Origin of the sequence: Microcoleus sp. PH2017_12_PCY_D_A (assembly GCF_020738565.1) — a bacterium.
Classification (GTDB): domain Bacteria; phylum Cyanobacteriota; class Cyanobacteriia; order Cyanobacteriales; family Microcoleaceae; genus Microcoleus.
Genome location: NZ_JAEQCI010000015.1, coordinates 1 through 57,671 on the forward strand (window position 1 = coordinate 1; position 57,671 = coordinate 57,671).

The 57,671-nt window shown below is 45.7% G+C and carries 40 protein-coding genes and 2 pseudogenes (1 of these 42 running past the window's edge); 17 read left to right on the forward strand and 25 right to left on the reverse strand.

The annotated features are described in order from the left end of the window. The 5 genes and pseudogenes from JGK39_RS02975 to JGK39_RS02995 form a co-directional block, all read right to left on the reverse strand. Positions 1-127 (reverse strand): annotated as a pseudogene (locus JGK39_RS02975) (IS630 family transposase); the annotation flags it as partial. A gap of 33 nt (positions 128-160) precedes the next feature. Further along, positions 161-514: a hypothetical protein gene (locus JGK39_RS02980; RefSeq protein ID WP_293295756.1), complete on the reverse strand. Its 354-nt coding sequence runs from the start codon at positions 512-514 to the stop codon at positions 161-163. A gap of 557 nt (positions 515-1,071) precedes the next feature. Next, a complete protein-coding gene (locus JGK39_RS02985) occupies positions 1,072-1,656 on the reverse strand; it encodes a PepSY domain-containing protein (RefSeq protein WP_293251342.1) in 585 nt (194 codons plus the stop codon). A 195-nt stretch (positions 1,657-1,851) separates the two neighbouring features. Next, positions 1,852-2,718 carry a hypothetical protein gene (locus tag JGK39_RS02990; protein WP_293251340.1) on the reverse strand — a complete coding sequence of 289 codons (867 nt, stop codon included), beginning with the start codon at positions 2,716-2,718 and terminating at the stop codon, positions 1,852-1,854. A gap of 207 nt (positions 2,719-2,925) precedes the next feature. Next, on the reverse strand, positions 2,926-3,585 hold the full coding sequence (locus JGK39_RS02995; protein ID WP_293251338.1) for a Fe2+-dependent dioxygenase: 660 nt from the start codon (positions 3,583-3,585) through the stop codon (positions 2,926-2,928). 168 nt (positions 3,586-3,753) lie between these two features. Here JGK39_RS02995 and JGK39_RS03000 point away from each other — a divergent pair, with 168 nt between their 5' ends. After that, positions 3,754-4,131 (forward strand): hypothetical protein, encoded by a 378-nt coding sequence (locus tag JGK39_RS03000; RefSeq protein WP_293251336.1) that lies wholly within the window; start codon positions 3,754-3,756, stop codon positions 4,129-4,131. A 152-nt stretch (positions 4,132-4,283) separates the two neighbouring features. Here JGK39_RS03000 and JGK39_RS03005 read toward each other — a convergent pair whose 3' ends face one another. The 4 genes from JGK39_RS03005 to gyrB all read right to left on the reverse strand — a co-directional run bounded on the left by JGK39_RS03005 (position 4,284) and on the right by gyrB (position 10,957). After that, positions 4,284-5,678 carry a HAMP domain-containing sensor histidine kinase gene (locus JGK39_RS03005; protein ID WP_293251334.1) on the reverse strand — a complete coding sequence of 465 codons (1,395 nt, stop codon included), beginning with the start codon at positions 5,676-5,678 and terminating at the stop codon, positions 4,284-4,286. Further along, positions 5,644-6,321, reverse strand: coding sequence for a response regulator transcription factor (locus JGK39_RS03010; RefSeq protein WP_293251332.1), 678 nt, complete (start codon positions 6,319-6,321; stop codon positions 5,644-5,646). Before JGK39_RS03010 ends, JGK39_RS03005 begins: the two co-directional genes overlap by 35 nt. A gap of 350 nt (positions 6,322-6,671) precedes the next feature. After that, entirely contained in the window at positions 6,672-7,388 is a 717-nt protein-coding gene (locus JGK39_RS03015) for a heme oxygenase (biliverdin-producing) (RefSeq protein WP_293251330.1), read from the reverse strand. A 323-nt stretch (positions 7,389-7,711) separates the two neighbouring features. Further along, positions 7,712-10,957 (reverse strand): DNA topoisomerase (ATP-hydrolyzing) subunit B, encoded by a 3,246-nt coding sequence (gyrB, locus tag JGK39_RS03020; RefSeq protein ID WP_293295754.1) that lies wholly within the window; start codon positions 10,955-10,957, stop codon positions 7,712-7,714. Positions 10,958-11,221: 264 nt separating this feature from the next. On the opposite strand from gyrB, the gene miaA reads away from it, so the two are divergent. Next, a complete protein-coding gene (gene miaA / locus JGK39_RS03025; protein ID WP_293295752.1) occupies positions 11,222-12,118 on the forward strand; it encodes a tRNA (adenosine(37)-N6)-dimethylallyltransferase MiaA in 897 nt (298 codons plus the stop codon). Between the two features lie 203 nt (positions 12,119-12,321). Here the strand turns inward: miaA and JGK39_RS03030 are convergent, their stop codons facing one another. Continuing rightward, on the reverse strand, positions 12,322-18,486 hold the full coding sequence (locus tag JGK39_RS03030; RefSeq protein WP_293251324.1) for an AAA family ATPase: 6,165 nt from the start codon (positions 18,484-18,486) through the stop codon (positions 12,322-12,324). A gap of 294 nt (positions 18,487-18,780) precedes the next feature. Further along, complete coding sequence (gene msrP / locus JGK39_RS03035) at positions 18,781-19,764, reverse strand: protein-methionine-sulfoxide reductase catalytic subunit MsrP (protein WP_293295750.1); 984 nt, start codon at positions 19,762-19,764, stop codon at positions 18,781-18,783. A 528-nt stretch (positions 19,765-20,292) separates the two neighbouring features. Between msrP and JGK39_RS03040 the strand changes: the two genes are divergently transcribed. From JGK39_RS03040 to JGK39_RS03050, 3 genes are all read left to right on the forward strand, one after another. Then, positions 20,293-21,609, forward strand: coding sequence for a transposase (locus tag JGK39_RS03040; RefSeq protein ID WP_293295748.1), 1,317 nt, complete (start codon positions 20,293-20,295; stop codon positions 21,607-21,609). Between the two features lie 112 nt (positions 21,610-21,721). Next, positions 21,722-23,761, forward strand: coding sequence for a serine/threonine-protein kinase (locus JGK39_RS03045; RefSeq protein WP_293251320.1), 2,040 nt, complete (start codon positions 21,722-21,724; stop codon positions 23,759-23,761). Between the two features lie 442 nt (positions 23,762-24,203). Beyond that, positions 24,204-24,497, forward strand: a complete 294-nt coding sequence (locus JGK39_RS03050) for a DUF3288 family protein (protein WP_293251318.1) — start codon at positions 24,204-24,206, stop codon at positions 24,495-24,497. Positions 24,498-24,630: 133 nt separating this feature from the next. On the opposite strand, the gene secA is transcribed toward JGK39_RS03050, so the two are convergent. After that, positions 24,631-27,447 (reverse strand): preprotein translocase subunit SecA, encoded by a 2,817-nt coding sequence (gene secA, locus JGK39_RS03055; protein ID WP_293251316.1) that lies wholly within the window; start codon positions 27,445-27,447, stop codon positions 24,631-24,633. A gap of 523 nt (positions 27,448-27,970) precedes the next feature. Between secA and JGK39_RS03060 the strand changes: the two genes are divergently transcribed. Then, the gene (locus JGK39_RS03060; protein ID WP_293251314.1) at positions 27,971-28,216 is read left to right on the forward strand and encodes a hypothetical protein; all 246 of its coding nucleotides are present in this window, start codon (positions 27,971-27,973) and stop codon (positions 28,214-28,216) included. 170 nt (positions 28,217-28,386) lie between these two features. Here JGK39_RS03060 and JGK39_RS03065 read toward each other — a convergent pair whose 3' ends face one another. The 3 genes from JGK39_RS03065 to JGK39_RS03075 all read right to left on the reverse strand — a co-directional run bounded on the left by JGK39_RS03065 (position 28,387) and on the right by JGK39_RS03075 (position 30,078). Beyond that, positions 28,387-28,746: a retroviral-like aspartic protease gene (locus JGK39_RS03065; RefSeq protein WP_293251312.1), complete on the reverse strand. Its 360-nt coding sequence runs from the start codon at positions 28,744-28,746 to the stop codon at positions 28,387-28,389. After that, positions 28,739-28,984 carry a hypothetical protein gene (locus tag JGK39_RS03070; RefSeq protein WP_293251310.1) on the reverse strand — a complete coding sequence of 82 codons (246 nt, stop codon included), beginning with the start codon at positions 28,982-28,984 and terminating at the stop codon, positions 28,739-28,741. The genes JGK39_RS03065 and JGK39_RS03070 overlap by 8 nt, the downstream gene beginning before the upstream one ends. 155 nt (positions 28,985-29,139) lie before the next feature. Then, positions 29,140-30,078: a ribonuclease Z gene (locus JGK39_RS03075; RefSeq protein WP_293251307.1), complete on the reverse strand. Its 939-nt coding sequence runs from the start codon at positions 30,076-30,078 to the stop codon at positions 29,140-29,142. Positions 30,079-30,343: 265 nt separating this feature from the next. On the opposite strand from JGK39_RS03075, the gene JGK39_RS03080 reads away from it, so the two are divergent. Both JGK39_RS03080 and JGK39_RS03085 read left to right on the forward strand, forming a co-directional pair. Beyond that, a complete protein-coding gene (locus tag JGK39_RS03080) occupies positions 30,344-31,519 on the forward strand; it encodes a SpoIID/LytB domain-containing protein (RefSeq protein ID WP_293295746.1) in 1,176 nt (391 codons plus the stop codon). Between the two features lie 210 nt (positions 31,520-31,729). After that, positions 31,730-31,996: a hypothetical protein gene (locus JGK39_RS03085; RefSeq protein ID WP_293295744.1), complete on the forward strand. Its 267-nt coding sequence runs from the start codon at positions 31,730-31,732 to the stop codon at positions 31,994-31,996. Positions 31,997-32,108: 112 nt separating this feature from the next. On the opposite strand, the gene JGK39_RS03090 is transcribed toward JGK39_RS03085, so the two are convergent. Continuing rightward, the gene (locus JGK39_RS03090; protein WP_293295742.1) at positions 32,109-33,422 is read right to left on the reverse strand and encodes a hypothetical protein; all 1,314 of its coding nucleotides are present in this window, start codon (positions 33,420-33,422) and stop codon (positions 32,109-32,111) included. Between the two features lie 51 nt (positions 33,423-33,473). Further along, positions 33,474-33,665 carry a hypothetical protein gene (locus JGK39_RS03095; protein ID WP_293251301.1) on the reverse strand — a complete coding sequence of 64 codons (192 nt, stop codon included), beginning with the start codon at positions 33,663-33,665 and terminating at the stop codon, positions 33,474-33,476. A gap of 147 nt (positions 33,666-33,812) precedes the next feature. On the opposite strand from JGK39_RS03095, the gene JGK39_RS03100 reads away from it, so the two are divergent. Both JGK39_RS03100 and gatC read left to right on the forward strand, forming a co-directional pair. After that, on the forward strand, positions 33,813-34,334 hold the full coding sequence (locus tag JGK39_RS03100) for a photosystem I assembly protein Ycf3 (RefSeq protein ID WP_293251299.1): 522 nt from the start codon (positions 33,813-33,815) through the stop codon (positions 34,332-34,334). Positions 34,335-34,542: 208 nt separating this feature from the next. Continuing rightward, positions 34,543-34,824 (forward strand): Asp-tRNA(Asn)/Glu-tRNA(Gln) amidotransferase subunit GatC, encoded by a 282-nt coding sequence (gene gatC, locus JGK39_RS03105; protein ID WP_293295740.1) that lies wholly within the window; start codon positions 34,543-34,545, stop codon positions 34,822-34,824. A gap of 290 nt (positions 34,825-35,114) precedes the next feature. Here gatC and JGK39_RS03110 read toward each other — a convergent pair whose 3' ends face one another. From JGK39_RS03110 to JGK39_RS03140, 7 genes are all read right to left on the reverse strand, one after another. Continuing rightward, a complete protein-coding gene (locus JGK39_RS03110) occupies positions 35,115-36,395 on the reverse strand; it encodes a glycosyltransferase family 4 protein (protein ID WP_293251295.1) in 1,281 nt (426 codons plus the stop codon). A 132-nt stretch (positions 36,396-36,527) separates the two neighbouring features. Next, positions 36,528-37,256 carry a class I SAM-dependent methyltransferase gene (locus JGK39_RS03115; RefSeq protein ID WP_293251293.1) on the reverse strand — a complete coding sequence of 243 codons (729 nt, stop codon included), beginning with the start codon at positions 37,254-37,256 and terminating at the stop codon, positions 36,528-36,530. A gap of 188 nt (positions 37,257-37,444) precedes the next feature. Further along, positions 37,445-42,808, reverse strand: coding sequence for a glycosyltransferase (locus JGK39_RS03120; RefSeq protein ID WP_293295758.1), 5,364 nt, complete (start codon positions 42,806-42,808; stop codon positions 37,445-37,447). A 145-nt stretch (positions 42,809-42,953) separates the two neighbouring features. Beyond that, positions 42,954-44,474 carry a class I SAM-dependent methyltransferase gene (locus tag JGK39_RS03125; protein WP_293295738.1) on the reverse strand — a complete coding sequence of 507 codons (1,521 nt, stop codon included), beginning with the start codon at positions 44,472-44,474 and terminating at the stop codon, positions 42,954-42,956. 15 nt (positions 44,475-44,489) lie between these two features. Further along, entirely contained in the window at positions 44,490-45,902 is a 1,413-nt protein-coding gene (locus JGK39_RS03130) for an ABC transporter ATP-binding protein (protein WP_293295736.1), read from the reverse strand. A 308-nt stretch (positions 45,903-46,210) separates the two neighbouring features. Next, positions 46,211-47,017 carry an ABC transporter permease gene (locus tag JGK39_RS03135; RefSeq protein WP_293183358.1) on the reverse strand — a complete coding sequence of 269 codons (807 nt, stop codon included), beginning with the start codon at positions 47,015-47,017 and terminating at the stop codon, positions 46,211-46,213. Between the two features lie 326 nt (positions 47,018-47,343). Beyond that, the gene (locus JGK39_RS03140; protein ID WP_293295734.1) at positions 47,344-47,883 is read right to left on the reverse strand and encodes a hypothetical protein; all 540 of its coding nucleotides are present in this window, start codon (positions 47,881-47,883) and stop codon (positions 47,344-47,346) included. A gap of 71 nt (positions 47,884-47,954) precedes the next feature. Here JGK39_RS03140 and ruvB point away from each other — a divergent pair, with 71 nt between their 5' ends. The 5 genes and pseudogenes from ruvB to JGK39_RS03165 form a co-directional block, all read left to right on the forward strand. Continuing rightward, positions 47,955-49,055: a Holliday junction branch migration DNA helicase RuvB gene (gene ruvB, locus JGK39_RS03145; protein WP_293251283.1), complete on the forward strand. Its 1,101-nt coding sequence runs from the start codon at positions 47,955-47,957 to the stop codon at positions 49,053-49,055. A 229-nt stretch (positions 49,056-49,284) separates the two neighbouring features. After that, complete coding sequence (locus tag JGK39_RS03150; protein ID WP_293251281.1) at positions 49,285-49,497, forward strand: type II toxin-antitoxin system VapB family antitoxin; 213 nt, start codon at positions 49,285-49,287, stop codon at positions 49,495-49,497. Beyond that, positions 49,484-49,633 carry a hypothetical protein gene (locus JGK39_RS03155; protein ID WP_293251279.1) on the forward strand — a complete coding sequence of 50 codons (150 nt, stop codon included), beginning with the start codon at positions 49,484-49,486 and terminating at the stop codon, positions 49,631-49,633. The genes JGK39_RS03150 and JGK39_RS03155 overlap by 14 nt, the downstream gene beginning before the upstream one ends. Before the next feature lie 52 nt (positions 49,634-49,685). Then, complete coding sequence (locus tag JGK39_RS03160; protein WP_293251277.1) at positions 49,686-50,903, forward strand: transposase; 1,218 nt, start codon at positions 49,686-49,688, stop codon at positions 50,901-50,903. A gap of 72 nt (positions 50,904-50,975) precedes the next feature. Then, positions 50,976-51,170 (forward strand): annotated as a pseudogene (locus JGK39_RS03165) (PIN domain-containing protein); the annotation flags it as partial. A gap of 89 nt (positions 51,171-51,259) precedes the next feature. On the opposite strand, the gene JGK39_RS03170 reads toward JGK39_RS03165, so the two are convergent. After that, positions 51,260-52,729: a TAXI family TRAP transporter solute-binding subunit gene (locus JGK39_RS03170; protein ID WP_293251275.1), complete on the reverse strand. Its 1,470-nt coding sequence runs from the start codon at positions 52,727-52,729 to the stop codon at positions 51,260-51,262. 12 nt (positions 52,730-52,741) lie between these two features. On the opposite strand from JGK39_RS03170, the gene recN reads away from it, so the two are divergent. Together recN and JGK39_RS03180 are read left to right on the forward strand one after the other, a co-directional pair. Further along, complete coding sequence (gene recN, locus JGK39_RS03175; RefSeq protein ID WP_293251273.1) at positions 52,742-54,499, forward strand: DNA repair protein RecN; 1,758 nt, start codon at positions 52,742-52,744, stop codon at positions 54,497-54,499. A 727-nt stretch (positions 54,500-55,226) separates the two neighbouring features. Then, positions 55,227-57,671, forward strand: the 5' portion of a protein-coding gene (locus tag JGK39_RS03180) for an adenylate/guanylate cyclase domain-containing protein (protein WP_293251271.1). Its footprint extends 795 nt past the window's final position; the window shows 2,445 of its 3,240 coding nt (coding positions 1-2,445); the start codon lies at positions 55,227-55,229; the stop codon falls past the right edge of the window.

A 57,671-nucleotide genomic window follows, 5' to 3' on the forward strand; every position in this document is an offset into this window, starting at 1 on the left:
GCGTCTTTCCATCATTGAGCAATAGTAAGATTAAGATTCTCTCTCTAATTTCTCCATTTTGTTCTTGTTTTAATGCTTTTTGAAGCTTTTTGACTTGCTGTGCATTTAGATGATTTTTGGCTGGCATACTTCGGGCTTTTCTGTGACTTGTGATTTATTATTATACCAGTTTTAATGCGAAACAGCTTACATGACTTCCCATCCCCCATTCGGCCATATTTCCCAGTAGTTGAGCAGTTTTTTGTAGCTGCTTTCTCTGTTTGACAATCTGTACCGACTGCAACCCTAAAAGCAAACCGATAAACAGCATACTCCAACTAAGAAACCAATGCGTTGCCGTCCCCGCAAATGTCACAATTAATTCGAGATTAGCAATTAAATATTGAGACTTAATCCCAATCACAACATAAAAAGCTACCACCATCAGAGCCCGTACCACACTTTCCGGTGGAATCAGCCAATCATCAATACCCTTAGCCCAATGGAATCGCAATCCTTGCAAAGTAGCAATCATCAGAGAAAATAACCAAAAGACAACGTGACTAGGATTTTGGAAAAAATCTAGCCCGTCTATCGGCAGATCAATCAGCGTATAGATACCAACGCAGATCGGGTTTCCCCAAAAACGGTGGCATTTCGAGTTCGACAGATACCAAGCCTGAACAAGCATTGCTACTATCAGTAAATATTCAGTTGGATCTGTGATAAATTTGAACAAACCAGCTAATATAAAGTCTGATAAACTCTTCAGAATTAAAAAATGACCGCTGTTACTTAATACTTCACTGAGAAATGCACTGGTGCGGCTTCCTTGTAGCCGACTTTTCCATACATTTTTTGACTTTAGACTTGATTTTGCCGTTTCAATACTTCTATTTCTCATCTTAATTAAAGGTCAGCGACCAGAGAATTATTATATACCAGTCTCCCAAAAAAGATGCAACTGTAGAGAGGAGTCAAACCACGATATTCATCAGTTATCCCCGAAAAACAAATCTATTAGACATCTCCCATAATTATTGTGGAACAGGCATCCTGCCTGTTCGACCGAGGCTTTTTGGGAGATGTCTATTAGCTATCTTCTTCTGTTGTTTGCTGGCGGCGTTTCCGAAAAATACCAGTCATATTGATTCCTGTTACCAGCAGCAAAATCACACCCAAACCTACCAAAAACACATAGATTGGCATCAAAAAGTTTCCCAAATATTCTCCTTGGTGGATATTCATAAAAACTTCTCCTACCTCTTTCGGCATCTTAAACCAACTTCTGCCAACTCGATAGATTACACCTGTCACCGTACTGACTGCTAAAGGCAAGACAATAATCGGTGTAGCAATACGGTGAACCTTACGAAAATCAAGTTTAGCACCTGGTCTTTCAGGGCGTGCGCCACCCAAAAATTTGGTCATCGTCAAACCAGTAACTATCAGCCCAATCACTCCCAAAGCCAGCAAAAGCACATAAAATGGTCTGAGTTCCTTTCCGAGATAGCTTCCTTGGTGAATATCCATAAAAATCTCAGCAGCATCACCTTCTATGCCCAACCAATCTTCTCCCAGCCGATAGGCAACACCCGTCAAGGCACTCAATAGTAAAGGGATGAAAATAATCGGTGCAACTTGGCGGTGAAGTTTGCGAAATTTAGCGTTAACCATCTATTTATTATCCTATTTTTTAGATGTTTTGTTGTTGACAAATTAGATATTCTTGGACGAACGGGTAGGCAGAAACCGGGTTGTTTTGCGAAAATATTTCGTTGTTACCCGCAGATTCGGTAAAAAACCCGGTTTCTTTGGTCGAAGTGGGTAAGTCCTGTTGTGAAAAACCCGGCTTCGGCGCAAATCCTAGCATTATGAAAAAGTGAAATCAGCCGCGTTAATATTTCCAGCATTAACTCCTTTCAAGACTGCCAAATATTGACCCGTACTTGCTATCTGTAACAGAGTATCGCTAGCATAAATTCCAGTTCCTTGAGTGATATTAATGTTAGAAAATCCTAAGCCATCTTTCAGCTTCAGTATGTCTGCGCCTTTTTGAAAGTCCGTGATGATATCAGCGATATCGAGAGTATTTGTAGCCGATCGCCCTTCTAGCTCAAATAAATCCGAACCCATACCGCCGGTCAGAATATCTTTGCCCTTCCCTCCTTCGAGAATATCATTGCCTGCGCCGCCGTCAAGCGTGTCTTGACCCTTGCCTCCTTCTAGTTTATCGTTGCCGCTGTTGCCGCTCAAAATATCATTGCCATTGCGTCCTTTTAAAGCAACATTATTGCCAGGAATTCCTGTCAGGATGTCGTTACCATCTGTACCTTTAATTTCATTCTGATAGAAATTACCGCCACTTTCGTATCCCTGAGAGCTGATAGACAAACTGTTTATAACTGGGGTATAACTGGAAGAAGCAACAGGTTGATTGACCGAAAACCCCATCTCGTAACCGCTTTCACCACGGCTTTCGTAGCCTGAATTGCTGTTATTAATGTTGTAACGGCTGTCATTGCCACTTTCGTAGCCTGAATTGCTGTTATTAATGTTGTAACGGCTGTCATTGCCACTTTCGTAGCCTGAATTGCTGTCGCCACTTTCGCCACTTTCGCCACTTTCGCCCATTGAGAGTTGGTCTCTCTCCGATGATACTCGATCGACCTCTATGGAGTTATCTTTGGTCACATAGGACTGTCCCACGCCTGTCCAAATTTTAGTTTGGTTGCTCATCTGTTAGATCCTGGTTGTTTAACTCATCTACAATTACTGTGACAAAACAAAGTAAAGAACTCGGAAAGACCTAAAATTTATTTCATCCGCTTCCAAAACCTCCTCAATAGTCCTGGACGCACGACATCTATATCTCGTGTGAATGTAGGGGCTCTTGGCCCCGTGGTTGCCCTTATCCCTTGGTTTCTTGCGTAAGTCCTGCTCAACCTAAACATCAGCCCATTTTCGCAGCAAATTAGCAATGCTTTTGGATAGCAAGTCAAACTCCGCTGTCTTTCCAGACTTCTGAAAAAGGGTATCGCGAACCGTATCCAAATCAAATAGAATTTCTCGTTTGTGAGCATCCCGAACTAAACTCTGCACCCAACTCACCGCCGCTAGTCTTTCACCTTCAGTGACAGGTTCCACACGATGTAAAGTTGTAGTAGGATAAACAACCATTGAACCAGCATCAAGTTTAAAAGCTTGTTCGCCTTGGGTACTTTCAATCACTAATTCCCCGCCCGTATAAGTGGCTGGATCGCTGAGAAATAGAGTGAGAGATAAATCCGATCGCATTAGTTCTTCATCTCCCATAATCGCATTATCAATATGTGTCCCGTAGTACATTCCTCCCTGATAGCGACTAAACATAATGGGACGAATTGCTTTAGGGCGCGCCGCTATTTGGAATAAAGAATTGCGTTTTAGTGCTTGATTGACTAAATTTCTGAGTTCCTGAGTTGGAGCCGCATCATTTTTTAGTTGAGCATTATTTTTTACTTGTTGGGCGTACCAACCTGCTGTTAACTTCCCATCGACAAATTCAGCATTTTTTAGGCGATCGACAATTACTCGTAATTCCTCTGAATTCAGAATATTGGCCATACAGATAATCATTTGGGACACTCCTACAGGTTGCTAATGGACTCGCATTGTAGCAGCAATAAGGTAATGTCTGTGCAAACAATTTTTAGATGTTTTTGGTTCTTTCCGAGTTCTTTACTTTTTTCTGGGATAGTAGCAGTAATCACCCAGAATAACGCTTTTTGAAATATGCAAAATAAAACTAAGATTTGGCTCGGCATTGGAGCTTGCGTTTTAACCTCTGTAGCTGCTAGTGCGATCGCATCTCAGAATGATAGCAATGTTAATCAATTTTCCCCTATTTCTCTTTTAAGTAATGCTGCTAATTCATCGATGAGCAACAGCAAGCCAGTTAAACCGATCGTCTTAATGAGTAGCAGTGGCGGCGAACAAGGAGAAAGCGGCGAAGGAAAAAAACCAAAACCCCGGAAAAAAAGTAGTTTCACTTCTGAATTTTCATTGACAGATAGTAATGTCACAATGACAGCTTCCAAGGGCGGGGAAAAAGGAGAAAAAGGAGAAAAAGGAGAAAGCGGTGAACAAGGAGAATCTGGGGAGAAGAGTTAAGGTTTTCTATTAATATCAACTCTTAAGCTATAGCGATCCTAAATCATTTGCATAATTCTTGTAGGGGCAATCCCCCCGTGGTTGCCCAATCTCTCGGAGGGCGGGCACTCTTGGCACCGCCCCTACATATCTGCATGAATGATTTAGGATTGCTATACTGAGGAGAATTTTACTTGAAAACAGCTACCTACTCCTAGCTGACTGGTAACGCTAATTTCTCCTCGGTGGCTTTGGACAATTGCTTGGGCGATCGCCAATCCCATCCCCAAACCCCCTGCACGGCGATTTCTGGCTCGATCGGCTCTCCAAAATCTGTCGAAAACTAACTTGACATCTTCTGGAGCAATGCCGATGCCAGTATCCTCTACACTCACAATTGTCGATCGGTTCTGTCTGCTCAGAGAAACAGTCACAATTCCGCCCGCTGGTGTATAATGAATTGCGTTTCCGATCAAGTTAGAAAACAAACGAGTTAGCTGTGCAGCATCTCCCATTACAGACGTATCAATGGCTAAATTTGACTTGAGAACAATTTGCTTTTCTTGAGCTTGCAGTTCCCACAAATCTAGCAAATCCTCTAATAATTCGTCTAACGGAACCGCTATCCACTCGCGAACGATCGTGGCTGCTGGTGCATCCATTCTAGTTAATAAAAGTAAGTCTTCAACTAATTGAGTCATCTGTTTAGTAGCAGAGGCGATCGCCACCATTTTCTTAACATCGGCTGCATGAATTCTCTCAGGATGACTCTGCATAACTTCCACTGAGGTTTTAATCGCCGTCAGCGGACTTCTCAACTCGTGAGAAGCATCAGCAGTGAATTGTTTTAACTGCTGAAAACTATCCTCAATTGGCTTGAGAGATTGCTTAGTCAGCCACAAACCACCAACCGCAGTCAAGCTCAGGAAAATAATACTTCCATAACCCAAATTCCAGCGGAGTCTGCTGAGAACTTCTTCAACTTCTTTAGTAGATTCGCTGGTGCGAATATAACCTTTTAATTCTTGATTTTTATCATCATAATAAATGTAAACGGGAATTGTTGCCGACCGAATTTGCCCGTTTTGTATGGTTTGGAAACCCGATTTTATTATTACAGGCGGTAAAGTCTTGCCGGAATTTCCTAGCATTTCACCTGTTTCATTAAACCATTCTACAGATTGATCTGGTTCCCGCAGATTTTGCCAAGGAATGTCTAAGTCTCCGTCTTTATCTAAATGACGAGTTACTTTTTCGCGATCGAGTTCAATCTGAAAGTCATCATTGCGCTGTTCACTTTGTTGATGAGATAGATCGCCTTTTTTTTCTGGATGTTCAGAAAGGTGCTGCTTTTCGATCGCAACTAAACTGTGAGAAGCTGCTTGAGCCAAAACCTCCAATCGCTGGTCTAATTCTTGATAAAGACTGCTGGCAAATAATTCATAAACAGCAATAGCAGAAGTTCCTAAAATAGCTACCATCACTGTTAAGTAAGATAGCAATAAACGCCATCCCAAAGCTTGAAATTGGGGATTAGAGGTTTTGGTTGAGCCGATAACCCATGCCATAAATAGTCTCAATAAAATTAGCTGGTGCGCCTGCTGCTTTCAGTTTTTGTCGCAAACCCCGGAGATGAACTTTTACGGTTTCTTCTCCTGGCGAGTCTTCAAAAGCCCATATATGGTCTAGGATAGCACTCCGTGTTAAAACGCGCCCTCCTGTTCGCAGGAATAATTCTAGCAAACTGTACTCCTTTGGTGTAAAGTGCAGCAAATTATCGCGATAAGTAACTTCGCAGGTATTCGGGTTTAAACGCAGATTTTCCCACTCTAATACTGGTGGCAAAGTTGTACTTCCCCGCCGCAGTAAGGCTCTAATTCTTGCTGCTAATTCTGGCAAATCAAAGGGTTTAACGACATAATCATCTGCTCCGGCATCTAGTCCTATGACTTTATCATTGCTGGTGTCTCTGGCTGTTAGCATGAGCACGGGGGTTTTTAAACCTTGTCGGCGCAAGCGCTGACACAGGGTGATTCCATCTATTTTTGGCAGCATCACATCTAGCAGAATTAAGTCATAGGTAAAAGTTTCTGCAAAGTTCCAACCTTCTTGACCGTCGGCGGCTATGTCTACGGCATAATGTTGGTCGGTGAGGGCTTCTGCTAATGCTTGAGCAATGCGATCGTCGTCTTCTACTAATAGAATCTTCATAGTTTACTGCTAAAATATTGTTGATTGTTGATTGTGATATCGCATAGTTTTTTTTCGGAATGATTAAACCTTAGTGTCAACAAACACCTCAGATCAATTTCGGCTGCGCCGGAATGATATAGAGGAGACTGCACGTGCCGTTTCCCTACCGTTATGAATTGGGAGACGGCACTGCCGTGTCCTGATTTCGGGTAATATTAATTCCGATGCAACCGGAAATGATATGAGTCAAAAAGTCGATCGCCCGCCATGCAAAATCCCGGAGCTTTGGTGACTGTAAAAGCAGCCATCAAACCCCCAGGATTTAATGTTTTCCTCTTAAACGAGGCTAAAATTGTAATCGGTTTGGCTTAATCAGCAGTAGCCAATTCGGTACTACCGCCGCCGCGCTTCCGCGTCAGGGTATTGAACAGCATTTGACCGACAGCTTTAATCAAATTGCCTTCTAACTCCATAAACATCTTCATGTTCATGCCAAAAGCTGCATTAGCTTCGTCAACAATGCGCTCTGCTGTAGCTTCGTCAATCGGCAATTCATTCATTGCCTGACGGTAGTTAGCTTTGAACTCTTTTTCATCAGGAATATCGTGGAATTCGTAGAAAGCAGTGCCTTCTCCCTCGGTAAGATTCATCCCCCGCTGAGCAATTCCCTTGAGGATTTGTCCGCCGGATAAGTCGCCTAGGTAGCGAGTGTAAGATTGAGCTACTAACAGTTCCGGTGCGGTAGCCGAGATTTCATGAATCCGCTGCACGTAGGCTTTAGCGGCTGCTGACGGAGCTACTTGTTCGCGCCAATTGGCACCGTAGTAGTAGAACAAATCTTGCTCTAAGCTTTGTTTGCGATTCAACTCAGAAAAGTAAATTTTTGAAACAACCGGATGCTGCTTTTGGCGTTCCATTTCCTCTTCCATTGCCGAGTAGACAAAGTAGAGGTTTCCTACTAACTTCCGGTAAGAAGTTTTTTCTACAACGCCTTTTAAAAAGCACTTGACAAAACCAACGTTTTCTGCCATTGTGTGAGACTTTTTGGTTCCCTCACGCAATTTTGTCGCTAAATTGATGCTCATGCTATACTGCCTAACCTTCTATTTTTGTGGTAGCTGATGGATGCGCCAAAAATCTAAAATTTACCTAAGCACTTACCTTAGAGCAATTTGATGAGAGATTGTATTAATTTTTATAACAAAAGTTGGCAGCAGTCAGTTGGCAGTTGGCTCCGAAAGCAGTTGACAGTTGACTCCGAAAGCAGGAAAGCAGTTGGCAGTTGACTCCGAAAGCAGTAGTCATCAGTCATTCAGTAGCCATCAGCCATCAGCCACTAACTAATGACTAATGACTAATGACTAATGACTAATGACTAATGACTCATGACTCATGACTCATGACTAACTTAGATGTCCAAGTCGAGGAGGTTGAGTTTGGGGCCGTAGGTTTCGATGAATTCGCGGCGGGGGGCGACTCGATCGCCCATTAAGATGGTAAAGATGCGATCGGCCTCTGCGGCGTCTTCAATCTCCACCCGTTTCAGCGTGCGAGTTTCCGGGTTCATCGTGGTATCCCACAACTGCGTCGGCATCATTTCGCCCAAACCTTTGAACCGCTGGATGGTGTAGTTAGCATTCGCAGGGAATTCGTTACGGATCAGATTGTTCATTTCGCGATCGCTGTAACAGTAGTAATGATTGCGTCCCCGTTCTACTTTGTACAGAGGAGGGCAGGCAATATAGATGTAACCTTGTTCTACAAGGGCCCGCTGGTAGCGGTAGAAGAAGGTCAGCAATAGCGTGCGGATGTGGGCCCCATCTACGTCAGCGTCAGTCATAATTACTATGTGGTGATACCGCAATTGTCCAGGATCGAATTCCTCGCCTTTGATACCCAAACCCAGCGCTGTAATTAACGACTGAATTTCATTATTTTTGTAGATTTTGGCGTCATCGGTTTTCTCAATGTTGAGAATTTTACCGCGCAAAGGCAGAATTGCTTGGAATTGGCGATCGCGCCCTTGCTTCGCGCTGTTGTGTACAAAAACTCCCGCACCTAGTGCAAAGTTGTGGCTGTTAGGCACTTCGATGTCGTAAACATCGTGCCGTTCCTCTACAGCTTCGATCGACACAACGCGGTGGTTGTAGTTACGAACTGCTTGGCGAGCATATACTTCGTCACCATTAAAGTAGCGATCGCAAAACGTCTCATACTTCAACAAACACTTGTCTTTTTTTGTCCTCCGATAAATATTGTAATAATCTACATTAATCCAGCCCCATTTCAATTGAACAGTCTTCAATGCTTCCAGAGTTTTGCGGTAATAAGTTTCGTCCAAAGCTGCTTTGCGTTTGCGGCGAAACTCCGGCGTCCACTGTTCCTTAGTTTTTTCGCGCCGCCAGTCCAGCAACTCCTCATTTTGCCACTGTTCTTTGGCAAATTGCGAATGAGCCTCCCGCGCTTCAGGATTGTTAGCAAAATGATTGCGAACCCTTTCCGACTGAGCTAAGCGGTTTTCTTCAGAACTCCAATACTCTTGCTGCGCTTGGTTGAGCTGTTCATTATTTTGCTCGCGATAATCTTCATTAGTGTCGTAAAACTCACGCCACTTGCTCGTCATGTAAGCTTTATACTCTTCATCTTCCCACTGAGCCTTCGCCTGTTCCGAGAGAATTTGCCTGGTTTCAGGCTGCTGCATCCGCTCTTTCATCATGGCCCGAAATTCATCAGTCATGTGAGCTTGACGGCTCTTTTCAATGACATCCGGCCTGTGCAATGTTTTCTCAAGGTTGGCGCGGTGTAAAGCCAAGTGTTCCTGAGCAGGTAGCCGCTGAATATTGGTCGGATTGTTGTTGAGTTTGTTGAAATCAACGTGATGGCGGTGGTTGCCATCTGATGATTGATACACCTCATGTTTCAGGTTGTAGAAATCCGATAACAAATGACTGTAAATCCACTTGTCGCTGTTGGGATTCCAAACCATTTCGTAACCGTTAAGTCCCTGCCCATTTTGGTTCTTTTTAGACAACTGGCGGTTGAGAGGCATTAAGGAATCGTCCGGTGTCAGCATCGCTGCTGCTTTGTAAGTGCCATCCCGCAACATGAACGGATGATCTGGAGTACAAGTGATTGTCTCCCCATTGTCTAATGTCAATTTGATAACCTCAGCATTTGCTTTAGTCATGCGAGCATTGGTTATCCGCTCAAACCCGATGTTTCCACTCTCGCGAATGGTGTAGCAAAAGTGTTCTTTACCTTCTGCTTGTTCGTCAACTATCTCTTTGAAGGTTTTTGTTGTGCCATCCGCTAATAATATTTTCTCCGAAGAAAGAAAACAGCCGCCGGCTGAATCCCCCTCAACCAGGTATATCTCAGACAGGGCAGGGTCTCTGGAGCTACAGTCCGCTAATTTTCCGGGCAAAGGAGACGATTCTAAGACGGATTTTCGGCGAACTAAATCGCGGGCGCGGCGGGCTGCTTCTGCGGCTTTAAATGCCTGAATTGCTTTTTCCAAAATAGCGTCGGCTACTTGGGGGCGAAATTCCAAATATTCTGTCAATACTTCGCCTACCAAGGAATCAACTATTCCTCGGACTTCGGTATTTCCTAGCTTTGTTTTGGTTTGGCCTTCAAATTCTGGGTCTGGGACTTTGACGGAAATCACGGCTGTTAAACCTTCGCGGACGTTTTCGCCGGCGAGGTTGGCTTCGTTTTCTTTGATTTTGTTGCGCTTGCGGGCGATCGAATTCATCGTGCGCGTCAAAACAGCCTTCAAACCTTCTAAGTGCGTACCGCCGTCGATCGTCCGAATGTTGTTAGCAAAACCCAGAACGTTGTCGCTAAAAGCATCGACGCACCACTGCAAAGCCACTTCTATCTGCACGTTGTTGCGTTCTCCTTGCACGTAGATCACTTCTTCGTGCAGGGGCTGCTTTTCGCGGTTCATGTAGGCGATATATTCCTTGATTCCGCCCTCGTAACAGTATGTTTCGATGCGAGGTTCGCTACTTTTGAGCAGTTCCAAACGGTGGTCGCTAAACGTAATTCTCACGCCCGCATTCAAGTAACCCAATTCTCGCAAGCGCCCCGCGAGTATAGTGTAATCAAATTCAATGCCAGTGCTAAATATTTGAGTATCTGGCAAGAAAGAAACTGAAGTGCCGGTGCGAGTGCCTTTGTTGGGCTTGGCATTAAGTTCAGTAACTGGAAAGCCTCTTTCATAGCGCTGTAAATGTTCTTTTTGGTCGCGCCAAACTGTCACTTCTACCCACTCGGACAGCGCGTTAACAACAGAAATACCTACACCGTGCAATCCTCCAGAAACCTTGTAGCCACCACCGCCAAATTTACCGCCGGCGTGGAGTACAGTCATTACTGTTTCTATTCCCGATTTGCCAGTCTTAGCAACGATGCCGGTCGGAATACCCCGGCCGTCGTCTGTCACGGTAACGGAACCGTCGGCGTTGAGGTCAATCTCGATGTGAGTGCAGTGGCCAGCCAGCGCCTCATCGATGGAATTGTCCACAACCTCGTAAACTAGATGGTGGAGTCCTCGCGGGCCGGTGGTACCGATGTACATCCCCGGTCGTTTGCGGACTGCTTCGAGACCTTCGAGAACTTGAATCTGATCGGCGCTGTAGCTGCTGGTCATACAAAAATAGCTCCAATAATGAGGCCTTAAGCCCCAAAAGCTTCTAAAATGGGAAAACTCCTAAAATTATAGCACAAAACCGTTAAAGGCGCTGCTAGGGCTTTCTGAATGGAAATTTATCGGGGGGACGGAGGGGGAATTGTTTTGAGATTGCTTCGGGATGGACGAAGCGTAGCGCCGTCAATTAGCTGAAGAAGAGAGGATTCGGGGATTTGACGGTTTTTATAGGGAAATGCAATATGTTTTTTAAGTGTGCGACGGCTTATGTTTAGATTAATTACGATTTGCGGGGCGACGGCGACGGGGAAGTCTGGAGTGGCTGTGGAAGTGGCCGATCGACTGAAATCTTCGATCTTGAGTGCAGACTCCCGTCAAGTGTACCGCGAATTTGACATCGGAACGGCAAAACCGACGGCGAGCGATCGCGCGAATGTACCGCATCACTTAATTGACATCTGCGATCCGACGGAAACTCTAACACTCGCAGAGTACCAGCAGCAAGCTCAAAAAATAATTGCTGCTGTTGATTCTCCTATGTTGTTGGTTGGAGGAACTGGCTTGTATATTAAGTCGATCGTCCGTGGTTTGAAAATTCCGAGGGTAGGGCCGATTCCCGAATTGCGATCGCAACTTGCCGAACTCGGACAATCTCAATGTTACGCGATGTTGCAGCAGGTCGATCGCCCGGCCGCCGAGAAAATTCACCTCAACGATTCCTTCAGAACCTTAAGAGCACTCGAAGTATTTTATGTCACCGGGCGCTCTATTTCGGAACAGCAGGGCGAAAATCCTCCCAATTATCCTATTCTACAAATAGGGTTGGATTGTGATATTGATGTTTTGGGCGATCGAATCAAACAGCGCACCGAACAAATGCTAGAACGCGGTTGGCTGGCTGAAGTAGAATATTTGTGTAAAAAATACGGCTGCGACTTACCGTTGTTGAACACCCTGGGCTATCAGGAAATCAAACAATATTTAGCTGGCGACATTAAGCTGGAAGAAGCTAAAGAATTAACAATTTTGCACACGAGGCAATTTGCCAAGAGACAGCGGACATGGTTTCGAGCGTATCCTGAAATTGAATGGTTTGATGTTAGCGCGCCAGATTTACTGGAACGAGTGTGGCAGAGAGTGCAAGAGTTTATTGTTAATAACTAACCGTAGGGTTCGTCAGCGGGCTGAATGTTTTGATTGCTTACTCAAGATTTTTTCCCCGCTGACGCACCCTACAATAACACGCCCGTAGGGTGCGTCAGCGGGCTGAATGTTTTGATTGCTTACTCAAGATTTTTTCCCCGCTGACGCACCCTACAATAACTTTATTCCGCAGAAATGAAAGGACTGAAGTCCTCACTACAAACCTAATAATTTTCAATTAAAGAAACTATCTGAGCATAATCAAAATCCTTTGCCAAAAAAGCTAAAGCCTCAGCCACAGATTCATCTATCTCGCGAATTTCCTCTATGCAACTGTCAACTTTATTCATATCGCAAAGGCTGGAAGCTGCCAATAACTCCGCCAACAATTCAGCGGGCAAATCAGCTAAAACCGACCGACTCAAAGCAGCTTGGATATCGACTTTAGTCAAATCATTGTTGCTAGCAGGTTCGTCATAAATAAAATTCACGCCAATATGTTTGTGAAGGGCATCAAATATGTCTGCTTCCCGGAACGGTTTGCGGATAAAGTCATCGCAGCCAGCTAAAGAAACAACCGCTCTTTCTTCTTCTAAAACACTAGCAGTTACAGCAATAATTGCAGTAGCTTGACCTTTAACAGTGCCTTTAATTTGTTTAGTGGCTTCGTACCCGTCCATGACCGGCATTCTCATATCCATCAAAATTAAATGCGGTTCCCAATCATTCCAAATCTCAACAGCTTCTTGACCGTTACAGGCTTCTTTAAGTTCAAAACCGAGAGGAGAAAGCAGTTTGAGCAGCAGCAAATTATTGCTGGGTTTGTCATCAACAATCAAAATTCGATACTTAGGTTGATTCGGTGCGAGGCAAATCACTTGTACCGCCGTCTTTTTGCCTTCTATTTCCCTGGGATCGATGACACTAATTTGAGTGTCGAATACAAAAGTTGTTCCGACTCCCAATTCTGAAAAGACACTCATCTTGCCCCCCATTAACTCTACAAAATTGCGGCTGATTGGCAGTCCCAAACCAGTGCCTTCTTGGGAGTTCTTACCAGTTTGGGTTTGCACAAAAGCTTCAAAAAGACTATCTAATTCATCGGCGGCGATACCGGGCCCAGTGTCGGAGATTGCAAAATTCAGGAAGCACAAAGATGCAGAATCTAAATCCTTAGGATTTTCGGGCTGGCTAATTTTATATTTTTCAAGACTCTGATTGGCGGGAATATTTAAATTTTCCCACTTGTCCGCAACATTAACAATGTTATCGGGTTTTAGCCTGCTTGGTTCTGGTTTGAGGTTGACTTTTACTGAAACTCCTCCTGCTTGAGTAAATTTGAGAGCGTTGTTGAGCAAATTTATTAAAACTTGTCGCAATTTGACTTCATCTGTGCGGACGTATCTGGGAACCTCGGGGCTGTATTCTACTATTAATTGCAGTTTCTTGTCGTCAGCTTTGATATGGAACATATCTTCTATATCGTCGATAAACTGATAAAAATCAAAGTTTTTACAGTTGAGAACAGTCCGACCAGCTTCTATTTTTGATAAATCTAATACTTGGTTAATTAAAGTTAGCAAATGGTCGCCGCTGCGAGTAATAATTGCGACATTATCTTGATGCTCTTTGGGTAGATTTTGGCTGCGGAGCATGATTTGAGAAAAACCGAGGATGGCGTTGAGGGGAGAGCGCAATTCGTGACTCATGTTGGCTAAAAAGCTGCTCTTCGCTTCGTTGGCTACTTCGGCTTTTTTCTTGGCAAGAGCGAGTTCCGATGTGCGCTCTTCTACTTTTGTTTCTAAGGTGCGGTTGGACTCTGCTAGATTAGTATAAAGTCTGGCATTTTCTATGGAGATGGCTGCCGAGGCTGATAAGACTTTCAGCAGTTCTAATCTGTCTGATGTAAATGCTCCTGCGATCAGGTTGTTTTCTAGGTAAATTATGCCGATAAGTTGACCTTGGTTCAGCAGCGGCGCGCACAATATTGATTTGTTTTGATGCTGTTTGATATAGGGGTCGCTGTTAAAACTTTTGCTGGTAAATGCTTGGTTTAAAACTACTGTTTCTCCGGTACGGGCGACATAATTAACAATCGATACTGGTAGGTTATTATCTATAGGTATTGACTGCAATACCGCAATGTTGTCGGAATCGATCGCACCCGCAGCTTCGATTAGCAATTCGGAATAGTTGTCAATATCTGAGTCGGAATGGAAAATCAAATAGCCTCGTTGTGCTCCGGCATTTTCCATCAGTATTTTCATCAAAGAAGCCAGCAACTTATCCAAGAGGATTTCGCCAGAAATGGCTTGACTGGCTTTCACTACCGCAGCTAAATCTAAAGCTGAACTTTCTAAACCAGGGGTGTTTAATTGGCTGGCTATAGTTACTGTACTGCTATCATGAAATTGAGTTTGTGATGTGGATTTTATTGATAATTCTGGGTGAGTTGCTTCTAACTTTTCTAGTTTGCGTTTGGCGCCCCAAATTAGATAGTTGTAGTGCGCTTTTTTGAGGTAAATTTGGGCAAATTCTGCTTTACCTTTGCTCAGCCAGAAATTGGCTGCTAATTCTGCGGCTAGGGCTTCGTTTTGGATAAATTCGCCGTCTCTGGCTGAAGCAATGGATCGATCGTACAAATCGATCGCCTCCATCTCCTTACCCGCAATCCGCGCCATCTCCCCAGCCACCAATAAGTATTTATGCTCAAAGTTTTCTGGACAGCGATCGGCCCAGATTTTCATCTGTTTTTGATTGGCTTTCAGCTTTCTCAGGTATTTTTGCCGATCGCCCTTGGAAGCTTGCGCGTAAAGTGCAGCTAAAGTTAGCGAGTAATAAAAATTATGTTCGGCTACAATAATTGTACCCATCGCCAAACCCAATTTTTTCTCAGCAAGTTCCACAGCATAACTGAGAGCTTCTGCATACTTTCCGTACAAATACAAAACCTGGCATTTCAAAATTTGATAGCCGCAAATCGCCAAAAAACTGCCTTGATTAGAACACCGATTTAAATATTGCCGCTCGCTAATTTCGCCATTAGAAAACACCTCACAATCAGAAGTTTCTCCCAGTAAATTAAACAGAGATATCTGACAGCCGAGTAAATAATCAGTAGCAATTTGATTGTTAGTTTTAAAGTTAAACAGCAGAAAATTCCACACTTCTACACGCAGAGATTCGAGATTTTTGCCCTGGGCGATAGAATACATCATTTTGTAAAGCTGAATGTAACCTGCAAATTGCAATTCGCCGGATTCTATACCCGCTTGATAGCCGTTATTGCTAATCGAATCCGACAGTTTTAGAGGCTGTATCCAGTGATTTAAATGAGCGACAAGCATTTCCGATGCCTTGCATTTTTGAGTCAAATCGTGAAAGCGATCGCTCAAATTGAGAGCTAACATCCCAAACTCGTATCCCGATCGACAATCAGCCCTCGCAGCCGACAAAACCAAGCCGTAGCAAGCATAGCTGTAAGATGATTCCGGCACCGGGCCGTATTTCAGAGAAAGATTGACAGATTTTGTAACAACTAATTGGTAAAGTATCGGATTGGAAAACAAACTCGCGGGAATAATTTTATCCAGAAGTTTCATCGCGGTTCTTTTTTCCGAAATCGTCATTTCCGGTACGTGCAGCAAAGCAGCAATTGGGCGATCGCCTAATTGCGCTTCTGCGGCTGCTAGTTCGGCTCTGCGAGCTTGCAGCAACTGTTTTTGAGGCAGCTCAACCCCCAACAAACGCAAGCCCTGGCGTCCAAATTCAATTGCTTGCTCGTATTCGCCCAACATGGTATGCAGCGTAATTAGGCGATCGAAAAATTCCGCTTTTTCCACCGCCAATTGCAACTGCGGCAGTGCCAAATTAATCAAAAATTGCGATCGCTCGAAATTGCCTAGCAGATAATTTAATTCCGCAGCTTCCAGATACAACTGTCTCGTCAAATGATATTCAGTTTCCCAGCTATCCGCAGCCAAAAGCTCGATCCCAAAGCTCAAATACTTGACAGCAGCCGCGTAAGCTGTAGCAGCTTTGGCTTTTTTACCAGCTAAAAGATTGAGTTTGGCAATTTTATCTCTTTCCGTGCGATCGATCTTTAGCGCTAACTCCCATTCTCTCGCCTCTTCTTTCGCCCCAGCCGCCAGATTTAACTGATCGACAATTTCAAAAAGCTCCTCCGACAAATCTTCACCATCGCTATTATCCAATAACAAGCGACCGATTTGCAAATGAACCGCTTTTTTCTGCCCTTCGTCAATCAAAGCATAAGCCGCTTGTTGCACGCGATCGTGCAAAAACTTGTACTCTTCAAACAACAGTTCAACATCCAAATCTGACACCGGGAAAATCAAACCAGCTTCCAATGCCGGATTCAAATCTGAGAAAACCAAATCTGGGGATTTTTCACAGATTTTGGATAAAGTAGTTAAGTCAAAAGATGCCCCAGCACAAGCTGCCAAACGCAAAATATCTTGCGTTGCTTCCGGCAATTTTCTTAAATTGTTTACCATCAAATCTACCACATTGTCAGTGATATCCATTGCTTCTATTTGAGCAATATCCCAATGCCAAAATCCTCCAAAACCTCTATTCTTTAGGCTATTTGGTTCCCGAATGGATAGCTCGCCAGATTCTCCGAAACTAAAATTTATCAAATTTTCCGAATGCAGGGTTTTGAGAAATTGATTGACAAAAAAAGGATTGCCGTGAGTTTTGCATAACACCAATTCAGCCAAAGATTGCACAGATATAGCATCGGCACACACAGTCTCAGCTATCAACTCGCTAATATCTTCAATAATCAAATCAGCTAAATAAATAAAATCAATTGTAGCGCCTTCTTTTTGCATTTCATCCACAGCAATCATTAAAGGATGATGGGCGCTGACTTCATTGTCTCGATAGGCTCCAATCAGCAATAAATATTGTGTATCAGTATCCACTACCATCAACTGAATTAAATTGAGAGTAGCTGCATCTACCCACTGCAAATCGTCCAAAAAAATCACAAGGGGATGTTCTGGCGAACAAAACACGCGAATGAATTTTTCAAACACAAAATAGAAACGAATTTGTGCTTCATTTGGCCTTAACTCTGCTACCTGGGGCTGTTTGCCGATAATTAATTCTACTTCGGGAATTACATCAATAATTACTTGACCGTTTGCACCCAATGCAGTTAAAAGTTTAGTGCGCCACTCATCGAGTTTTGCGGAACTTTCGGTTAGCAGTTGCTGTACCAATCCCGAGAAAGCGCTAATAATCGCTGAATAGGGAATGTCGCGCTGAAATTGGTCAAATTTGCCGGAAATAAAATAGCCGCGTTTTTCAGTAATTGGTTTGTAAATTTCTTGTACCAGCGATGATTTCCCAATGCCGGAATAACCCGCAACGAGCATCATTTCGCTTCCAGTAAAATTGTGTTCGGGGTTAGCAACTCGCTCGAATGCTGCTAGCAAAGCCTGCACTTGCGCCGCCCGCCCGTAAAGTTTTTGAGGTATTTGAAATCGATCGGAAATATCTTCTTTAGCTAAAGGAAACTCTAAAATAGTTCCTGTTGTTTGTAATTGACGCAGACATTCTTCTAAGTCTGCTTGAATTCCCCAAGCACTTTGATAGCGGTCTTCGGCGTTTTTTTCTAACAGTTTCATTACTATTTCTGAAACTGCGGCAGGTATTTCGGGATTTATTTTGTCGATGGGTAAGGGCTGTTTTGCAATGTGAGAGTGTACCAATTCCATTGCATCTTTGGTGTCAAAAGGCAACTGATTGGTTAGGAGTTCGTAAAAAGTAATGCCGAGGGAATAAAAATCTGTACGGTAATCTAGAGAACGGTTCATTCTCCCGGTTTGTTCCGGTGAAATGTAGGCTAAAGTTCCTTCTAAAATATTGGGATTTTTGATCGCGGGAGTTTCGCGGGTTAACAGGGTGGAAATGCCGAAGTCGATGATTTGGATTTTCCCGGTTTTTTGGTTGAGAATAATGTTGGCTGGGTTGATGTCTTTGTGGATGATGTTTGCTGCGTGAATTTGTCCTAATATTGCGGCGGCTTGTATGCCGATATTGAGAAATTCAGACAGGCTAAAGCTTTGCTGTTCCTGCATTTTTTTCAACGAGAAACCGCCAAAATCTTCTAAGATTATAACGAGAGTGTTGCGATATTTTTGTAAGTCGTAGGCTTTGATGACTCCTGGCAGGTTGAGGATTTGCAGAATTTTGTATTCCTGTCGGTAGCGGACTATTTCGCCGGGAGTTGGATAGTCTTCGTTGAGCAGTTTGAGAATGATTGGCTGTTGATTTTGTTCTCTGATAGCTCGATAAACTGTTGAATTAGAATTTTCGTATATTTTATTTAATGTTTGAATGCCGGGAATTTCAAGCATTGTATATTTTTCCTTTTTTATTAATTGGAAATTAAATGAGAATAAGACCGGGCATAGGGCATAGGGCATAGGGCATAGGGCATAGGGCATAGGGCATATCTCACCATGCTTGAGAACCGCTATAGAATAAGACCGGGCGGTTGAAACCGCCTCTATACAGGCAAAACCCGGATGGTGCGCGGGTTGAAGAGTCGGCGGTTGAAATTAGGTTTTTTCTTCTGTCCGCGCACCATCCGGACATCGTTTGTGTAGACGCGGTTTCAACCATACGTCCTATCTGGGTGTGAAATTTCGCTAACTGTAAAGACTTGCGACATATTCGCCGTAACCGTTATAGGGCAAAGTTGGGCGAGTTTCCCACGACCAACTGTTACCGGGGCCGACTACTCGTTCGCTGGCTTGCGACCATCTGGGGTGCGGTTTGTCGGGTTCGACATTGGCTTCAAAGGCGTATTCGTTGGGGCCGATGGTATTCCAAAAAGTGGCGGGCTGTTGTTCGACAAATTCAATTTTAACGATCGACTTTGCGCCCTTAAAACCGTATTTCCACGGAATCACCTGCCGCAGGGGCGCCCCATTTTGTTTGGGTAAGCGTCGCCCGTACAATCCTGTGGCAAAAAATGCTAAATCGTTGGCCATTTCCTCGATTCGCATACCTTCGGTATAAGGCCAGGGATAAAATTGCGACATCAAACCGGGGCCGGGAGTGATTTTTGAGTCGTAAAATGAGGTGAAGCGAACGAATTTAGCATTCGATTGCGGTTCGACATCAGCCATGAGTAATTTCATGGGAAATCCGACCCAAGGAACTACCATCGACCAGGCTTCTACGCAACGAAATCGATAAACTCGTTCTTCGATGGGAAATTTTTTGTGGAGGTCGTCAATATCGTAAGTGCGGGGATTTTTGACTAAACCAGTTACTTCTACTTTCCAGTTTTCGGTTGGTAAAGCTTGGGCGGCTTGCCAAATAGATTTTGTGCCGCCGTATTCGTAAAAGTTGTTATATTTTGTAGATAAGGCTTCGTCGGTAATTGCCCGATCGACTTTTGCAAAAGCCGGATTCCGGGTCAATCCAGTGTAGGCTTGGGTTGAGCTTTTTTCTAGAGCAGTTTTTGAGCTGTCATTGCTTTGACATCCTGTCAGCGGTAACAGGGAAGCCGTCACGCCGGCGCCAATTAAATTGGTCATGAAGCGGCGGCGGTTGAGAAAGGCTGTTTCTGAGGTAATTTCTGAGTCGGGAATTTCCCAAGGTTTGGGAATGCGAATTAACGGCATAGTTCAGTTAACAGTTGACAGTTGACAGTTGACAGTTGACCGCTTGAGGGCTACCTCTCCATAAAAGGAAGAGGATTGAAACAGTGAATAATTTTGTTTTATTTCCCCCGTTGAGGAGGAGGCTTTAAACCATTATTCTTCGTGATAGTTAAAAGTTAGTAGTTAGTTTGGCGAAAGTTGCCAAAATTTCAATTTTTCACTTGATTGGAAATTTGAAATTGACTCCCTTGCCGCAATTACTATATCTACAATGACAGTATACCGTAATTCGTTGATAACGAACCCAGCCGAGCAATCATGTTCGGTGCGATCGACTTATTCAACTAAATGAGCAGGAGTCCCGGGTTCTACTTCCAGGTGAGCGTGGGGAGGAATGCGCGTGAGTGAAGAGCTCCGCCCCGAACCAAAACGATAGCTTTAGACGCCGGAAGGTGAGGGGCGGTCGGCTCACTGTGTAAATTATTTTGCATCACTACTTGCATCTTCTGTGTTCACGAGATACAATCTTATCAGAGTTTGTGAAAAATAATGCCCCAAGTAATCACTGCCAAACTAAAGTTAAACTTGAACGCCGAACAAAAAGCTTTGGTATCGATGACTACTTTGGCTTATCGTGATGCCTTGAATTATACTTCACAAATTGCTTTTGACGAAGGCAAAACCAGTAACGGTCTTAGGTTGCAAAAAGCAGTCTATAACGAATTGCGATCTCGATTTGGACTCGGTGCTCAGATGGCTTGCAACGTACCAAGACAAGTGTCGGCAACCTACAAAACCCTCTGGACTAAAGTCAAGCAATCTAACGATGCTATTGCCAAAGGATACACCAAGAAACGATACAAAGGACTAGACAAAGTTCCTAAGTATGTTTCTAGAACCTGCACCTTGAACTATCAGCGTGACTACTCCTTTAAGGCTGAGCAACGTGTAAGTATTATCACCCTACAAGGTCGAGTTGTAGTTTCGTATGACGGCTATAACAAGCACTTGGCATTGATTGCCGGCGTGGCCAAGATTGGGGCGGCAAAGATTGTTTATCAGCGCTCTTCCAAGACTTACTATTTAATGGTGAGTATTGAAGTAGCCGCCCCGGAAATTGACCCATTGAAAATGACTAGAGTTTCTGGTGTTGATGTGGGGATGCGCTACCTTGCGGTAGAAACAGACTTGCAAAATAAGTCGAAGTTCTATTCAGGGAAAAATGCTAGGCATAAAGCTAACCGCTATCACAAGGCTAGACAAACTCTTCAGCGTAAAGGCACTCGCTCGGCAAAGCGCAGATTAATCGCTTTGTCAGGAAGAGAAAGACGGTTTATCGCTGACGTGAACCACCAAATTAGCAAGGAAATTGCTAAGCCTAACAGTTTAATCGGGCTGGAGAACTTGACCGGAATCCGGGAGAGAACCAAGTCTAAGTCTGGCAAAAAGGCGAGCAAAAAACAGCGGAAAGCTAATCGGAACAAAGCTAAATGGTCTTTTGCCGAATTGCATGGCTATATCGACTACAAAGCTAATCTGAATGGTTCTTTGGCTACTAAAGTGCCAGCGCATTATACTTCGCAAAGTTGTCCGAAATGCGGGCATACTTCGACAGATAATAGACCGAAGAAAGGACTATTGTTTCGTTGTGAATGTTGCGGACACGAGCTTCATGCTGATTTGGTAGGTGCGCGAAATATTGCCATGAGAACGTTGCTTGTTCGGCAAGACTGGACGAGTACGGGGAGCGTGTCAGCATCCCCTGATGTGTCGGGCTGTGAAACTAAAGCTGAGATTCTCCAGAGATTCTCGGAATTGCGGTGGAGCTCAGATACAAGCCCACATCTCGTGCGGTACTCCGCTTGATGCTGGGTAGTTGACATTATTTAATTTGTCCACAGGAAGCGGCACGCACCGCCCCGCTTTCCTCCCCCACTCCTCCCTTTAAATCGGACGGGGGTCTCCAGCGGCAAGACAAATGAGTTACTGCATAAATCCCAATTGCCAGAATCCCAAAAATCTCGATCGCGCGACAGTCTGCACAAGTTGCGAGTCTAACTTGCTGCTAAAAGGGCGGTACCGAGTCTTTCACACCCTCGGTCAAAGTATCGCTTGCCGCACCTTCCTAGCAGCCGATGAAGACCAACCAGCGCAACCCCGCTGCGTCATTCAACAGTTCTGCGGCCCCGTGCCGTCAATCGCCGACGGTCAACACCAGTTCAACCGGACATTTTTGGGTTCTGCCTCAGTTCTCGACAAGTTGGGCAAACACCGGCAAATACCGAAACTGCTGGCATCTTTTGAAGTCGAAGGCTGCCAGTATTTAGTGCAAGAATACATTGAAGGGCGCAATTTGGCCGATCGGCTTTCGGAAAAAGGCGTTTTTAAAGAAATTCACATTTGGTATCTGCTGAGCGAGTTGTTACCAGTGCTGGAATTTGTCCACGAAAATCAACTGATTCACCGAGATATCAAACCGTCCAATATTATTCACCGCAAATCTTCCCAAACCTCCGCAGCAATAGTCGGGAAAGAGCATCTGGAGTCTTGGGAGGAGGAATCAGGGCTAATTTTAGTCGATTTCGGCGCCGCAATTCCTGCCAACAGCGGGCCACTGAAAACAGAAACAGTGACGGGTTCTGCCGAATACGCGGCGCCGGAACAAATTAAAGGTGAAGCAATTAAGAGCAGCGACATCTACAGTTTGGGCGTGACTTGCATTCACTTGTTAACGGGAATGTCGCCCTTTGATTTGTTTGACATCAAAGCCGACGCTTGGGCCTGGAGGCATTATTTGAAAGTACCGGTTTCGGCCAGACTCGGCCGCATCCTGGATAAAATGGTGCAGCGAGAACCATCAAAACGCTATCGATCGATCGAAGCAATTCTCACAGACATGAAATACGGCCCGACACCGATAGAGGTGATTGTCAGCAAACCCAAGTGGACTTTAGCTTTGTGGGGAGGAGCCGCAGTTGCCCTGATTTCAGTAATGCTGGGTTCTAGCTTGTCATCGACTGTACCGCAGGCATTCACTTCCAACGAGCCTGTTTCTAACATTCCCGATATTCGGTTCGACCCGCCCCCCATGCAGAATTTCAGCAGTGAGCCATCGCTGTCACGGCCGGCAGTGCGGACTCTGACGGAGCAAGACAAAAATCCGGTGTGGGCGGTAGCAGTCACTCCCAACGGCCGCGTCATAGTCAGCGGCAACAACGACGGCACAATTCACCTGCTGCACAAGCGTCACGGCAAAGTGCTCAAGGTTTTGGCAGCACATTTGGGGCCCGTGTGGTCGGTGGCAGTCAGTCCCGACGGCAGGACGATCGCCAGCGGTGGCGCTGACGGTACGATTAAACTGTGGAATTTCTATTCTGGCAAGTTAATTCGGACATTGGACGGACACACAGACGGTGTGTTCTCAGTGGTGTTCAGTCCCGACGGCCAAGCCCTGGCCAGTGTCGGTAAGGACAATACTTTGAAGCTGTGGCAAGTCGAAGGCGGGGCCGAGTTGCAAACACTCAAAGGGATAACCGACGAAGTGCATTCGGTAGCTTTCAGTGCCTATAAAGACACTTTGTTTGCTGGCAAAGGCGACGGTACGATCGAGATGTGGAATTGGAAAACAGGGGCATTCCAAGCCACTCTCACGGGTCATGTTGATGCTGTTTCAGCCCTTGCCATCAGCCCCGACGGTACAATTTTGGGCAGTGGCGGCTGGGACAATACGGTGAGGATTTGGGATATCACCACGGATCACGGGCCCGAACCGTCGGGTGAGGTGACTTTTGCCGATCATACCGATCGAATTGGGTCTGTAGCTTTCAGTCCCGACGGCGCGACGCTAGCCAGTGCCGATTTGAGTGGAACTATCAAGCTGTGGGCGATGGATGGCGGGGAGCAAGGCACGCTGAAAGGTCATTCTACTTGGGTGGAATTGGCTTTTAATCCTCAGGACAAAACTCTGATCAGCGGTAGTTATGACGACACGATTAAGGTGTGGCAAGTGTCTCCTTAATTTGTGCGATCGATTGTCCGGGCGATCGAGTTAAATCAAGGTACGTAGTTGCGATGCAAGCGCTCTTAGGAATGAGAATTAAATAACTTAAAATTTTTATTGTTCTTGTGGGATGGGCGGGGGAACCCGCCCAGAACTGGTTCTCCCGCCCATTCCACTTTCAAGAGTGAAGTTATTAAATTTTCGTTCCTTATCTATATCAAAGAGCGCTTGCATCGCAACTACGTACCTAAAAATCAACCCCAATAAAAGTGCCAATTGCGTCCAAGTAGGACATAATGAACGGCAAGATTTTTGTAAATTAACGAATACGCGGGAATTTGAGGCGTTGTATCCGCACCTGTCAAATAACCCTAATAATATAGGTTCGTAGTGAGGACTTTAGTCCGCAAAATGCTGCGGACTAAAGTCCTCACTACGAACCGTTTTTCACCAAAAAAATATGGATTTAGAGCCAAAAAATCAAGACCAACAGCACCCGCAATACAAGCGCGATCGAGCCAGTGTCAATACTTTATTAGCCGGAGAACCAACCGATCACAATTTATCAGAATTAGCAAGATTAATCATTCGCTATAAAGGATTTCCCGGCGCTAGAGATATCCAAGCCGACTTAAAAACAGCCCTGCAACAATGGAATCATACCGAAGAAACTCTGTACGAACAAACCCGCAAAATTCACGCTACAGGTGAAGTTTACAGGCGACTAAAAAGCGATCGAGAAGATTGGGCTTAATACAGTAAAATTGGTTCGTAGTGAGGACTTTAGTCCGCATCCAAAAAAGGACTAAAGTCCTCACTACGAACCGACATCGCACTCCGCCAGAATCGATCGGGACACAACAATCTTGTGTCCCGACAAAATCCCTCTAAACCATCTCAGCCGAAACAGGCATTGCAGGCTGCGGCTGGAACTGGAACAGCGAATAAACCACATTTCGGCGGATATCCGTCATCATGTCCAAAAACAGCTCGTAACCTTCAGTTTTGTACTCGATCAGCGGGTCTTTTTGTCCGTAACCGCGCAATCCCACAGACTCGCGCAAAGCATCCATTTGCTGCAAGTGTTCCCGCCACAAAGTATCAATTTGCTGCAAGATAAAGAACCGCTCAGCATCGCGCATCAATTCCGCTCGGATCGCATTAACTTCAGCTTCCTTCATATCGTAAGCATTGCGAACTTGTTCGTGGAGGAAAGTTTTGATTTCCTCAACAGACAAATCCTCTAATTGATCCGGAGTCATGTCAGCTAACAGATAAACAAATTCCTTCACCTTGCTGACGAGTTTTTCCAGTTCCCATTCTTCCGAAGGCAAATCGGGATTGATGTATGCTCCCACGATGTCGTCCATCGTTTGTTCGGCATACTTAATTACCTGTTCCTTCGAGTCCAAACCTTCCAAAACTCGGCGGCGTTCCGCATAGATGGCTCGACGCTGATTGTTCATCACTTCGTCGTATTCAAATACCTGCTTGCGGATGTCGTAATAGTAGGTTTCGACTTTTTTCTGAGCGCCTTCGAGCGATCGAGTCAGCATTCCAGATTCGATCGGCATATCCTCCTCAACACCGAACATCTTCATCAAATTACCGACCTTTTCGCCGCCGAAAATCCGCAGCAAATTGTCTTCCAAACTCAAGAAAAACCGCGTTGAACCGGGGTCTCCTTGCCGTCCCGCCCGGCCCCGCAACTGATTGTCAATCCGGCGCGATTCGTGGCGTTCCGTGCCGATAACGTGCAAACCTCCCAACTGCACGACTTCATCGTGTTCGGTGCTGGTAAAAGCATCGTATTCGCTGCGAGTACGATTGTAAGCTTCCCGCAATTTTTGAATTACGATGTCTTTTGTCGGCGCTTTTTCCGAGGCTACAGCGACGATGTCATCGGCTTGCAATTCCGAGAGCGATCGCTCGCCGTACTCCTTCACCGCCAATTCCACCGCCGCCTTGAGCATTTGCTCGGCCTCTTTCGATAGCTGCGTCGGGAAAATCTGCGCCGAAGCTTTCCAAGACTTGACCTTTTTCCCAGTTTGAGCAAAACCTTGAGCTGCGGGGCGGCCGCCCATACCGGGCGCTTGCACCAGCGAAAACCCGTCCTCATCATCGGGGCGCACGATCCGGGGCATCAAATACTCGCGCAACTTGAGGCGTCCCATGTACTCGGAATTACCGCCCAAAATGATGTCTGTACCGCGTCCCGCCATGTTGGTGGCGATCGTCACAGCACCTTTGCGTCCGGCTTGAGCGATAATTTCCGACTCCCGCTCGACATTTTCCGGTTTCGCATTCAGCAAATTGTGAGGAATCTTGAGTTCCCGAAGCAGCCGCGACAGCAACTCGGATTTTTCCACGCTCGTAGTGCCCACCAGCACCGGCCTACCGATTTCGTGCATTTCAGCGCAGTCTTGGGCGATCGCCTTCCACTTGCCGGCCTCTGCCTTGTAAACCATATCCGAAAGGTCGCCGCGACTGGGAATCCGGTTAGTAGGAATCAGCGTCACTTCCAGACTGTAAATCTTCTCAAATTCCGTTTCCTCAGTCTTCGCCGTCCCAGTCATCCCCGACAGCTTCGGATACAGCAAAAAGAAATTTTGATAAGTAATCGTCGCCAGCGTCTGAGTTTCCGGTTGAATTTCCGCGTGTTCTTTGGCTTCGATCGCCTGGTGCAAACCGTCACTCCAGCGCCGTCCCGGCATCACCCGCCCAGTAAACTCATCGACAATCACCACTTCGCGATCGAGATTGACGATGTAGTTAATATCCTTAATAAACAATTCCTTCGCCTTAATCGCATTAAAAATGTAATGCGCCCAAGGGTCAGCCGGATCGTACAAATCCGTCACGCCCAACAAATTCTCAGCTTCACCAAACCCTTCATCGGTCAACAGCACATTCCGCGCCTTTTCGTCAACCTCGTAATGTTCCTCATTTTCCTTTCTCAGAGCAGCAGCCACCTCAGCCGCCCGGATGTACTTCTCGCTGGGGCGTTCGACTTGACCGGAAATAATTAGAGGCGTTCTGGCTTCATCAATCAGCACCGAGTCAACCTCGTCAATCACGCAGAAATTAAAAGGACGCTGCACCACATCTTCCATGACAGTAGCCATGTTATCGCGCAAATAGTCAAAGCCCACTTCGCTGTTGGTGGCGTAGGTAATGTCGCAGTTATAATTTTTCTTGCGTTCCACCTGATCCATGCCTTGCTGGATCAGTCCCACAGTCAGTCCCAGGAAGCGGTGAACCTGTCCCATCCATTCGGCGTCCCGCCGTGCGAGATAATCGTTGACGGTGATGATGTGCACGCCTTTACCTTTGAGGGCGTTGAGGTAAGCTGGCAGTGTAGCTACCAGAGTTTTACCTTCACCGGTTTTCATTTCGGCAATTTGGCCTTTGTGGAGGATGATGCCGCCGAGGAGTTGGACATCAAAGTGGCGCATTCCTAAAACTCTCTGTCCCGCTTCCCGCACCACTGCAAAAGCTTCGGGCAAGATTTCGTCTAGGATTTCTTTCTCTTCGTTGAGAGATTTAGCTTTGGCCAGACGTTCTTGAAACTGGGCTGTTTTGCCTTTGAGTTCGTCGTCTGAGAGGGCGCGGATTTCTTCTTCCAAGATATTGATATCAGCTACCCAAGGCTGAAATTTTCTCAGTTTGCGAGCGTTGGGGTCGCCGAGTAGATTTTTAAACATGGCAGGAGAGGCAGATTTTTAATAATTTAGCTAGTAGCTTTCGGGGTTACGGGCTGTAGTGTGAGCCACAACGCTTACCTTCCCCGATTGTAGCAAGCATTGGCTCTGCTCAGGAGTCGAAGGCGTCTTTGGGGGCGATCGCTCGATTTTAGATTTTAGATTTTGGATTTTGGATTGAAGAATTGACTTCTCTTGTCCCTTGCTGATTAAGCAAATCATTTCCACAAACTATTGAGTAGGGGCGTTATGCGGGCAGTTTGTGGATTAGGTGTATAGCCCGAAGGCGGATGAGGAGATTTTAGAGCAACGAGAAGTCATTGTAATTATGTCATTCTGAGCGAACCGAAGAATCTCGCTCGATTCTTCGCGGAGTTTACTTGCAGAACCCTTCACTCCGTTCAAGGGTAAACTCCGGGTCGGGATCAGAATGACAGACAATAGATGCGTAAGTCCTGTAGTCAACAAAACGGTTACTGATTTTTATTGACTAACTTATAAGCTTGATAACCTCCGTAGGTTAAAAGTGCCCCTGCTGCCACAATTCCTCCAACTGAGAGAGTCACTCTTTGCAGCAACAATAGTTGTTGCTGTCGTTGTCAAGCCCAACCAACCTGCGACACCAGCAGCAGGCACTGTTGCAGTAGTGGCTATAGGTACGGTGGCAATTGTAATTGAACCCAATGACGAACCACCAAGTGCAGCGATTCCAGCGATCAACTCGTTTTTCATTTCTCTAACTATTGTGATAATTTTATATCTTATTTCATAATTTACTGCATATTTTGTGTCCTGTCAATATAGAATCAAAAATAATTAGGATTTTCCAGTGTCTCTACCGGGGGGCAACGCAGCATTTTAAAAGATTGATAATTTCAACTATTTCTAAATTTAGGACACACTTCAAATGCTAATTGTGACCCATAAAAACAAACATCAAACTCAGTAAAAAAAATTAGTTTGACCTAAAAGAATCGGAATATTATTCACCCTAGTCCAGGCAAAAACTAACTGAACTGGCTCAAAGTCCCCTACTTTTGCCAAGACTAATAACCCTTTCGTTTCAGCCCTCGCTAAATTCCCTGCTAAAGTAACAGAAAATCTTTGCTCTTCCCAAATTGCCCCTAATTGCACCCCAACATTATAGGGCAAAACATTTACGCTAGCTCCTGTATCCAGTAAACCCATAACCTCAACAGAACGATTTTGATAAGTTAGTGTTAAAGGCAGATACGGAACATCAGCTAAAACACCAGATTCATCTCGTTTAGGTTGAAAAGAATATCGCCTGCCGTTAAACATTTTGAGCTTGTTTTTGTTCTGTTTCTAGTAACTGCATTAGTTGCTCTACTGCACTATTAGAAGTATGCACGGAATACATAATTTCAGCAGATTCATTGCCCATGACAATTCCTTCTTCTTTTGCCAATTCTGCTATTAAAAACAGCATCATCTGAAATTTTTCAGCACGAGACAATTGAAGCAGTTGGGCTAATAATTCAAGATTTGACATAAAACGCCATTGAATTCGTTTTTCCATTTTATCACAACCTTGAGATTTAAACTACTCCACAACAGCAGTGTGAATTCCTAATTCCTGAACAGGCTTTCCGGCCTGTTCCACAAAGAGTCAATTTGATTGTGGAACAGGCAAGATGCCTGTTCTTGAGAATAGTGCAATATCTCAGATTAACCCTACTCTTCAACAGGTCGGGGCACTTCGTAAGTCAAAAAGTCATAGGCCATTTTCGTATTGGGAAAAATAGCCTGGGCTTCTTTGAGCAAATCGTCTAGGACGATCGCATTTCCCGGAGCATAACGCGGGCTAAAATGCGTCATAATCAACTGTTTCGCCCCAGCGAGCAAAGCAACTTGAGCTGCCATCGTCGAAGTTGAATGCAGGCGATCGAAGGCCATTTGAGCATCTTGATGAGCAAAAGTTGCTTCGTGTACCAACAGATCGGCATCCTTCGCCAAGGCTACCGCGCTGTCACAAAAAACCGTGTCTGTACAGTAAACAAACTTCCGCCCGACTTGATCCGGGCCGCAAAAATCACTACCTTTAAACTGTCGCCCGTCCGATAATTTTACCGTCTTTCCTTGTTTTAATTGGCCGTAAACTGGCCCCGACGGAATACCCACAGCCTTCGCTTTTTCTACATCAAAATGTCCCGGACGGTCTTTTTCGGTAACGCGATAACCAAAAGCAGTAACTCGGTGTTTCAAAGGAGCGCAGCTAACAATATATTCGTCATCTTCATAGACAACTCCCTCGTGACTTTTGTGTACCTTCACTGGGTAAGAAAAATGAGTTTGAGAATAGCGAACGCCAGCTTGCAAATATTCTTCAAGTCCCGGAGGCCCGTAAAGGTCGATGCGCTTGACATTCCCCGCTAAACCGCAGCTAGCCAGCAAACCCATTAACCCGAAAATGTGATCGCCGTGCAGGTGAGTGATGAAAATGCGGCTCAGTTGGCTGACTTTTAGCTCGCTGCGGAGGAATTGGTGCTGGGTTCCTTCGCCGCAGTCAAACAGCCAGAGTTCGGCTCGCTGGGGCAAGCGCAGGGCGATGCTGGAAACGTTGCGCGATCGCGTGGGGACGCCGGAGCTAGTTCCGAGAAATGTAATCTGCAAGAGTCAAATCACCTCAATTAAATCTTAAAAAATATGTTACAAATATCCAGAGTGCGGCGAATCCGACATAAAGGAAATAGTCCCAGGCAGGAACCGGGATAAATCGCTGTTCCTGCGAGCATCTAGTCGTTCCAATCATTGCGGCGCACAAAGTGCCAAACCCAATTCTAACGTTTTCTTTCTGCCGTTCTCCTTCCTTTTTCCCGAACCTTCCCCAACTCTTAAAAATTCTCAAACTCGTACAGCACAGGAGGAAATTTTTCAAATGCAGTCAGGAGTGTTCTTTACTTCCGTTGTTTCGACATTAAAAAAACGCTACTTTTGGATGGGGCTGTTGTTTTGGCTGGTAATGGTAGCCCCAGCGCAGGCCGGGCTGATTTTGCGAGTTGCGGTACAAGACGGGACGAGTCAGATTAAAGTCGGCAGTTCTACTAAGGCTGCCATCCGCGACAGCAGCGGGCGCAATTTGGGCGAACTGCCGGCAAATAGTTCTCAGTCGGCTCAATTTCGATCGGGAGCTGTGGCAATTGGCCGCTGGGCTGCGAATCAAATTTGGATCGAGCCGACCGGAAACGGTTATGTTTGGATTGGCGATCGGTGGTATCGGGGACGCACGCTTCTAGTTCCCGAAAAAGGCGCCTTAACCGCCGTCAACTACGTCGATATCGAACAGTATCTCTACAGCGTTCTGGGCGCCGAAATGAGCGGCAATTGGCCTCAAGAGGCTTTGAAAGCCCAAGCAGTCGCTGCGCGTTCCTACGCTCTCCACAAGCGCCTCAAAAGCGAAACTGACCTTTACGATGTAGACGACACTCAGTCTTCGCAGGTGTACAAAGGATTGCAAACAGAATCTTCGGGTACTTATGCCGCAGTGGATGCCACCGCCGGTCAAGTTCTGACTTACAACGGTCAGATTATTTTAGCCGTTTTCCACTCGGCGTCTGGCGGACATACCGAAAATGTCGAGGATGTTTGGACGGAACCCTTACCTTATTTGCGGGCTGTTCCTGACTTTGACCAAGGGGCGCCGGTTTACCAGTGGAAAGAAAATTTTTCCCGCGCTCAAATCAGCAACCGGATTTCTGGTGTGGGTAATGTAATCTCGATGAAACCAGAACGCACTACTGCTTACGGCAGCGTTTTGTCCATGAAAGTAGTCGGAGATGGCGGTTCTAGGGTGATGACTGGCGCTGATTTGCGTCGGGTTCTAAATTTGAGGAGTACCCGATTTACTGTGATTCCTCAGTACGGCGGGATTTTTAATGGCAGAAATAGCGGGAAGCCTCCTACAGGTTTTCAAGTTGCTGGTAAAGGTTTCGGTCACGCTGTGGGGATGAGTCAGTGGGGGGCTTACAATTTGGCTAGGCAGGGATACAGCTACCAGCAGATTTTGCTGCACTATTACCGGGGCGCTGCTTTGGCTAGAATTGCTGTGCAGTAACTGTTGGGAAGAAGGAAGTTCGGCAACGGATGCAAGTAACGGATGTAACGGATGTAACGGATGTAACGGATGTAACAGATGTAACGGAAGAAGTTTGAGGGAAGAGGGAAGAGGGAAGCATAATTCCCTCTTACCAATTCCCCATAACTACTGACTAATGACTGCTGACTAATAACTAATGACTGATGACTAACTAAATTAAGGATTGCTATGCAAAAGTGGGATTATTTATTTGTGGATGCGAATATGTATCCTTTTGGTAATAAGCTGATTAGTTTATATGTGAACGGTGAGGAAATGCGAGATTGGAAACAAGGCTCGCTGCATCTATTTGTCAATCAGTTGGGGGAGGATGGGTGGGAACTTGTGGCTCTCCGCCACGACTCGAAGTACGACCAAAATTGTTTGATTTTTAAGCGCCCTAAAATTGTTAAAAAAACTAAGAATACTAAAGAGTCTCAGGTACAGAAAAATTGACCTACCTCACTCAATTAAACTGGTTTGTAGTGAGGACTTTAGTCCTCATCAATTCAGAGGACTGAAGTCCTCACTACAAACCTTTATTGATTTGAGATTTTGACTCAAAAATCTAATATCGATCGATCCTGCGCTGCCATTCACCATCTATTTTGGCTGATTGTTCTAGTTCTTGTTGAGTTAATTCGCTTTCTGTGGTATAAGCTAAGTCTTCCCCTGTCAGAACGTTTTCGCCTGCAAATTCCTGGGCGTAGGCGAGTTTTTGCTGCAAGTTGGCATCGGGTTGGTTTAATAACATGGCTCGCTGCTGCCGATCGTGATTTCGAGCTTCTATCTGGCTATTTTTCCACTGAATCCAGAAGTACCTGATTAAGGGAATTGTCAGAAATCCGACGCCGTAAATCAGCAGCAGTGGATAAATACCGCTGACGAAGCCGATGAATCCACCTGCGATCGCACTTTTAGTCAATAAATTTCCCAAAACTAACGCACCCACAAGATTGATGGCTCCTAAACCTGCTGCGAGCATGATTTGGCCGGAGTCGGCGCGGCTGAAACGCCACAGCATTTCTCGCAAATAAGCTCCTGTTGATTGAGGATTTTGCAGGAGGGCTGTGGTTTGCAGTTGCGGAAAATGGTAGATGATTTGCCCTTCGGGACTGACTTCGGGGCGGCCGTCAAAACGGGCGAGGGCTGGTAACATATATTCTTCGTATTCTCGGGCGTATCCCTCTCCGAGATTGTCGAGATAGGGCGCAATTTGTTCGGCTGCGACGGCGCCTCGGTTGTTGCGAATTGCTGTGGCTATATCGCTCCACTTGCGCTCTTCTAGATTTTTGTTGGGATTCCCGTCTCCAAATATGAAGGAGAAAACTGCTTCCAGAAAACTCATCTGGGGTTTTTGGCCGCGATCGCGCGATCGCTGGTAGTCTGGTTCGTCATGGTTCCAGTAAAATATCCAGATTAAGTCATTCCAGAAGTAGGGAAAATAGAAAAAGCCACCGCCACCGCCGTCGCCTCCACCGCCACCGCCACCGCCACCGCCGCCTCCCCCGCTATCGTTGTTGCTCATGCTGGAGAGTAAAAGCGCGATCGCAACAAAAATTAAGAGGATGGAAGCTACCAGCACTAGGCCAAAAGATATCCGAATCAAGTAAAATAGAACTCGCCAGATTTTTTGCCACCATTCCTGCAACTGCAAGCGCAAGAATTTGTTTCGCAAAATATCTCGAAAGTTGTTGGGAAATAGGTAGGCAATATCGCCGGATTCTGCTACTTGCAGGTTGCCGCCTGCTTCTGAGGCGAGGGTTAAAAGTTCTCGCTGGGCAAAATTGACATCTAATCCAGCTTTTGCCGCCACGTCTCCAACCGTAACGCGGTAGCCAAGTTGCTCGACGGCTTGCATAATGGTGGGATTCGGAGCCATAGGTCGATCTCTGTAAAAATTATCTGTTATTTTTATTATATATTGCAGGATTTAGAGCTGGTTTTGACTCCCTTGTTTATAAAGTTTTTTGCGATCGCCCTTGACTTGAGAGCCAAATATTGCTATGGTTTGGCGCGATCGCCCGTTTAGTCCGGCAAATAGGTTAAAGAAATGTGGTTTTTTTTGCAAGTCTGGCAATAGGTATTTTAAAATAGACAGGACTTGGGCGAGTGCCGCAAGCAAGGGCGTGTTTTTAGGTTTGCAGTTGTGTCTCACCAGCCTTTGAGGACTTCTTCGGCGCAACTCTCAAGCCAAACAGTTGCCAAACTCTTAATAGGAAAACTTTACAGGCTAATTTTTATGATTAGCTACTAACCAAAGAATTGAATTATGCCCAGAACTCAACGCAACGATAACTTTATTGACAAAAGTTTCACGGTAATGGCGGATATCATTCTGAAGATTATGCCGGCGAAAAAGCAGGCTAAGGAAGCTTTTGCTTATTATCGGGATGGTATGTCGGCTCAAGCTGATGGTGAATATGCGGAAGCGCTGGACAATTATCATGAAGCGCTGAAGATTGAGGAAGATCCTTACGATCGCAGTTATGTGTTGTACAATATGGGCCTGATCCATACTAGCAACGGCGAACACGATAAAGCTTTGGAGTATTACAGCGAAGCGCTGGAACTGAATCCGAGAATGCCGCAAGCGCTCAACAATATTGCTGTGATTTACCACTATAAAGGGGAAAGGGAAAAGGAAGCTGGTAATGCTGAAGCGGCGGAAGGGCTGTTTGACAAAGCTGCGGATTATTGGAAGGAGGCTATTCGCTTGGCGCCGAATAATTACATTGAGGTGCAGAATTGGCTGAAGACGACAGGGCGATCGCAAATTGATGTGTATTTTTAACTATGATGGGAATGGGGAATAGGAAATGGGGAATGGGGCATCGGGCATAGTTAATAGTTAGTAGTTAATAGTTCGTAGTTTCTCTAATAACAAATAACAAATAACACATAACTTGTTTGGCCTCTTTGCCCCATGCCCCATGGCCCATGCCCCATGCCCTATGCCCTATGCCCTATGCCCAATTCCCAATTCCCAATTCCCGATTTTTATGATTGACAGAGAAGAAGTTCGGAAAGTAGCGAATTTAGCCCGATTGGAATTAACGCCGGAAGAAGAAGAGCAGTTTACCGGTCAACTGAACGGTATTTTGGATTATTTTGAGCAGTTGAGCGAACTGGATACGACTAAGGTAAAGCCGACAACTCGGGCGATCGATGTTAGCAATGTAATGCGATCGGACGATTTGCAACCTTTTGCTAACCGAGAAAGTATTTTGGCTGAAGCTCCCGATCGCGATGGGGAGTTTTTCAAAGTGCCTAAGATTATGTAATATCGCGCCCGGTCGATTACCATAACAAAAACCGTTCGTAGTGTGGACTTTAGTCCGCAACATACTGCGGACTAAAGTCCACACTACGAACTTTACTTATTGCGGTCAACCGACGGGACACGATATAAGATGCTCGCAAAGCACTTTAATATCGACTTCATTCTTCAGTCCGCGCAGCATCCGGACTTTGTATGTGTAGGGGCGGTTTCAACCGCCGACTGTTGCGACTTTTTCGGGGCTGTGGCTTTTTCGGGGCGGGCTCCTGTGCCCACCCCACTCATTGTTTCCTGCTAAATTCTCACTCCAAAAGATGCGGCTAATTCCCTTTCTGGCTGCATACCAACTGTCGGCGGCATCGATCGATTTGCTACTTGCTCGATCAATTGTAATTGCTGCGGCAGCATTTTAGCTAAACTGTAGCGTTCTAGGGCGGTTTGACGGGCTTTGACGCGAATTTCTGCCATGCGGGTAGGATGGTCTAAAACTTCGTCGATGCGATCGGCTACTTGTTTCGGCGAGAAGTAATCGACGATTAAACCGTTTTCTCCATCGCGGATAACTTCTCTCACCGGGCCTGTATCGGAACCGATTACTAAACATCCTGCCGATAGAGATTCAATCATCGACCAAGATAGCACGAATGGTCTGGTTAAATAAACGTGTACGTCCGATGCTTGAATTACTTTTAAATACAGTCCGTAAGGTAGCGGCCCGACAAAGTGGACTCGCGACATATCTAGCGGCACTTTTTTGAGCATATGGTCTTTGTAAGACTCGCCGTTTGGTAAAGAACGGCCGTAACAAACTCTGTCTGAACCAACAATTACAACGTGACAGTTGGGGCGGCGTTCTTGCACGTAGGCGATCGACTCAATGAACTCTGGAAAACCCCGATAAGGTTCCATTCCCCGCGATACGTAGGTGACAATTTCATCAACGCCGGACAAATCTAAGTTCGGCAAAATTAGTTTAGCACCGGGATCTGGCTTGAAGTAATCCGTATCTACGCCGTCGTGGAGTACGGATAATTTTTGTTGCAATTCTGGCGGGAATTGCGATCGCTGCCAATAAGTCGGCGACAAACCCCAATCGCAAGAATATAAATCGATCAGAATCGGCGCATTTTTGATTCTAATTCTCGCCATATCGTCAACGCTTAAAGGTTCCGCCGGATCGAAATCTGCATCGGAACCGATCGCATGATAAAACCATTCAAAATAACACAACAGCGGCGTATTGGGAAAAGCTTCTTTGACAAACAGTGTCGGCCCCCAACCGGAGTGTCCGCAAATAATATCCGGTACAAAACCGTCTGCTTTGAGTTGTTCTGCCATTCTAAATACGGCTTGTCCGTAGATGACGGCACTTTCTAAGGGGCGCACGTATTGGTGAGTCTGGGCGTTGGGTTCGCGGCTGGGGGTAAATGCTGCTTTGCGAACTCCGGGAATTTCCCATTCTGGACGCTCGTTTTTAGTGCCGAAAACAATTTGATTTTTGGGATCTGCGCCTAAAGCCGTGATAATGTGGCGGTATTGGGCGGGGAAGTTGGGGTGGAGAAATAATGCTTTCATTTGTCATTTGGCAGTTGGCAGTTGGCAGTTGGCAGTTGTTAGTTGTTAGTTGTTAGTTGTTATTGGTTAGCTGCTACCAATAACAACTAATCAATAACAACTAACCAATAACCAATGACTAATAACTAATGACTACTGACTAATCATTGGTGCTTTGCAAATCCAGACGCAATCTCGCGGTACTGAAGATGTATTTTTCAGGATTATTTCATAGTTTAAATGGTTGAGAAATTTTTCCATAATTGTATCGGTCATTACTGAGAATGCAGTGCCATCTCTGCGTCCCAGCAAGTTTTTGTCCCACTCGCCGGCGAATTTTTGCCAACCCAATTCGCTGAGAATATTGCCGTGGTGAAAGACGCAAAGGCGATCGCCCCGCAGCAGTTTGGGAATGCGAGTTAGGTAGTTGAATATGTCTACCGGCTCTACGTGCACCATTGTATCGTAGCAAAAGCAGACATCGGCTGAAGCTGGGGCGATGCCATCTAGCGTTAAACCGTCGAGTTTGACGTAGGAAACGCGATCGACTCCCAAGCGCGATCGCGCGGCTTGCAGCATTTGACTGGAAATATCGGCGCAAATTAGGCGATCGCAATATTTCAGCAACAGCGAACCAGTTTTTCCGCCACCGATACCAATTTCTAAAACCCTATGTTCTTTTTTGATGTACGGTGCAACAAATTCCTGTTCGATCAGTGCTTCGTATTCGGCTAAGGAGTTGGCCGCACCAGCAGCTTTACCTATCCATTCGTCGCCAATATGGGAATGTTCCGGATTAGTTTGTTCCCACTGTTGGGCGTAACTGTCCCATGCTGTTTCATAATCTACTCTTGGGCGATCGGTCATTTTTTCATCATTCATTTTTGATTATTTTATAGTATAGATGGATCAATTTTCAAGATGTTCCGCAATTGTCAGCAAATTGTATTATGTCCTTACTATAAACTATATATGTAGGGTGCGCAGTGCGCACCTTACTGTATTATGTCCTTACTGTAAACTATATATGTAGGGTGCGCAGTGCGCACCTTACTAAGAACCTGTGAGGATTAATGACTGCTGAAATATGCTTCGCAGAAAATGTCTGCATAGGCTTGAGTCATCTCCTCAAAAGTATTGAGTGAATCCAAGACATATTTAGCATTTCCAGCTAACTGCTGGCGCAAGGATTTATCCTCCAACAAACTAATCAAAGCTGCAAGTAATTGATCCGGACGATCGGGCGTATAAAACAAACCGTTAATTCCCGGCCTCACTTGTTCCTTAATTCCAAAAACTGGCGATGTAATAATTGGTAAATCGCAGGCCATCGCTTCCAAAATTACTCTCGGAAAACTTTCGACGCGAGAAGTGCAAACAAAAATATCCGCCGCTTTGTAATATTTTCCTGGTTCCCCGGTTTCCGGGACTACTGTCACCCTTTGCCGCAACTCGAACGGCAATGCGTTCACCATATCGGCTAATTTGTTGCTGTAAATACTCGGCCGATCGCCCACAATGAAACACCTAATCTTATTGTGCCATTTCTCAGGCAAAAGTGAAAGCGCTTGAACCAAATCCTGCTGACCTTTCCGTTCGCACACTGTTCCCAACAGCAACAATACCACATCTTCCGCTGCAATACCTAAAGTTTGTCTGACCAATTCAGAATTCTCGGAATTTTTCAGTTTGCTCAAATCTAAGCCGTTGTGAATCACTGTAAAATTGTGGTGGCTGTTAAGGGGCAAATACCTGTCCCGCGTTGCATCCGCTACAAAAATCACCTTGTAAGGAAAGCGGAAACACTCCAAAGCTCTCGCCGCAATCTCCGAGCCAAACCTGTTAAAATAAGTTTGCCAAGGTTCGCTTTCGTGCACGTTCCACACCGCCGGAACTCCGATTTCTCGCGCCGCATCAACTACAAAGAAGTTTTCTAAAGTATTGGCATAGATGGCATCTACTTTTAAACTTTCAATTTCCTTACTAAAACTCCGGATAGCTTCATCGTAAGCATCGCGCTGGTAGATGTGTTCGAGGGGATTGTCGCGTACAATGACTTCAATTCCCTGTTGTTCGTAAGCTTGGCGCAGGGGGCCGTCTGTGGTGCAAAGTACGATCGGCAAAATCACACCCTCAGCCGCCAATTTCACCGCAATTTCGTACTGATGCAGCGGTGCCCCCGTAAAATCCAGCGAATTGCTGCACATCAAAACCTTAAGAGGATGAATAGAATTGTTTGTATTGGCTACCAACAAACCAGAATCCGAAACTTCCAATGTATAACCCTCTTCCTTTTTCCCTCTTCCTTCTTCCTTCTTCCCTCTTCCTTCTTCCTTCTTCTTTCCCTCTCCTTTCATAAAAACCCGTCGGGGTTGAATATGAAAATACTCATCTTCTAAAGACAAATGAGGACTGTAAAAGCTGTCATTTTTCCCCGCATACTTGCGTCGAAAAGCCGCCACTTCTTGAGGATTGTCAGTAAAACCTCTCGAAGTTCCCTCCTTATGCAACAACTCCGCATCGGGACAATACACACACCGATAACCCCGTTCTAACAATCGATATCCGTAATCGACATCATTGTAAGCAACAGCAAAATCATCCTCATCAAAGCCACCCAATTCTAAGAACAATTGACGGGGAGTAATCGTGCAAGCAGCAGTTACCGCCGAGTAATTTCGCGTTACCATCGCTTGAGAAAGATAGCCTCGATTCTCCTTATCCATCAGCTTAAAAGCGTGACCGGCCAAACCGTGATGGAGGCCGTGAATTACTCCCGCGTGCTGAATTCTACCGTCGGGATATAACAGTCGCGCGCCGACTGCACCAACGCCGCGAATTTGAGCGTATCCCACCATTTGACTCAGCCAGCGCGGGTTGATTGCTTCAGTATCGTTGTTCAAAAACAATACATATTCGCTGTCAACTTTCTCGACGGCGCGGTTGTTGATTGCTGCAAAACTAAACTTGCCACCAGGATTTTTGATTCGCAAAACTTGGCAAGTTAATTGCTTTAAATATTCTAGAGTTTTTGGATCGTCGCTTTCATTATCTATGACAGCAATTTGAAAGTTTTTGTAGGTTGTAGTTTCCAGAGAATCTAGACAGGCTTTCAGCAATTTCACCTGATTTTTAGTAGGAATAATTACCGTTACTGACGGGCCGTCATCCGGGAAATCTTGGGCAAAGATGCCCAAATTTTCTTTGGTAGCCCAGGCGTGCTGAGCAACATTGCCATTAATTTGTCGGCGGTTTAGTGCGTCTTGGATTGCTTTTTGACCTGCGCCAAAACTGGCGGGTTTCGCGGCCCCAGATATGGCTGTAGAACCGGGTGCAGTTCGCCAATGATACAGCACTAGAGGCAGGTGCGCGACGTGGCGACAAATTTCGGTTGCTCTTAAGGCAAAATCGTAATCTTGCGAGCCTTCAAAACCGAGGCGCAAGCCACCTATTTCTTCAAAAATCTGTTTTCTGACGGCGCACAAATGACCGAGATACATATAGGAAAGCAGCAGTTCTGGCGACCATTGGGGTTTGAATTGTGGGGCGAAACGGCGACCTTTGGTGTCGATTTTGTCGTCGTCTGAGTAGAGAAAATCGGTGGTTGGATGGGTGGCAAAATATAGCGCGACTTCGCCTAGGGCGTCGGGAGTTAGTTCGTCGTCGTTGTCTAAAAATAGGATGATGTCGCCTGTGGCGAGGGCGGCTGCGCTGTTAGTTGCGGCGCTGATGTTGCCGTTTTCTGTGCGAAATTGTATGCAGATACGATCGTCCTTTTCGGCCCAATTTTTCAAGGTGTCAGCAACCGTGGCGTCGGTACTGCGATCGTCAGCGATGCAGAGTTCCCAGTTTTGATAGACTTGATTGATTACACTGTCGATCGCACTTTCGAGAAAATCTATCTGCGGATTGTACACTGGCATTACCACCGAAATCTTGGGTAGCGCTTCCCCACAGGATTTTAGCCGAGAAATCAAGTAATCGCGCGATCGACTATTCCACTGATTCACCTCCAACCAAGCGTCATACCTATCAATCGGTTTCGGCACCACAAAACCCGCAGGCGGTAGCAAATCCCCCGGCGCAGTCAACTGTTTTTGCTGTTGGTAAATCTTCCCCAACTGGCGCATCACCTTGACAATTTCCCAAGGCATCGGCACAATTCTGCCCAGACGCTGTTTTCTCTCCCTAGCCCGCTGCCGGATTGCCTCTACAAAACTCGAAAACTCCTCAAATTTATCAGCACTTCGCTGCCAAATATGGTAGCGCCGCACAGTCAATATTTGTGGCGCTTGAAAATACAAAATTTCCTCGGTATCTAACTCAGCTTGCAGCGAAACTTGCCATTCCCCTGGCGGCAAATCGACAAGTGCCTCAAAGCCACTTTCCGAACTGTTAACCCAGTCGGGAAACACTTCGCCGACATCTTTTCTCCGCAAACCGTAGGCGCATTCTACAGAAATATCTCCGCACACAAAGCTTAATTTAGCAATTTTGCGATCGTGGTGACAGCACCAACCTGCGAACAAAATTTGACCCTGACGCTGTTCCCACACTACGGGTACATCTAACGATGCTTGAATTGTTGAAACCAACAGCGGATAAGTTGCCAAGAGATGCCAATTTCCGCCTGCTTCTTGGGCTTCTAGTACCACTTCGTGCCGTCCGGCAGGCGCTTGCAATTCAATAGTAAAACCCGCTTTCCTCGCAGCCGGAATATTAGAATGTGCTATCGCTATATCGCTTCTTTCTATGCCGTAAACGCCCGAAAATATTTTGTCATCAATTCGGACACGCACTGCTTTAATCTCAATCTTTGTGTTAAATACCCAGCCCACAATTAGGAGATTGGAATCGCTAATTTGCCAAGTAGTGGGTTGGTCTAACGAAAAAATATATTTCGGGAAGAGGTCACGGATTCGGCGCCTAAAACCCCACAAATTTTCTCGGATTTGCCACCAGTCAGAAGACTTGATTGCCTCAATTTCTGCCCGCACTCTTTCTGTTTCCTGGCGCGATTTTTCTAAGTCTTCCCGACTTTCATTTAATTTTTCCTGAGTTTGACTCTGTATTGTTTCCAACCACAGTAACTCAGCTAACTTTTGCTCCAATTTGAATTCTTTTTCTTCGTATTTTACCTGACTCTTCCCTAATTCTGCTTCTAATTCCAAGACTTTTGCTAAAGCTGTTTGAAATTGCGATTCTTTGCCGGCAAGCTGTACCTGAGTTTGTCCTAATTCTGCTTCTAATTCCAAGACTTTTGCTAAAGCTGTTTGAAATTGTGATTCTTTGCCTGCAAGTTGTACCTGAGTTTGTCCTAATTCTGTTTCTAACTTCAGGACTTTTGCTAAAGCTTCTTGAAATTGCGATTCTTGACCGGCAAGCTGTGCCTGAGTTTGTCCTAATTCTGTTTCTAATCCGAGCAGTTTTGCTAAAGCTTCTTGAAAATTTGATTCTTTGCCTGCAAGTTGTACTTGAGTTTCTCCTAATTCTGCCTCCAATCCCAACACTTTCGCCTGGGCTTGGTGAAATTCTTCTTGCCACTGTTTGATTTCGGAATTGCTGGTTTTTTGCTGTTTTTCCAGCAAGCGGATTTTTAGCCAATCTTCAAAAGGCCCGACAGAAGATGCTGGAAAATGAATAATTTTATCGCTGGCAGAATTCGATTCGCTGCCCAGATTGCCAGCTTGGGTTTCCAAAACTTGATATAGTTCTAAGGCTTCGGGAAAATATTGTTCTATTAAACTCGGCCTATGACTTTTGACAATATCATTTACTAATAAAGATTCTTCAAAATTGTCGGCAGGTATCGCACCTAAGTTAACGTTAAATTTGTCGTTGACTCGATCGATAAAAAATTCCGGAGTGTTGCCGATCGGGTAAACGTTGGCCAACAGACAGCGATCGGGAAAACGTTCGGACAATTCTAAGACTTTTTGGTTGTAGTGAATCCACATTTTTACTGCCATTTGCGGATTTTGCAGCAAGCTGACATCGGTTCCCCGGCGGTACAGCGAATCCACGACTTCCCAGGGCGATCGATAAACGCAGATGAAATTGGCTGTGGGAAGCAAATTTAGCCAAAAATCCCAAAACAGGGCGGTTCGCGGGTCTTTCCAGCCCCAATGGTTGTCAGTTTGTTGGTTTTGCGCGATCGCCCGTTTGGCAATTTCCACATATTCCGCTGCTACCGGAATCGTTTGTTCAAACGTACAGCCGAGTTCATCTATGCCGTGCGATCGTAAAACACTCTTGTGAAACTCAACAAAATCAACATTCTCGAAATGACCTTTCACATTTCCCACCGCCGGGCCCACCAACTGTTTACCAATATCAACTCCGACTTTCTGAAACAAAGAAGCCGTTAAAGATGTACCGGAACGGTGCATTCCAGTAACAATAAAAACCGACGGTTTGCTGTCATTCATACTCACAATTTCTCTCCCTCGCCCTAATTCCCACACCATTTTTACTCGCTACACCAGTTCCCAAAAACAATGCAATTTTCGACCCAATTCTAACCCTTTGTTCATCATTTATCCCCAATCGAAAATCCAGAATTCAAAATTTAAAATCGAATTATTCTCCCGCTAACCCGATCGCTCGCCTGACTTGAAACCACGTGCTTCTCAACTTCCAGAACTTGCTACTTTTCATTGCCACAACTAGACATTGCGATTGCTCTAGTTCTTGCTTGACATTCATCAACTGATTTTCAGTCTTCTCCAACTGCATTTGCAGAGACACCAACTGACTTTGAGTTTGTTCCAACTGCGAGTGAACTGAAATTAATTGATTTTGAGTTTCTTCCAACTTAGTATTAGATTCTTCTAACTGAGTTTCACTAATCATTAACTTACTTTGACTTTGCTCCCATTCTATCTTAGCCCCAGCTAGCTGAGTTTCAACCAATTGAAGTTTGAGTTGAGTAGACCCCAACAAAGACCGCGATTGCTTTTGCCTTACCAGCGATTGCACAGTGCAAGTTTCCAAAATCCATGTCAAACCGTAGTTATTGATTGCTTTAACGGTTAACACATCCTGCGGCCCCACAGAATTTTTCGGTAAATAACAGTTCCAACCCGACTGCAAAGCCAAATCAGTTTCAAAGTGTCCGGCCACATCCTGGCGATCGTAAAAAGGCTCGCACCTCTGCACAAACTCACCGTTTACCAGCACTTGCAAATCCTCAATTTTACCGCCGCCATTCAGATCTGCCGCCCATCCTTCCAGATACAAATTCTCCTTATTTGTAAAAGCAGCAACATCAACATATCCTTCCGGGTGCTGATTGAATTTCAACTCCGAAAAATCTCTAGATAGTTGATTTGTGACAACATACAAATCCTGAAACCTGCATATACCTTTTTCGATGCGGTGAACAAAAGCCTTACCTGCGCTAACTTTATCGACAACTTCTCTGACAAACTTTTCAGTTACATAAGTTGTGCCGTATTCCTCCTTATCTAAAGACTGACTTTCGCTGAGGGCGCTGAACAAAATACCATTAGCAGGCATTTCTACATTAGGAGCTCGCAAACACTCATCGTGAACGCTGAACATCAAAATACCGTTAGGAGTCAACAAATCATACAAATTTTGCAACCAACTTGTAAAAGTTCTTTCCGGCATATGGCTGAAAAAAGAATTAGCCAGAATGCAGTCAAATTTGCGATCGATTAAATAATTTTCTGGTTTTCCAGTCGAAACAATACCGCTAACGCCGAAGTATTCAGCTTGAAACTTAACCGCATTAGCATAAATATCAGAAACCCAAACTTGTTCCGGCGGCATTTCCTGAATCAAAAACCGTGTAAATCTACCGTAACCGCAGGCAAAATCTAGAAAAGATGGTACATTTTCAAAACTGCCAAAATGCCAATCCACAACCTGTTTAACAGTATCCAGGATGCGGCGCCCCAGCGAATAATAGCGCACCAAAGCCCGATCGCGATCGTCCTTGACATTGCTCAACGCAAACAAATACATTTCATCATTTTCGCAGATATTTAGTTTAAAATCTTCGGGAAACTTAGTTTGCTCTCGAATAAATGTTTCGATTACCGGATTTTGGACTAAATCTAAATTGCTCTCGCTCATTGTTTTCACAGAATTTTAGATGACTTCGGTTGACGCCCCTTTCACCAGAGAATCAGAATTAACAACAGTTAAACACGGTTCGATCAGCAAGTCAACGATGCCGTTACCGCAGGACTCAGTACAAGACTGAACTCTAAACATCGCCACATCAACGCAGCGATCCAGATAAGTTAAATCCTCATCTACCGTTCCCACAACCCCCGCATTCAAAAAATAAACCCCAGGATTTAGCAAACATTTAAACTGAAACTTCACGACAATTGTCGTTCCCGCTTCCACATACCTAACTGACTGACTAGAAGCCTTCAAAGAAGCACCAGCCAACTCAAAACCGCTAATCGTTTTAATCAACATTCCAAACCTCACCTTGGAAGTTGACCGCGAGAAAGTGACAGAGTAAGTGTAAACATAATCCTCACGACCGATCAAGTGATTTACCACAATTCCTTTCAGCGTCTCGATGTGCGGGTTGATAATTTCCGCTCCGCGAGACGGATACCTCACCGTATTCGACGGTATCATCCCCGGATCGTAAAATTCATCATAATGTTCCTGGGATTTCGAGTGATATTGCTCCGGTTTCACCTCCGTCTTTGTGCTTTCTAAATTAGCATCCTGAAGATTGTTGTCACTTTCTTGCTTTGTGAGTTGATTTAGCGATCGAATATCTGACTTCAGCCCCAATACTTTATCTGGATCTGCATAGATCAACTTTTGATACTTAGAAATTACCACCTTGGGCGTGTGAGCGAGCAGCAATTCTCCGCTATCCATTAAAATTGCTGACGTACAAAGTTGCACCACCGAAGTAGCAGCGTGAGACACAAATAAAATGGTGCCGCCACCTTCTTGAATGCTTTGCAAGCGGGCAAAACACTTGCGCTGAAAAGCTTCGTCGCCTACCGAAAGTGCTTCGTCAACCACCAAAATATCCGGTTCGACGCTAGTCGCAACAGCAAAAGCCAGCCTGACAAACATACCGCTGGAATAAGTTTTGACTGGCTGTTCGATGAAATCTCCAATATCAGCAAAAGCAGCTATTTCGTCAAACTTTGCTTCAGTTTCTTTTTGACTGAATCCCAGTATTTGAGCGTTGAAGAATACATTTTGCCGCCCGGTAAATTCCGGGTTAAATCCGCTTCCAAGTTCCAACAAAGCGGAAATTCGTCCTTTCACATCCACGCTGCCGGTGGTGGGCGTCAGCGTCCCCACAATTATTTGCAAAAGAGTGCTTTTTCCCGAACCGTTGCGGCCGACAATTCCTAGAGTTTGTCCTTGAGGAATTTCCAGATTGATGTCGTGGAGAGCCCAAAATTCGTCAGCGAGTTTTTTGCTGGGGTAAATAATTTCTTTTAAGCGGTCTCCTGGACGATCGTATCGCTTAAAGCATTTAGAAACATTTTTTAGTGAAATTACATTTTCTGTCATCCGATTTTAGATTTTAGATTTTAGATTTTAGATTGATATTATGTCCGATCTCACTAAAAATAGGTTCGTAGTGAGGACTTTAGTCCTCAGATTTTTATGAGGAATGCGAGTCCTCACTACAAACCTTTATTGGAATTTTAGATTTTAGATTGACTTGCGATCTCAAATAAGTTTACCAGGAGAAATTGGTTTAAAGCCGGAACCCTTGTAGGGAGAAATCAAAAAAAGACGATTCATTACTCGAATCCTCGGACTTCCAGGTAGAGGTCGCCCTCAACTGTCAACTGTCAACTGTCAACTGTCAACTGTCAAAGCACGTCAGCAAAAGCGGGGCGCAAACGGCGGTAAACTGCAAAACCTGCACAAAATATAGCAGCAGAAATCAGCGTGGCGACACCCCATTCACCCCAATGCTTGACTTCTCCAAGCAGTATCAGATCTCGGTAAATCTCGGAGATGGCGGCCATTGGATTGAGCCAAAATATCCACGCTCGCCATTCTTCGGGGATGATTGATGCTGGATAGACGATCGGCGTCAAATAAAACCAAAAATTTAGAATAACACCTAATGTCTGAGGAATGTCTCGCAAAAACACTGTCAAGCCCGCTGTCAAATATCCCAAGCCCGCTGTTAGCAGCAACTGAGGCGCCCAAACCAGTGGTAGCAAGAATAAAGTAGCGTTGAGCTTTTGCGTGGACACTGCTACGATCAAAATCAAAGCTGCTAAACCGAGAGAACTTTCAATAAAAGCTGTCAAAATCGGCACTAGCGGCAGCAAACCGAGGGGAAATACCACTTTTTTGACTAAATTTGGCTGCCCAACCACGGATACTCCCGATTTAATCAAACCGCTGGTGAAGGCACTCCAAGGCAATAAACCTGCAAACAGCCAGACTCCAAAGGTAATATCACTGTTTTCGGGGAACCCTGCAAGTTGGAGCTTTACCTTGAGGACGATCGAGAATACATAAGTGTAAATCACCAATTGCGATAGCTGATTCAGCAGCGGCCACAAATTGCCCAGAATCGAACCTTTGTATTGAGCTTCCAAGTCCCGGCGCACCAATGTTGTCAGTAGATGCAGCTTCGTCCACCGTTGGCTGCTTGCGGGCATCCTGCCGCGAGCCGATCGGGCTTTTTGGGCAACTCCTTTCACCGTTCTCAGCAATTTTTTCGCCCTCGTTCACTAACCTTCACACCTAAATCAACTCCAGCTACGATTGTGCAGCTTTTGCTAAACCGCAATTATTCCACAGCCCCGCCGCTTTGATCAAGCATCTGCTGCCAAAGATCAGACTCGGCGGTTGAAACCGCGTCTATACAAACGAAGTCTGCCTCCGCAGACTGAAGAAAATAAGAGACAAAATTGCAAAAGTCTTTTTAATCAATTTTTTGAGCGGGACTATAGCCCATCCTAGCTATTTTTGCTAGAGGTCTACTTTAGCCGATCGCCTGACTCACTGCTGAACGTATCGCCAGTTTTTGCTCGTCGTCGTAGCCCCACCGCTCAAAAAATTCCTCGTACTCGCCGCTAGCATTCTGCAAACTTTCCAGCATTTCGGACGCTACAGCTTTACAGGCGGGCATTTGCAGGATTTGAATCAAATTGTGCGATCGCCCCTGCACTCTAGCAGAACCCGCGGCTCTTTCCTCGCTTTGATGGCGCGAATGATAGACAACCATCGCCGACGACATCGCTAAATTTTTCACCAGCAGTTCTGCTACGATCTCAGGAGCCGATCGCAGCGCCTCGATAACTCCTGGTGACGGCAGATCTGCCACCTGTGCATCACCCGTCAGATAGGTAACAAAAAACCCCCGAGCACCGTTCTGTGTTTTCACCAGAGAGGCCACTGCTTGCTCGATCAGAGCCTCTGAAAGTCGATCGGCCTCAATTTCGGCCAACAAAGATTGAGTCAGCTCGATCGCCCCCTCAAAAGTTATGCTTTCCGAGGCTAATAAAGAAGATGGAATACTCATAGCGAACTCAATACTGGTAATGATTCCGCTCACAATTGTAAACAATTCCCATTGCCCGATCGCAAATAACTATGGCAATTATCTCCTCCAAACAACAACCACCCGACCCAAATCTACCCGAAGACATAGCCCCGGCCCCCCGGAAAAAAGCCGCCAAACCCCAGACGGAATCGCTACTAGAATCGCAAGAACTACCCGACGAAATCAACAACAAACAAGAAGACAAAATCCGGCCCCAGCGGTTAGCTGAATACATCGGGCAAAAAGACTTGAGAGAAGTTTTGGCGATCGCAATTGCAGCAGCCAAATCCCGCGGCGAACCGATGGATCACCTGTTACTGTACGGGCCACCGGGATTGGGCAAAACCACAATGTCGCTAATTCTAGCAGCAGAAATGGAAGTAGAATGCAAAATTACCACCGCCCCCGCCCTAGAAAAACCGCGAGATATTGTCGGATTGCTCGTCAGCCTCAAAGCAGGCGACGTGCTGTTTATCGACGAAATTCACCGCTTATCTAAAGTTACCGAAGAAATCCTCTATCCAGCGATGGAAGACTGCCGGTTAGATATTACGATCGGTCAAGGAAAAAGCGCCAAAATCCGCAGCATTCCGCTGAAACCCTTTACCTTAGTAGGCGCAACCACAAAAGTTGGATCGCTGACATCTCCATTGCGCGATCGCTTCGGCTTGATCCAAAGACTGCGCTACTACGAAATAGACGAACTGAGTCAAATTGTCCAAAGGAGCGCCCAAGTTCTCGACACTAAAATTACCCCAGAAGGAGCCGAAGAAATTGCCCGCCGCGCTCGCGGAACACCCCGCATTGCCAACCGCTTGCTGCGCCGAGTCAGAGACTACAGCGAAGTCAAAAAATTAAAGCCAATCAATGCCGAAGTTGCCTCCATCGCCCTCGAATTGTTCAACGTCGATCCGCTAGGTTTGGATTGGACAGATCGGTCTCTTTTGACAGCAATGATCGAAAACTTTAACGGCGGCCCGGTGGGTTTAGAAACCCTCGCAGCTTCTACAGGAGAAGACACTCAAACAATTGAAGATGTGTACGAACCTTATTTAATGCAAATCGGATTTTTGCAGCGAACAAGTCGGGGCAGAATTGCCACAGCGGCTGCTTGGAAACACCTAGGTTTTGTCTCACCTAAATTATTGTAACTTGTACGCTCTCGCTTCTTCGCGTTGCCAAAAAAAATCAAGCAATTAAAACTGTGGACGATTTAAAAACTCCTTCATGAGAGGATGCCGTTTAACAAAACCTAGAACACCGAGGAAGCTATCTATGAGGGCGCTAGCAAGAGGCGATCGGTGAGTTCAAAAAGGTGGGAAGTTAGCTACACTATACTAAAGCCAATTGCTTTTTCAACTCATTTCCCAATAGCTACCTATGCAAATCACCTTGAATCTTGACGAATCTCTTCTCAACGAAGCCCTGCTACTCACCAATCTCACCGCTCGAGAAGAACTGATTAAACTCGCTTTACAAGAACTTGTGCGATCGCGCCGCAAGAAAAACCTGCTAGACCTCGCGGGACAAATTCAGTTTGCTCCAGACTTCGACCACAAAGCCCTGCGCGAAACTCGTCATGTTGTTGATTGATACATCCGTTTGGATCGGCGTCTTCCGCGATCGTAGCGGTCAAGTTCGCCAACAGCTTGAAACTCCGATCGGCGATCGTGAAGTTTTCCTCATCCGACTTACCAAAAAAATGGGGTTTAAAGCCTCGCCCTTTTAGGGCGACTTTAATTAGTCCCTGCTATAATATTATCGTAGGCATCAACGATAAAATGATTATCTACGAAAGCAAATTAGAAGGAACACAAAATCAGTATGAAAAGCTGGATGCAGCTATTCGTACTGGTCGTTTTGTGCGTAATTCTATCATTCGTGCTTGGATGGATAATCAAATTAAAAGCCGCAATGAGGCTTATGCCTACTGCAAAACGCTAGCCGATCATCCAGAATTCCCTTGGGCTAAGCAATTAAACTCTCAAGCCCGACAAGCTCACGTTGAAAGAGCATGGGCATCAATCGAGCGGTTTTATCGGAACTGCAAAGCTAAAGTCCCAGGGAAAAAAGGTTTCCCTAAATTCCGCAAATCCCAAGTTAGAGACTCTGTAGAGTACAAAGTAACGGGTTGGAAACTTTCAGAAGATAGACGGCATCTAACTTTCACCGATGGGTTTCAAGCTGGGACTTTTAAACTTTGGGGAAGTCGAAACTTGCATTTCTCTCAACTCAACCAAATCAAAAGGGTTCGAGTAGTTAGAAGACACGACGGCTATTATGCACAGTTTTTAATCGACCACAAAAGGGAGGAAAAGAAAGAATTAACAGGCAGACAAATAGGACTAGACGTAGGTTTAAATCATTTCTACACCGATAGTTTTGGTGAAAAAATAGACAACCCGAGATTTTTGAGAAAAGACGAACGTAGGATTAAAAAGCTACAGCGTCGTCTATCTAAAACTCAAAAGGGAAGTAAGAAGAGAGTCCAAGCTAGAAATAAATTAGGTAGAGCGCATCTCAAGGTATCGCGCAGACGTAACGATTGGGTATGTAAATTAGCCCAGCGCGTCATACGGTTTAACGACTTAGTAGCGATTGAGAACCTAAAAGTGCGTAACATGATTAAAAACCACTATCTAGCTAAATCAATATCTGATGCTGCATGGTATCGTTTCCGAGAGTGGTTAGAATATTTTGGTGTAGTTTATGGTGTCCCCGTGATCGCTGTTAATCCAAGCTATACAAGCCAGAATTGTTCTAATTGCGGACAAAAAGTAGTGAAAACTTTAAGTACCCGAACTCACAAGTGTCCGCACTGTGGCTATATCGCAGATCGAGACGAAAACGCAGCCATCAACATTCTTAAATTTGCTTTTAAACAATCAGCAACTACCGTGGGGCGCACGGAATGTGAAGTCTCTGGAGAGATTCCCCTCTGCTTGGTTTTGGAAGCAGAAAAAAGTAAGGGAACTCCGCGAAAGAGAAAACCTAAATAGTGATATTTAGAATCCCCGTCCCTTTTAGGGCGGGGAGTACGTCAACTCGAAACACAAGATTACGTTGAACTCACAATTCATTCTTGGCAAGCGGCGGCCCGCATTTACTATGACTTGCGCCGCCAAGGGCTTACCGTTCGCAGCCCCATCGATTGCTGTATTGCTCAAGTCGCACTGGAAAACAATTTACTTTTGATTCACAACGATCGCGACTTTGAAACCATTGCCCAAGTGCGATCGCTCCAACACCTTCGCTTTCAACCTTGAGTCTTTCCTGCAAAATACCAATGAGCAACTGCTGCTTGAAGAGTGCTGGGCAGCAACCTACTCGATCCCTGGCTCATAATAATCAATCATCAACTATCCGCAGCCAGCCGCAACTCCCGCAAAATCTTTTCTCGATCGCGCGCAATTTTTATAGCAGTTTCCCAAGTAAAAGTAAAAGATTGAAAAGAATCAGAATCAATCCGATCTTCATCCAAATCCACAATCACCTGCTTAAAAATCTCAAATAACTCTTCTTGCAATAAATCAATTTCATCCAAAGTTTTAGCTTGGCGAATTTTTTGAATCAAACTTAAAATAGCCAAATTAAACTGATCTGCTTGATTCTTTTGTTTCTCTAAAAAGCGCGAGCGCAACTGCCAAAGCCAAGACACAAAAAGCGTTACGATTGACAATGATAAACCCAGAAAATCAGAATTAGCAACCCAAAAATCCGGCTTTTCGCGATCGTAATAAGCCTGAGCGCCCTCATGTAGGGGCAAAGCCAAACCCCCATTTCCTCCAGGCTGACTAATCATTGCCGCCAGCGAATTAGCAGCTACCAAATTGCGGCGGTACTCGAACAAAATTCGCGTAATTTCCCGCACGATCTCCGGATCGACATCCTTCCGGGCCAACAGAGTAGCCTGCACTCCCACGGTCGCCAAATCTGCATCGGGAACAGCCGGATCGGCTTTGTAAGTACCCTTAGGAATCATATCGGCTTCCAAATAAGGCAACTTTATTTTCATGGCAGATCCTTGGTCGATCTGTACTAGCTTTCCCTGCGTATTTTGCAGCAAGTTTCTAACCAGATCGCTGCCGGGAGGCAGTACCCTGAAAATAGCATCAACCTCCCCATTACTAAATAATTTACTAGCCTCTGTCCAAGAATTTGGAGTAAACATAAAATCGGTTTCTTTTAAACCATAATGTTCGCTCATCAACCAAAAAGAACTGTAAGAACCACTGCCTCTTGCCATCAGTGCAATATGTTTGCCTTTTAAATCCGAAATACTTTTAATTCCCGACTGTTCGGAAACAATTAAATGAAAAACTTCCTTAAACAACGAAGCTATTACCCGAGCAGAAGGTACCGCAGCCGTATCGTTTTGTACGATCGCTAACTGAGCCTCATTCGACTCAAGCTTCCGCATATTTTCCTCAGCACCTTGAGTTTCAATAACTTGAATGCGGATGCGCGGATTGTGTTTCACGACGACATCAGCAAGTGCCTGTCCGAAAGGGTAATAATTCCCAGTTTTTGTTCCCGTGGCCAGTGTTAATTGATAGACTCGCTCCTTGTCTTGGTGAAGCTTCCAGCCAAAAGCTCCAATCAGGACAAAGCTTAAGAGAGCAACGGGCAGCAGTAATTTACTTTGCATTGATGTTGAGACTCGATCGATAATGGCAAAATTACAAGTATTGTAGTTGAAAATCAAAAGAAGACTCGGGAAATTCGACGCGCCCGATAGGGGAGGAGTCAATGCCCTGCGCGGGCCCCATTCCCAATGCCCCATTCCCCATTCCCTATGCCCCATTCCCCATTCCCAATTCCCCATTCCCAATTCCCCATGTTACTATCCCTCAGAATAGAAAACTTTGCCCTAATTGACCGCCTGGATCTAGACTTTGGCCCGAGTTTGAACGTATTTACAGGGGAAACCGGGGCTGGAAAATCGATTATCTTAGATGCGATCGATGTAGTTTTGGGCGGGAAAGTCGATCGCCGATCGATTCGCACCGGAGCAACGCGGGCAATATTGGAAGCTACCTTTGAATTAGACTCATCCGCCGCCAAGTGGCTCTTCGAGCAAGAAATCGAACCCATAGATGGCAATTTAGCCGTTTGCAGCCGGGAAATTAACGTATCTAGCGGTGCTTTGCGGAGTCGATCGCGTTTGAACGGAATTCTCGTCAACCGCCAGTTAATGGAGCAACTGCGCGATCGGCTTGTGGAAATTACGGCCCAAGGCCAAACCGTCCACCTCGGCCAAGAAACTCTCCAGCGAGAATGGCTGGATTTGTACGGTGGTAAAAAACTCACTCAAGCGCGATCGACAACCAGCACCGCGTGGCTGGGGGCTGCCAGCGCCAAAACAGCCCTCAACCGCAGGCGTCAGTCGGAACAACAGCGGCTGCAAAGACTGGATTTGTTAGAATACCAAGTCCGAGAACTTAGCGAAGCCCACATCGAAGACGGCGGGGAACTCGAACAGCTAGAACAAGAATCAATCCGCCTCGGCCACGTCGTCGAATTGCAGCAGCAGAGTTACCGAGTTCACCAGACCCTTTACCAAAACGACGGCGATAGCGCCTCAGCCGCCGACTTGTTGAGCAAAGCCGAGGAAATTTTAAACGACATGGTAGTCTACGATGTCCAGTTGCAACCAATTTTAGAAATGGTCAGCGACGCCCTAGCTCAAGCCACAGAAGCCAGCAGCCAAATTAGCAGCTACGGCGAACAATTAGAAGCAGATCCCGAAAGACTCGAAGAAGTAGAAGATCGGATTCGCGAACTCAAACAAATTTGCCGCAAATACGGGCAGCTCTCAGAAGCGATCGCCTACTACCACAGCATCCAAAACGAACTAAACGAACTTTTAGAAGGAGGCGAGTCAATGGAAGCCTTAGAACTCGCATATCAGACCGCATTAGAGCAATTAAAAGACGCTTGCAGCCACCTCACCATCCTGCGGCGCTCCGCAGCCCTGAAACTCGAAACCCACCTCGTGGGAGAACTTAAGCCCTTAGCGATGGAAAAAGTCCAATTTCAAGTCGCAATCTCGCCCTGTAGCCCAACCGCCACCGGTGCTGACCAAATTGCCTTTTGTTTCAGCCCCAACCCGGGGGAACCGCTGCAACCTTTGGGGGCGATCGCCTCCGGGGGAGAAATGAGCCGCTTTCTACTCGCCATCAAAGCCTGTTTTTCCCAAATAGAAAGCGCCGGCACCCTAATTTTTGACGAAATCGATGCCGGAGTCTCCGGGAGAGTCGCCGGTGCGATCGCCAAAAAGCTCTATCAACTCTCCGACAAACACCAAGTTTTGTGCGTCACCCACCAGCCCCTAATCGCCGCCATGGCCGATTGTCATTTTCGCGTCAACAAACAGACGATCGCAGCAGAATCAAGTATCGGCGAAGCAGCCAACACCGCACCGGGCGAACGCACAGTAGTCAGAGTTGACTCCCTCAACAGCCAGCAGCGGCGCGAAGAACTCGCCCAACTCGCCAGCGGTCGATCGGCCCAGGAGGCGATCGCCTTTGCCGAATCACTGCTCGTCGAAGCCGCCGGATTGCGCCAAAGTCAGTCCGCCAAACCCTCAAATTAGCAGCATTGCTCCCGAATCGCCAATCAAAAATAGTGTTGTGAGTAAATCCACCTAACGTGAACTACCCACCACCAACGCTTGCGCCCATGGTGGGGGCTTCCGACTTCGACGGCGACTGCCTCACAGATGTCTTTCGACCCTCCAGGCGATCGGGGGGTCAAAAGGCGGAGTTTTCCAGAACCGGAGGTTACACTAAAAAGGACAACTGCAAATCTTACAAAAAAAGCTCACAGCCCCCTGATTTTAGTCTAGGGATTCGAGGGCATAGCAGCAAAATTGACAGAAATTCTAGTTAAAAAGCACAATTGTGTACAGAAGGGCACACATCACCAACAAAAACTGGTGGTGTCACAATTGCCCCTAGTCCTAGAATGCCATCCCTTTTTTAGCAGTCCTGCAACACGCATTCCTGTTCCTGCGGGCAATCTCTGCGACAGGGCAAACCTACTTCAACCGGGCGCGCACAATGCCAAAATCACTTAATAAACCATTAAAACACCATTCGCAATCTCTCAAAAGATTCCAGCCATCACACCGTGACCTTACCGTCTCCCTCGCAGTTGACCAGTAATGCCAACTGCATCTCTCTTGCCCTAGGCCCGGACTTCTGTAAACTGGGAAAAGTTTCACACATACTTGAGTCAGGTGCGGTCTGTCACTCAAAAGATGAACTTGCCCGCTGTCCTAGCTTAGACTAACCCTTACACTTAAGCTTCTGTAAAGGTCTATGAATCCTCCTGCATCTTCCACAAATTACTCTTCTCTCGACAACGTGATAGATGTCACTCCTATCACCAGTGAAAATAATCATCAAGAACCCTACTCTCCCCCTACGCCTCCTCCCGCCGAACCCGAACCCGAACCCGAACCTGTGGCTGCCCCGGCCCCTGCTAGCAGCAGTGCCATTATCCCGCGCCAAGGAGTTACCAACATTCTGGCGCACCTAAATAAGGAAAGTTCTGTAGCAGCAGTTAAGGAAGTAGAAGAAAAACTTAAGGTTGTCAATCAAACCCTCGGAATGCTCGACAACATCCTGGAGAGCGAGGGATTTGATGCTATCCTCAACGATATGTTGCAGTCGATTACCCTCAAAACAGGGGAATTGCTCAATGCCGATCGCACTACGATATTTTTATTAGACGAGGACAAAAATGAACTCTGGGCGATCGTCGCTAAAGACGAAAATGGCAAAAGCCTAGAAATCAGAGTTCCCGCCCACGTGGGTATTGCAGGAGAAGTAGCCACTGAAAAAAAAGTGGTTAACATCCCTTACGATTTTTACAGCGATCCGCGATCGGCTAACGCCAAAAAAATTGAGGAAAAAACGGGCTACCGCACTTATACAATGCTGGCAATGCCGCTGCTCAAGGAAGGAACAAACGAGTTAGTAGCAGTCGTTCAACTGATTAATAAACTAAAACCCGATCACCAAAATCACGCTACTATCCACGAACAAATCGACAAGAGTGGATTCACGGAAGAAGACGAACGAGTTTTCAATGAATTTGCTCCCTCGATTCGCCTAATTCTCGAATCCTCCAAATCTTTCTACGCAGCAACTCAGAGACAGCGGGCCGCCACGGCGCTGATGAATGCCGTCAACGCTCTTTCTAAGAGCAGTCTCGACTTAGAAGATACCCTCAAAAGGGTGATGGATCAGGCCAAAGAACTCATGAATGCCGATCGCAGCACCCTGTGGCTGATCGACGAAGATAGAGATGTACTGTGGACGAAACTCCCCAACAAAGAAGGCATACTTACAAAAATTTCCATACCCAGAACAGCAGGTTTTGCAGGTAGTGTTGCCGAATCGGGCAAACCGCTGCTGATTCCCTTTGACGTGTACGACAACCCCAGCGCCAAAACTTCGCGAGACACCGACGAAAAAACCGGGTACCGCACTTGCAGTATGCTGTGTATGCCAGTGTTTAACTCCGACAATAAATTGATTGGAGTTACGCAGTTAATCAACAAAAAACGACAAGGAGAATTCCCGCCCTACAACCCAGTAGATTGGCCAAACGCCCCCGAACAGTGGAAAGCGAGTTTCAATAAAAACGACCTGGACTTTATGAAGTCGTTTAACATCCAAGCAGGAGTGGCGCTGCAAAACGCCAAACTGTTTGCAGAAGTCAAACAGCAAGAACAAAGACAAAAAGATATGCTGCACGCCCTGACAAACGGCGTGATTTCTACAGATAAAAAAGGCAATATAGTCGCAACAAATCCCAGTGTCCAAAAATTACTGGGTATCAGCGAGGCCGAATTAGCCGAAGGCCAATCTTTGCGGGAGTTAATTAAGTTAGAAAAAGGCGATTTCCCCAGGTGGTTCGATGCGTCTCTGTCTCCCAAAAACGAGAAAGATCGCCAGCAGTATTACCCCGATCAAGTTTTGCTCTCCTGTGAAGGAGAATCGCAGAGTATCAATCTCTCGATTAACTCAATGACTGACGCTACCGATCCCAACAAGGTCAACGGCGCGTTAGTCGTCATGGAAGATATTAGCAGCGCCAAGCAAGTCAAAAACTTGATGTACCGTTACATGACTCCAGAAGTAGCCGAAGCGCTGTTAGCTTCAGGGGATACAGGATTGGGCGGCAAACGGAAGGAAGTTTCGGTGTTGTTCTCAGATATTCGTGGCTACACCACACTTACGGAAAAATTGCAAGCCGAAGAAGTGGTGGAGATGCTCAACAAATATTTTGAAGTGATGGTAGATGTCGTATTTGAGTACGGAGGCACTCTCGACAAATACATTGGCGACGCTCTGATGGCAGTTTTTGGCTCTCCAGCGCCCCTCATAGATGATGCCTGGTGCGCCATGCAAACCGCAGTGAAAATGCGGAAAAAACTAGCAGAATTCAATAAAGCTCGCAAAGATAATCACGAGTTACCCATCAGTATTGGCATGGGTATACATTCCGATCAAGTGGTCAGCGGCAACATCGGCTCAACTAAACGCATGGAATTGACTTCCATCGGAGACGGCGTAAACCTCGCCTCTCGCTTAGAAGGCGCAAGCAAGCAGTACGGAACTGATTTAATTGTCAGTGACAATACTTGCAGAAAGTATAAAGATAAGCTCCACCTGCGAGAACTAGACTTTATTACTGTCAAAGGCAAAAGCGAACCCGTGATCATTTACGAACTCGTCGGCATCAAAGCAGGCTGC

Coding starts and splice junctions, on each gene's coding strand:
- JGK39_RS03045 (WP_293251320.1), top strand. CDS start 21,722: ATGAGTTACTGCATAAATCCCAATTGCCAGAATCCCAAAAATCTCGAT.
- JGK39_RS03125 (WP_293295738.1), bottom strand. CDS start 44,474: ATGAGCGAGAGCAATTTAGATTTAGTCCAAAATCCGGTAATCGAAACA.
- JGK39_RS03050 (WP_293251318.1), top strand. CDS start 24,204: ATGGATTTAGAGCCAAAAAATCAAGACCAACAGCACCCGCAATACAAG.
- JGK39_RS03130 (WP_293295736.1), bottom strand. CDS start 45,902: ATGACAGAAAATGTAATTTCACTAAAAAATGTTTCTAAATGCTTTAAG.
- JGK39_RS03065 (WP_293251312.1), bottom strand. CDS start 28,746: ATGTTTAACGGCAGGCGATATTCTTTTCAACCTAAACGAGATGAATCT.
- JGK39_RS03160 (WP_293251277.1), top strand. CDS start 49,686: ATGATTATCTACGAAAGCAAATTAGAAGGAACACAAAATCAGTATGAA.
- JGK39_RS03005 (WP_293251334.1), bottom strand. CDS start 5,678: ATGGCATGGGTTATCGGCTCAACCAAAACCTCTAATCCCCAATTTCAA.
- miaA (WP_293295752.1), top strand. CDS start 11,222: ATGTTTAGATTAATTACGATTTGCGGGGCGACGGCGACGGGGAAGTCT.
- JGK39_RS03100 (WP_293251299.1), top strand. CDS start 33,813: ATGCCCAGAACTCAACGCAACGATAACTTTATTGACAAAAGTTTCACG.
- JGK39_RS03090 (WP_293295742.1), bottom strand. CDS start 33,422: ATGGCTCCGAATCCCACCATTATGCAAGCCGTCGAGCAACTTGGCTAC.
- JGK39_RS03110 (WP_293251295.1), bottom strand. CDS start 36,395: ATGAAAGCATTATTTCTCCACCCCAACTTCCCCGCCCAATACCGCCAC.
- JGK39_RS03150 (WP_293251281.1), top strand. CDS start 49,285: ATGCAAATCACCTTGAATCTTGACGAATCTCTTCTCAACGAAGCCCTG.
- gyrB (WP_293295754.1), bottom strand. CDS start 10,957: ATGACCAGCAGCTACAGCGCCGATCAGATTCAAGTTCTCGAAGGTCTC.
- JGK39_RS03080 (WP_293295746.1), top strand. CDS start 30,344: ATGCAGTCAGGAGTGTTCTTTACTTCCGTTGTTTCGACATTAAAAAAA.
- gatC (WP_293295740.1), top strand. CDS start 34,543: ATGATTGACAGAGAAGAAGTTCGGAAAGTAGCGAATTTAGCCCGATTG.
- secA (WP_293251316.1), bottom strand. CDS start 27,447: ATGTTTAAAAATCTACTCGGCGACCCCAACGCTCGCAAACTGAGAAAA.
- JGK39_RS03155 (WP_293251279.1), top strand. CDS start 49,484: ATGTTGTTGATTGATACATCCGTTTGGATCGGCGTCTTCCGCGATCGT.
- JGK39_RS03000 (WP_293251336.1), top strand. CDS start 3,754: ATGCAAAATAAAACTAAGATTTGGCTCGGCATTGGAGCTTGCGTTTTA.
- JGK39_RS03040 (WP_293295748.1), top strand. CDS start 20,293: ATGCCCCAAGTAATCACTGCCAAACTAAAGTTAAACTTGAACGCCGAA.
- JGK39_RS03115 (WP_293251293.1), bottom strand. CDS start 37,256: ATGAATGATGAAAAAATGACCGATCGCCCAAGAGTAGATTATGAAACA.
- JGK39_RS03030 (WP_293251324.1), bottom strand. CDS start 18,486: ATGCTTGAAATTCCCGGCATTCAAACATTAAATAAAATATACGAAAAT.
- JGK39_RS03135 (WP_293183358.1), bottom strand. CDS start 47,017: ATGCCCGCAAGCAGCCAACGGTGGACGAAGCTGCATCTACTGACAACA.
- JGK39_RS02990 (WP_293251340.1), bottom strand. CDS start 2,718: ATGAGCAACCAAACTAAAATTTGGACAGGCGTGGGACAGTCCTATGTG.
- JGK39_RS03010 (WP_293251332.1), bottom strand. CDS start 6,321: ATGAAGATTCTATTAGTAGAAGACGACGATCGCATTGCTCAAGCATTA.
- recN (WP_293251273.1), top strand. CDS start 52,742: ATGTTACTATCCCTCAGAATAGAAAACTTTGCCCTAATTGACCGCCTG.
- JGK39_RS03170 (WP_293251275.1), bottom strand. CDS start 52,729: ATGGGGAATTGGGAATGGGGAATGGGGCATAGGGAATGGGGAATGGGG.
- JGK39_RS02980 (WP_293295756.1), bottom strand. CDS start 514: ATGATTGCTACTTTGCAAGGATTGCGATTCCATTGGGCTAAGGGTATT.
- JGK39_RS03070 (WP_293251310.1), bottom strand. CDS start 28,984: ATGGAAAAACGAATTCAATGGCGTTTTATGTCAAATCTTGAATTATTA.
- JGK39_RS03140 (WP_293295734.1), bottom strand. CDS start 47,883: ATGAGTATTCCATCTTCTTTATTAGCCTCGGAAAGCATAACTTTTGAG.
- JGK39_RS02985 (WP_293251342.1), bottom strand. CDS start 1,656: ATGGTTAACGCTAAATTTCGCAAACTTCACCGCCAAGTTGCACCGATT.
- JGK39_RS03085 (WP_293295744.1), top strand. CDS start 31,730: ATGCAAAAGTGGGATTATTTATTTGTGGATGCGAATATGTATCCTTTT.
- msrP (WP_293295750.1), bottom strand. CDS start 19,764: ATGCCGTTAATTCGCATTCCCAAACCTTGGGAAATTCCCGACTCAGAA.
- ruvB (WP_293251283.1), top strand. CDS start 47,955: ATGGCAATTATCTCCTCCAAACAACAACCACCCGACCCAAATCTACCC.
- JGK39_RS03015 (WP_293251330.1), bottom strand. CDS start 7,388: ATGAGCATCAATTTAGCGACAAAATTGCGTGAGGGAACCAAAAAGTCT.
- JGK39_RS02995 (WP_293251338.1), bottom strand. CDS start 3,585: ATGGCCAATATTCTGAATTCAGAGGAATTACGAGTAATTGTCGATCGC.